The organism is Acinetobacter sp. SFA, from assembly GCF_001647535.1.
Taxonomy (GTDB): Bacteria; Pseudomonadota; Gammaproteobacteria; order Pseudomonadales; family Moraxellaceae; genus Acinetobacter; species Acinetobacter pecorum.
This window is the reverse complement of record NZ_LSZI01000020.1, coordinates 115,184-172,854: the sequence shown is the minus strand read 5'-3', so window position 1 is coordinate 172,854 and position 57,671 is coordinate 115,184. Positions and strand designations below refer to the sequence as shown.

Genomic DNA, 57,671 nt, shown 5'->3' with positions numbered 1-57,671 from the left:
AGGAAGTAAAGCATGACCGTCAAGAAACGTGGACTCGCCAAAGGTCGTGGCTTGGATGCCTTGCTGGGATCAATTCAAAAAGAAAAATTACAGATGGAAGCCCAAGGCATTGATCATGGTCAGCTGAAACAGATCGATGTAAACTTGCTCAAGCGCGGTGAATACCAGCCACGCCGTTATATTAACGAGCAGGATTTGCAGGAACTGGCGGCATCGATTGAGAAGCATGGAATCATGCAGCCAATTGTGATCCGACCGGTTGATGATGAGCGCTATCCGTATGAAATTATTGCAGGTGAGCGTCGCTGGCGTGCAGCACAGTTAGCGGGTTTAACCGAAATCCCTGCGATTGTACGGGATCTGAATGATCAGGTTGCCATTGCACTGGCGCTGATTGAAAACATCCAGCGTCAAGATCTGAATCCGATTGATCAGGCGCTGGCCTTACAGCGTTTCCATGAAGAATTTGGCCTAAGCCATCAGGAAATTGCCGATACAGTGGGTAAAGCCCGCACAACAGTAAGTAACCTGCTTCGTTTGCTCAGCCTGGCTGAAGAAGTAAAAGACTTTATGCAGCAGGGTTTGCTGGATATGGGACATGCACGTGCGATCTTAACCTTAAAAGCTAAAGATCAGCTTAAAGTAGCGGATATTGTGATTGAAAAAAGTCTGTCTGTGCGCCAAACCGAGCAGTTAGTCCGCGATTTCAATACACCTAAACAAGAAAAAGTAAAAGAAGCAGTAGCACCAGATATTCAACAATTGACTCAGCGCCTTTCGGAGCGTTTCAGTGCAGATGTTAAAATTGACTATAACAAGCAAGGCAAAGGAAAACTGGTTATTAGCTATCACTCTTTAGAAGAACTTGATGGCATTCTGTCTATTTTAGAAGATGAATAATTTATCTATTTTTTATTGGGGAATAAATTAGATGTGGGAATTGGTTAAAGCAGGTGGCTGGCTTATGCTGCCCCTGGTCTTGTGTTCTATCTTTATGCTGGCGATTTCGATCGAGCGTCTGATTCGCCTGAAAAAGAATGCAGTACTTCCGTTGACTCTGTTAATGGGTTCGTCGCAAAATGCTGCACAAGTCATGCAAAAAATGAATCAAAGTGCGGCCTTAAAGCGTAGTACTTTGGGTCGGGTATTTACCGCAGGTTATGCGACTAAACAGCAGGGTGAGCAGTATGCTCGCGCGCAGATGGAAGTAGCGGCTTCACAGGAAATCGGGTATCTGGAAAAAAACATTAATTTTCTGGGAACTTTGAGTGCAGTTGCACCTTTACTCGGTTTATTGGGGACTGTGCTTGGGATTATTGAATCTTTCCTGATGATCGATGTAGGTACCGGGAGTGATCCGGTCTTGATGATGCCCGGTATTTCCAAGGCTTTAATTACCACAGCAGCCGGTATGCTGATTGCAATTCCTGCACTGTTTGCGCACCGTTATTTTCAGCGTCTTGTTCAGGAATATGTGGCTGAACTTGAGCAGCAAGCGACTTTGTTTCATGCGGATCTTTTTTATCGCAATCATGCAGATATAGACCAAGACATGCAAAAAGCCAGCTAGGAGGCGGATGATGAAATTCAAACGCAACCAGGTGGAAGATGTGCATATTAATCTGACACCAATGATTGATTGTCTGCTGTTTATTCTGGTCTTTTTGCTTTTGTCGACGACATTTAGCCAAATGAGCCGAATGAACCTGACCTTGCCTGATGCGCAAGGAGTACCGCCTAAAAGCTATGATCAGAAAGTTGAAGTGATTGTGGATGCCAATGGTCATTATGCAGTTAATGGTCAATCCTTGGCCAGCAAGGAAGTTGCAGATTTAAATACTGCAATTAAACAGATTTCAAATGAACGCCGTGATTTAATGTTTATCATCGCAGCTGACGCAAAAGCCAGTCATCAGGACGTGATTCGTGTCATGGATGTGGCCGGGCAGCTCGGCTTTGTGAATATCAATATCAGTACCAAAGTACCTACCCGAGGTTATTAGTGAAGCACGATTTTAAGGTCTATCTTCGCCTTTTAAGTTATTTAAAACCATTTTGGGGCATCGCATTACTTGTCCTGGTAGGTTTTTCTATTAATGCGGCCACAGAAGTTTCTGTCGCCAAATTGCTGGAATATATTATTGAGGCGATTCAAAATAAAGACCAGAGTTTCACTTCACTTTTCCCATTTTTGGTGGTCATACTCATGTTCTTCCGGGGCTTGGGTTTGTTCATGGGGGGGTATTTTACTGCGGTGATTTCCCGGAATCTGGTGTTCAATATCCGTCAGGAAGTTTTTGCAAAATTGCTGCGTTTACCGTCCCAGTATTATCTGGACAATACCAGCGGGCATATTACTGCCAAAATCATGTATAACGTGGAGCAGTTAACCGCCGCTTCAACTGAAGCCCTAAGAACCTTGTTGCAACAAGGTTTGATCACTCTGGCATTATTAGGCTACCTGTTGTATACCAACTGGCGTCTGACCATGTGTATCCTGATTTTTGCACCCGTCATCGGTTTTATTATCAGTAAAGCTGCAAGACGGATGCGTAAATTATCGCAGCAAGTACAAGACACCATGGGTGATGTGAACCATGTGGTGCAGGAAACGGTGAATGCCAACCTGATCGTCAAGGGTTTTGGTGGACAAAACTACGAGCAGGAACGCTTTAAACAGAACTCGCTGGAAAACTTGCGTCGTGGCTTGAAAATGGTCGCTGTACAACAGTTGAATAGTCCTGTGGTTCAGCTGATTATGTCGATTTCACTGAGTATCGTGATGTTTATTGCCTTGCGTCCGCAAATTCTGGGTGATACCTCTGCGGGTGAGTTTGTCGCTTATATTACTGCAGCGGGTATGCTGGCAAGACCAATCAAAGCCTTGACGGATATCAATGAAAAAATTCAACGTGGTATGGCCGCAGCACATTCAGTATTTGAATTGCTGGATATGCCTGAGGAAAAAAATACCGGGACGTTGACTGATAGCTTAAAAGGCGACATTGAATTTAAAGATGTCAACCTGATTTATGATGATGGTCATCATGCCATTCATGATTTTAATTTAAAGGTGAAGGCCGGTGAAACAGTGGCGCTGGTTGGTCGTTCTGGGGCTGGTAAAAGCTCGCTGGTGAATCTGCTAGTGCGTTATCAGGATGCGACTTCGGGGCAGATCCTGCTGGATCAGAAACCGATTGAAGATTTTGAACTTACCGCGTTGCGAACCCAGATTGCCATGGTGAACCAGCAAGTCGTACTGTTTAACCGAACCGTGCGGGAAAATATTGCTTATGGTCAGCTCGAAGGTGCTTCCGATGAAGATATTATCGCGGCAGCAAAGGCAGCCTATGCGCATGATTTTATTATGGCATTGCCGCAAGGTTATGATACTCAGCTAGGTGCCCAGGGTTTAAACCTGTCTGGTGGCCAGCGTCAGCGCATCGCCATCGCACGAGCAATTTTGAAAAATGCCTCTATCCTGATTCTGGATGAAGCGACCAGTGCGCTGGATAACGAGTCTGAATACTTTATTCAGCGTGCCTTTGATAAAGCCATGCAGGACCGTACTACGATTGTGATTGCACACCGTTTATCGACGATTGAAAACGCGGACCGTATTGTAGTCATGGATCAGGGCCGTATTGTTGAGCAGGGCAGTCATGCCGAACTGATTGCGCTACATGGTGCTTATTATCAGTTGCATCAGCGTAACTTTGAGGAACAGTAACTTATGGCACTGGCACAAATCATTCAGGATGCTTGGAATGCACAGGCAAAGTGGCTGGTGGTGCTGCGTCCTTTGTCATGGTTGTATCGCCTGGGTTTTGTCAGCAATCACTGGCTTTATCAAAAAGGCATTAAAAAAAGTTATAGCGCGCCGATTCCCGTTATGGTGATTGGCAATATCACAGTCGGTGGTAGCGGTAAAACACCTTTGCTGATTCATCTGGTGGATTATTTAACCGAGAAAAATGTTCGGGTAGGCGTGATCAGTCGAGGCTATGGCGGCCAAGGTCCATTTCCTGCCTATGTCGACTTTAATACCTTGCCGGAAGTTGTCGGAGATGAGCCCGCCTTGATTGTGCAGGCAACAGGCGTGCCGATGGCAGTTGGTCCCAACCGGCAGAAAAGTATCGAGTTATTGTTGCACAAACATGAACTGGATCTGATTATCTGTGATGATGGCCTGCAGCATTGGGCCTTGAACCGCCAGATTGAGTGGATTGTGCTGGATAATAATCGCGGTCTAGGTAATCAGAAACTGCTTCCAGAAGGTTATCTACGTGAACCAGTGACCCGTTTGAAAACGGGAACCGTAATTGAGCATGCAGCCCATCCAAGTTCTGAACTGAATATGCATTTGGCTGCCTCACAGCCTTATTTGCTCAGTCAGGACAGCACTAAAATCTTTAACCCTCAAACGGCTTTTTATGCGGTAGTCGGCATTGGCTTTCCACAGCGGTTTTATCAGACCTTGCAAAATTTAGGCATAGAACAATTTCAGTGTCATGAGTTTCCAGACCATCATGACTATGATATTGAGGATTTACAGTTCGATGATAATAATCCGATCATTACGACTGAAAAAGACGCAGTAAAAATTATGGCGCTACTTAAACAATATCCAGATTTTAAACAGGATATCTGGGTAGTGCCAGTCGATGCAGTCCTATCGCCAGCCTGCTATACAGTCTTGCAGCAACAGTTACAACAATACGGTATTCAATTTTCTTAAGGCTCATTCATTATGAAACACATTGTTATTCCTGCACGTTTCGCCAGTTCACGTCTGCCGGGTAAACCGTTGCTGGAAATTCATGGTCGTCCCATGATTCTGCGAGTAGTGGATCAAGCCAAAAAAGTGCAAGGTTTTGACGATCTGTGTGTGGCAACTGATGATGAGCGTATTGCTGTCGTTTGCCGTGCTGAAGGCATTGATGTGGTGATTACCTCGGCAGATCATCCTTCCGGCACAGACCGCTTGAGTGAAGTGGCTCGAATCAAAGGTTGGGCCAGTGATGACATCATTGTTAATGTACAGGGGGATGAACCTTTACTGCCGGCGCAACTGGTAAAACAGGTGGCTCAACTTCTAGAAGATCAGCCTGAATCTTCCATGTCGACGCTATGTGAGCCGATCCATCAATTGGATGAATTCAAGCGTGACAGCATTGTGAAAGTCGTCATGTCAAAACACCAGCAGGCACTGTATTTTAGCCGTGCCACCATTCCTTATGACCGTGATGGCGCGAAACTGGCTGAACCAAAACTGCATGATCAAGCCTATCGTCATTTAGGCCTGTATGCCTATCGGGTCAAACTGTTGCAAGAATATGTGACCTGGGAAATGGGTGTGCTGGAGAAACTGGAATCTCTAGAACAGTTACGGGTTCTGGAAAATGGACACCGTATTGCTATTGCGGTGGCTGAAGCCAATTTGCCGCCAGGGGTGGATACCCAGGAAGATCTGGATCGCCTGAATCAGATGGATCTTTCCCATTTTGCCTAAGAAGAGTCAAATACATGCCTTTTGATGTCAATGCACATATCTATCCATGGCAGCAACAGGTTTGGGAAACCCTGACCGGGCGCTTTCCCAAGCTTGGGCATGGTTTATTGTTTTATGGAAAAAAAGGCTGTGGCAAAGAAGCGTTTACCCAACAGTTTCTGGCTTGGGTGTTATGCCTGAATCGTCAGCCTGTGGGGTCATGTGGTGAATGCAGTAGCTGTCAATGGTTAAAGGCAGACACCCATCCCAACTATGTGCATATCAGTACCGATGACGACAATAAAAAACAGAATGCCAAAATCAAGATTGAGAAGATTCGTGATTTATTGCCTTTTGTGCAACAGACTGTAGATGGCTGGCGGGTCATTGTGATTGAACCGGCAGAAGCCTTGAATATTGCCTCTGCCAATGCCTTGCTCAAAACACTGGAAGAACCCGGTGATAATACAGTTATTATTTTACTGGCGAATCATTATTTAAAATTGCCTGCGACCATCCGCAGTCGTTTGCAGCATTTTGCTTTGGACCGGATTTCCGCAGAACAATTTAGCGATTATGTCCAGAATCAGCTCCCGGATGCAGGTGCTAGCCAACAACAGTTATTGATGAACCTGTCTAATCAGATGCCATTACAGGCATTAGAGGTTGCACAAAGTGCTTGGCTGCCACTGCGTCAGGACTTTCTGCAAGACTGGCAAAAACTGGTCATGCAAAAAAATATGCCACTGGCAATTGCGACCAAATGGAATAAAAACCTGAATTTTAGTGACTTTGCTCAAATGTTTGAATACTTGTTGTCCGATTTAATTTGTGTCAAGCTAAATCAGACGGTGAAAAACATTGACCTTGAATTCAATGTACTTGCCGAACAATATTCATTAGAAGCACTTTTTAAAATTTATGAGGATTTTCAGCAAGCCAAGCAATACCTTGAACAGAATGTCCAGAGCAATCTGGTCATTGATGAATTGTTTATCAAGCTGATGAATCTTTAATTAAGGGGAAATCACATGCAACCACGTATGGGCGGTATTATTCAGGCTACTATTCCTGACATCGAAACATTGTTTGCCAGCTATATGCCTTATGTTGTGGGTGGTGGGCTTTTTATTCCTTCCAAGCAGCCGGTCAAACTGGGCGAAGAAGTTTTTGTATTGACAACTTTGCCTGACCAGACCCAGAAAATTCCTTTAACTGGTAAAGTCATCTGGGTCTCGCAAAAGCAGAATGGCATCAAGCCCCAAGGCTTTGGCATCCAGTTAAGCGGTGAAAAAGGCGTTTATTTCAAAAATGAAGCAGATCGTCTGGTTGCAGGTCTTAAATCTGAAGGACGTAAAAGTTACACTATGTAGTTAATTTACCCTTGGTAGGAACGCATTGTGTTTGTAGATACTCATTGTCATTTAACCCTGCTTGATTTGACACCATATCATGGTGATCTGGATCAGGCATTGGCTCAGGCTCGTGAAGCCGGTGTTTCCAAATTCATGAGTATCTCGGTCGATCTGGATGATCATATCGAGCTGGCCAAAATTGCCGCGCGTCATGCAGATGTCGGTTATACCGTTGGCGTACATCCTTGCGAAGATGCTGCCACCATGGCGCGTGCCACAACTGAATATCTGGTCGAGCTGGCGCAACCGGAAAAAGTCTGGGCGCTCGGTGAAACCGGTCTGGACTATTATCACAGTACCGATTTTATTGCAGAACAGAAAGCCTGCTTTGCCCGGCATATCCATGCATCACAAATCGTGAAAAAACCTGTAGTCGTTCATACTCGTTCCGCTAAGCATGATACTGTCGATATTATCCGGGCGGAAAAATCGACTCACGGGATTTTGCACTGTTTTACCGAAGACTGGGAAACTGCAAAAGCAGTACTGGACTGCGGTTATTATGTGTCATTTTCCGGAATTGTTTCCTTTAAGAATGCGCAAGATTTGCGTGATGTCGCCAAGCAGGTTCCGCTGGATCGTGTGCTGATTGAAACCGATAGTCCTTATCTTGCGCCAATGCCGTATCGTGGTAAATCTAATGAGCCTAAATACGTTCCTTATGTAGCCAAAGCGCTTTGCGATGTATATGATAAGTCAATAGAAGAAATGGCTTATATCACAAAGCAGAACTTTGAAAATCTTCTGAATTTAAAGTAAATAAAGTTATATAAAGTACAAGAGAGTTTATAGGGTGAAGATGGATCGTCAGGCTCAGTTTCGAGCAAGAGAAACCTTGATTTTTCAAGTTGCAGAACAGCTCCTGCTGGAAAATGGTGAAGCGGGAATGACGCTAGATGCGCTTGCTGCCGAGCTTGATCTGGCCAAAGGGACACTTTATAAACATTTCCAGAGTAAAGATGAGCTGTACATGCTGCTGATTATCCGTAATGAGCGCATGTTGCTGGAAATGATTCAGGATAGCGAGAAAGCTTTTCCTGAACATCTGGCCTTCTTTATGCTGCATCATTTGCATCATCCTGAGCGTACCGTGCTGTTTCACCAGATTGAAGAACGCCTCTCAACAACTGGCGTTGGAATTCAGCACCTGTTTAGCGAACTTTATCAGGTGCGCAAACAGCGCTTACGTCTGATTATCCGTATGACAGAAACTTATCTGGCATCCATCAACAGCCATATGTCAGTACGCGATTATCTGGCTTCGATCTGGTCGCTGACCCATGGTGCTGCAGCAATTCTCAATTCCAGTTTCTATCAGCGTTATCTGGGTTCACGGGATACCTTGCGTGTGGCCTATATTGATCAGGCACTGGCTTTGCCCAAGCAGGTACATCCTGCCGAGCAGTTTGCCTAGGGTTGTTTTATGATCAGATCACCTCACAGCGCAGTTCGTGGCTTTACCTTAATCGAATTGATGGTGGTGATTGTGATCATGGGTATCATGGCGTCCCTGGTACTGTTGAATACCAGTGGTGTCGATCAGCGTAAGGCCATGCAGGCGCGTGAAATTTTATTAATGGACTTGCAGCGGGTATTACGAGAGGCCAATGACCAGTCCAGGATACTCGCGCTTGATGTTCAGACTGCGACAGATGTCACGCCATTTCGTTATGCAATTATAGAGTATCGCTCAACAGTGCAGAGTGGTCAGAACCTGCAAAATGAGAAATGGCAAAGTTATGCAGATTTTAAATTGCGCAGTTTGCCTGATCATGTTTCCTTCCAGATTCAGAGCTTGGAGCAGCAGCGTTTTGCCAATGCAAAAAACCGTGATCTGACTCAGGCAAATTCTCCTCAGTTAATCTGGCTTGGCAATGGTGAGGTTAAACCGGTACGGATTCAGTTCTTTTTCGAAGAGCGTGAAATAGGAGCTGCCATTGAAGTTGACCATCTGGGTAAAATCAATGAAATCTAGATATTTCAAGCAGAATGCTGGCTCGGATGTTATCAAGTCGTTTAAGCCCAGTGTTTATGGATTTGATCATGTGTACTGCGAGCATAGGACTTCGTCTTGCGTTCGGACAAAACGTTGTTTCGTTTATCCTCGCTCAGGTTTTACCTTGCTGGAAGTCATGGTGGCCCTGGCAATTTTTGCGACAGCAGCCATGACCTTGACCAAAGTCGCAATGCAATATACCCAGTCGACCTCAAATGCTATTTTGCGGACTAAGGCGCAGTTTATTGCTTTAAATGAAGTGGCAAAAATGGAAATTAATCAGGAATGGATGGAAGGGACGGCTTCTAAACAGCTGACCCAGCAAGGTGAAACCTGGAAAATCGATAAACGCAGTGAACCGACAGTAAGTCCCAACGTACAACGAATTGAGTTGCAGGTCAGTCTGATCAACCCGGACAATGGTCAGGTAGAATCTGGTATCAGCAGCCTGACGTTCTTTAATCATCGCATGAACAATACTCCATGAAACCTAAAGGATTTACCCTGGTTGAATTATTGGTCGCAATTGCGATCTTTGCAGTATTGTCTGCTTTAGGTTGGAAAGTTTTTGATTATATTGTCAAAACCAAAGATCAGAATGTGATTCATGAACAGCGTTTAGGGCAGTTACAGGAAACATATCAGCAAATTCTGCGAGATACCGTACAGGCAGTACCCTTAACGGCCAACATCAATGGAGATATACAGCCTGCTCTGGTGTTGCAGAACGGACGCTTTAATTTCAGTAAAACCGGGGTAACTGATCCTTTGCAAGAAGGAATTTCCCCCGATGAGCGCATTGAATATCAGTACCGGCCCGATGAGCAGAAACTTTATCGCCTGAAATACCGGAACCTGAATCAAACCGGCCAAGACCAGCCGGAATCCAGTGTTTTACTATCGGAAGTGGAACAATTTCAGATTGTGGTGCTTAATCCGAATGAACTCACGCAATGGCCGGATGCCTCTGTGGATCTGAACCAGTTAGAGCAGAAGCAACGTTTGCCCAAAGGGATTAAAATCAATTTAACCGTAAATGGTATTAGCTATGAATGGATATTTAGTTTGTTAAACACAGATTTTTTGCTTGATGCTCAAAATACAGGCCAACCAGGCTAAGAATAATAAGAAATGAAAATGAAAAAAGCGATCATGATCAAACAGCAGCAGGGCATTGCACTGATTACCATTTTAGTGATGGTGGCATTGGCGACTATTCTCGCTGCCACAATTGCAAAGCGTCAGGCTGCCACAGCAGAAAGTACTGCTTATCTGATGCGCCAAAATCAGTCTCTTATATATGCCAAAAGTGCTGAGGCCTTTTTTTCAGAACTCTTGGTCGATGATGCCGAAAATGCCGCTGAGGTTGATCATTTACAGGAAACCTGGGCGCAGCCCATGCCGGCTTTTCCGGTAGAAGACGGGTATGTCTCAGGAATAATACAGGATGAATCGGGCAAGTTTAATTTAAATAGCCTGGTCACTGCTGAAGGTACGGTGAATGAAAATGCCAAGGCATGGTTTGAGCTGATCTTAAAGCGCGCCGGTTTGCCTGCGCAGCTGAGTGAAGCTGTCATTGATTGGCAGGATGAAAATGAGATTCCCAGCGGTTCAATGGGTGCTGAATCTAACTATTATCAAGGCTTGCCCAATGCGGCTTTGCCCCCAAACGCAAAGTTTCATAGTGTGGAAGAATTAAAACTGATTCGCGGCTTTGAAGAAAATAAATATAAACTGATTGAGTCTTATCTCAGTGCCGCACCCATGCAGGACAGTACAGTCAATATCAATACAGCCTCGGCTTTTCTTCTGGCTAGTATGGATGAAAAGCTTGATGTGAGTGCAGTGCAGCAGTTACTGGATCAGCGTCAGGCCAATTTGGAGCATTTTTCCAATGTTTCTGAGTTATGGGCGCTTGAGCCTTTTGCTCAGGTCGAGGCGGCTAAGCGAAATGTGTTTAACAGCCTGCTTGGAGTGCAATCCAATTATTTTAAAGCCCAAATTGAAGTGGTTTTAAGTGAGCGCAAGCGTCAGTTTAGCAGTGAGCTGGTGCGTCGGGATAAACAGGTTTATGTCGCGTACCGCAGCATGGCACTCTTTTAAGTGTAGTTGATAAATTATACAAACCGAATGGATCTGAATATGGCTTGATGCCTTTTCCCTATCATGCTAAACAGCAAAATTAATCCTCAAAGCTCTACTTTTGCTTTATAATCATAATTAATTCACCTATTTTTTGACGACATTACGGCATATGTTAATTCGTAAGTTATTTAAGTTTGAGAATGCTCATATTGTGCGTAACTGCACGTCAGATCGCTGTAAGCGTTCGATCCATGGCCATAGCTATAAAGTCGAGTTATTGCTGAAAGCCTCAAAGCTGGATCATGGCCAGATGGTTTATGATTTTGGTCTGCTCAAAGGGGTGATTAAGGATTTCTTTGATTCATTTGACCATGCAATCTGCTTCTGGAAAAAAGATGATCCTGAATATATTCAGGCTTGCAAGAATTTTAGTGCGCGTTGGGTTTCTTTGCCGGTTTCGCCGTCTGCAGAACAGTTTTCTCGCATTTTCTTCTTTCTGGCACAGCAGGTGCTGGCATCGACGGTGACGCAAAATGGCGAAGGTGATGTTGAAGTCTATTCTGTGATTGTGCATGAAACCGACACAGGCTATGCACAGAGTTTTCTAGAAGATATTCAAAATGAACAGATGGGTGTTTTGAGTCTTGACCAGATCGAGTTCTCGGAGCAGGTGCAGGCTGAATGGGCAGATCCGGACATGTTTGCCAAGCTGAAACAGGGTGTGCCATTTCATAACCCTGCAGTAGATTTACAGGTACAGATCTAGAGTCTGCATGACTTTAAATCGATTGACATAGATTTAGGATTGAAGAATGTCTTTAAATGAACAGCAACTGGCCAAACTGAATAAAGTTCAGCTGGATGAAAGCTGGAAATACGGATTGAGTGATTTTTTACTCAGTCCGAAAATGGATGAATTAAAAGCATTTCTCCTTGAAGAAAAAAAAGCGGATAAAGTCATTTATCCACCGAATCACCTGATTTTTAATGCTTTGAATACTACGCCGCTAGATCGGGTCAAGGTCGTAATTATTGGTCAGGATCCCTATCATGGTCCAAATCAGGCACATGGCTTAAGCTTTTCAGTGCAAAAAGGGGTTGCATTGCCCCCATCTTTACGTAATATCTTTCACGAGTTGCACAATGATTTAGGCATAAAGATTCCTAAGCATGGTGACTTGACGCACTGGGCGGAACAGGGCGTACTTCTGCTGAATGCTGTACTGACAGTGGAAGCCGCTCAACCAACTTCACATCAGAAACGTGGCTGGGAAGATTTTACTGATCACGTCATTGATGTATTGAATGAACAGCGTGAACATATTGTATTTATTCTTTGGGGCGCATACGCACAGCGTAAAGGACAGCGCATTGACCAAAATAAACACCTGGTATTAAAAGCAGCGCATCCGTCGCCTTTGTCGGCTAACCGGGGTGGTTTTTTTGGTTGTAAAGTTTTTTCGAAAACAAATAATTATCTCAAACAACATGGCATTGAGCCTATAGATTGGCAGCTGGACGCATGACATATTCTCCTGTAACTAAACCTTACCATCCGGATCTGATTGTTGAAGAAGCGAACAATGGCTGGCGTATCGTTCGCTTGAATCGACCAAAATCTTTGCACGCGCTGGATGAATCGATTGCTTCCGCACTTCTGGAAGTATTTCAGGATTTTCATAATGATGACAGCGTCAAAGCCATCTGGCTGGACTCAACCACACCGAAAGCTTTCTGCGCAGGTGGGGATGTACGTAAGCTGCGTCAACTGGTCATTAATGATGAAGTGGCGGCTGCCAATAAGTTCTTTGAGCAGGAATACGCGCTCGATCTGTTATTGCATAATTATGCCAAACCCGTTTTAGTCTGGGGCGAGGGTTATGTGATGGGTGGTGGCTTGGGCCTGTTTATGGCTGCGCCTTTCCGTTTGGTGACGCCGTATTCACGTTTGGCGATGCCTGAAATTAATATCGGTTTATATCCAGATGTAGGTGCAACCCGTTTCTTGGCGGATCGTGGTGCACTAGGTCTATTCACAGGCTTGACCGGTTCTATTATGACTGCTGCCGGCGCTTACGGGATTGGCTGGGCCACCCATATTTGTGATGCACAGCGTGATTCAGTTTTGCATAAAGTCGTTAATATCGATTGGGGTCATTATCCTGCAGGTGACTTTCGTGCCATTGATGACACCCTGAACAGTATGCACCGTCCGGTAGGTCCAGGACCGCTGCAAAACTCCCTGGATGTCATTCATAGTGTTTGTCGTGGTATCAACTTTGAGCATGATTATGAGTCAATTATTGGCCTCAGTGACGCACGCAGTGACTGGTTACGTCAGGCCAGTGAAAACCTTAAAAAAGGTTCACCCACCACTGCAGCCTTGACCTGGCTATTATGGCAATGGGGTAAGCAGGTACATTCCTGGAAGGAAGTTTTTGAATTGGAAGTTCAGATATCAGACTGGAAAATTCGTCATCATGATTTTGTTGAGGGTGTACGAGCACGTCTGGTCGATAAAGATCTTTCTCCTGAATGGAAAAAGGGTACAGATATGAGCTTGAAAGGAATCTTATCTCAAAATCCTCCAGTTACGACTATTGAAAGCTGGAATGACATGCTCAAGCAGTATGGTGTGATTTAAGTCTCAATGTCCGAAACACAATTTACAGATGAATACTGGATGCAGCATGCTTACGAGCAGGCTGCACTTGCTGCTGCACAGGGTGAAATTCCCGTGGGTGCGATTATTGTCAGCCAGAATCAGATCATTGGCCAAGGGTTTAATGCGCCGATCACATTAAATGATCCGACTGCACATGCAGAAATTGTTGCACTGCGGGATGCTTGTCAAAACATTCAAAATTATCGGTTACCTGAAGATGCGGTACTGTATGTAACCCTCGAGCCATGCACCATGTGTGTCGGCGCACTGGTTCATTCACGGGTTTCACGGGTAGTATTTGGGGCATTTGAATCGAAAGCAGGCTCACTGGTGAGCGCACGCCAACTGTTTGAAACTGGCTATTATAATCATGTGTTTCCTTTCAAGGCGGGTTGTATGCAGCAGCAATGCTCGGAACAGTTAAGTGTATTTTTTAAAGTGCGTCGTGAACAGAAACGGCAACTCAAGTTACAAGAAAAGTCATTAAATACGCAGAAATAATTCTAGCTTATCCGCTAGAATTTGCTCACTTTCAAATATCTGTAATTTTCAGGAATAATAATGAACAGTATTCAAGTAAAAAAAGAATTTCCGGCAGCAATTGATGATGTCTTTAATTTGATGTCCAAGCATGCCACCTATAATGTGGCTTTTGCACCGATGCAGGTTGAGCGAATCAAGGATTCTGCAGATGTTGAATATCCAGATGGGCTGGGTTCAGTGCGTGCAATGGGGGTGGGGCCTGTAAAGCCGCTGAAAGAACAAATTACCCTGTTCGAGCCGAATAGCCGCATCGAATACCAGATTATTAAAAATCCGTTAATCAAGCATCATTTGGGTATTATTGAATTTGAAGCGCTGGCTGATGATAAAACACTAGTGACTTATACGATTGAATTGCAGGCACGTGCACCTTTTATGAGTAAATTAATCCTTGCACAGTTACGGGCAGCGATTAAACTAGGCCTGACAAAACTCGCAAAATCTGTTTAAACAACAACGGGAAAGCAATGACAGTTCAAATTATTACCATTGATGGTCCAAGTGGGTCGGGCAAAGGTACGTTGGCAGCGAAACTGGCTGCGCATTATCAGTTTCATTTATTAGACTCTGGTGCTTTATACCGTCTTTTGGGTTTGTCATTGCATCATCATGATTTGCTGGACTCATTGGATACCAAATTGCCAGAATGCGTACAAATCGCAACAAATCTAGATATCCAGTTTGTCAATACAGATACCGGGGTGCAGGTGTGGCTGGATGGCGAAGATGTGTCCCAAACCATTCGCACTGAGCGGGTGGGAGAATTTGCTTCAAAAGTTGCAGCAATTCCTGAGCTTAGAGCCGCCATGGTTTCACGTCAACATGCTTTTGCACAGGCGCCGGGCCTGGTGGCAGACGGGCGTGATATGGCAACCAGTATCTTTCCTAACGCCCAGGCAAAGATATATTTGACGGCCTCGGCTGAATCGCGCGCGCAAAGACGTGTAAAGCAGTTGCAGGGTATGGGGCTGGATGTTAAAATAAACGACATTTTAGCTAATATCATTGCACGCGATAAACGAGATATGGAACGCATTGTTGCTCCACTCAAGCCTGCCGATGATGCTTACATTATCGACAGTTCAGATTTGAACATCGATGAAGTATTCCAGCTGATGACTACTTATGTAGATCAGCAGTTAGCAAATTAACCCAATTTTATCAGCAAACGCATAGCTTGATCAGTTTTATATGGACTATGTAGATGCTTAATTAAACCGGCCTTGTCTGATCCAAGACCGCTGACTTTATCGGAAATATCATGACCGAATCTTTTGCAGCCCTCTTTGAAGCAAGCGAATTAAACCTCAACGTTGAAAAGGGTGCAGTAATCCAGGGCGTTGTAGTAAGCATTGACTCTGATTGGGTAACTGTTGACACTGGCCTTAAATCTGAAGGCGTTGTTGACCGTGCTGAGTTCTTAAATGAACAACGTGAACTTGAAGTTCAAGTTGGCGACACTGTAGACGTAGTTGTTGAAGCACTTGACAACGGTATGGGTCAAACAGTTCTTTCTCGCGAAAAAGCTAAACGCGCAGAAACTTGGACTAAACTTGAAAAAATCTTTGAAGACGGCGAAATCGTTACTGGTGTTATCTCTGGTAAAGTTAAAGGTGGTTTCACTGTTGACATCGGTCCAGTACGTGCGTTCCTTCCAGGTTCTTTAGTTGATACTCGTCCTATTCGTGATACTACTCACCTAGAAGGCAAAGAGTTAGAATTTAAAGTAATCAAACTTGACGCTAAACGTAACAACGTTGTTGTTTCACGTCGTGCTGTTATGGAAGCTGAATCTTCAGCTGACCGTGAAGCTCTTCTTGCTCAGCTTGAAGAAGGTCAAACTGTTACTGGTACTATTAAAAATCTTACTGACTACGGTGCATTCGTTGACCTTGGCGGTATTGATGGTCTTCTTCACATCACTGACATGGCTTGGAAACGTATCAAGCATCCTTCAGAAGTGGTTGAAGTGGGTCAAGAAGTTACTGTTAAAGTACTTAAATTCGACCGCGAACGTAACCGTGTTTCTCTAGGTCTTAAACAACTTGGCGAAGATCCATGGTTAGCGATCATGAACCGTTACCCTAAAGGTTCAATCGTTAAAGCGCGCGTAACTAACCTGACTGATTACGGTTGTTTCGCTGAAATCGCTGAAGGCGTTGAAGGTTTAGTACACGTTTCAGAAATGGACCACACAAACAAAAACATCCACCCATCTAAAGTAGTTCAGATTGGTGACGAAGTTGATGTTATGGTTCTTGAAGTTGATGAAGAGCGTCGTCGTATTTCTCTTGGTATCAAACAAACTCGTGCTAACCCATGGGAAGAGTTTGCTAAAGAGCACGATAAAGGCGAAAAAGTTTCTGGTACGATCAAATCTATCACTGACTTCGGTATCTTCATCGGTTTACCAGGTGGTATCGACGGTCTAGTTCACCTGTCTGATATTTCTTGGAACGAACAAGGCGAAGAAGCAATTCGTCGTTACAAGAAAGGTGACACTGTTGAAGCGGTTATCCTTTCTGTAGACGCTGAAGGCAACCGTATCAGCCTTGGCATCAAGCAAATGAACAACGACCCGTTCAATGATTTCCTTGCTGCTAACGAACGCGGTGCTTTGGTTAAAGGTACTGTAACTGCAGTTGATGCTAAAGGCGCAACTGTTAAGTTGGCTGACGAAGTTGAAGCGACTCTGAAAGCATCTGAAATCAATCGCGATCGCGTTGAAGATGCAACTAAGTTCCTTGAAGTTGGTCAAGAAGTTGAAGCGAAGATCATCAACGTTGATCGTAAATCTCGCGCAATCAACTTGTCTATCAAAGCGAAAGACGAAGCTGAAGAGAAAGAAGCAGTTGCTAACTTGAAAACAGCACCAGCTGGTCAAGACAATGGTCCTAAAACTATTGGTGACCTGATCAAGGCGCAAATGAGCAACTAAGTAAGCGTCTGAATTGTATTGTTAATGTAAATTAACTAATACTTTTTATACAAATACTGTAAACGGTAGCGTAGTATTTAATTATTGCGCTACCGTTTTGTATTTAAACAGGTTATTATCTGGAAATAGATCCCAAGTAGCTTGATAATTAAAGAGGTCGCAGATGACTACTGAAGCACTTAATAAGTCTGACTTAATAGAGCGTATTGCGTTAAAAAATCCGCATTTGGCTGAACCCTTAGTGGAAGAAGCAGTCAAAATCATGATCGATCAAATGATAGAGGCTTTATCATCTGATAATCGTATCGAGATTCGTGGATTTGGTAGTTTTGCATTGCATCACCGTGAACCGCGCGTAGGGCGTAACCCTAAAACTGGTAAATCAGTAGAAGTGGCTGCAAAAGCAGTTCCGCACTTCAAACCAGGTAAGGCACTTCGTGATGCGGTAAACGAGTCTGCACAAAAATAATTGTAAATATACGGGGTGCTCATGCGTTACGTTCTGGTCATTCTATTATTAGTACTGTTTGGTTATTCATTAGCTTTAGTTCTGCAAAATGGTACTGAATTGTCAGTGGACTTGTTATTTACTCAAGTTCCAGCAATGCGCCTGGGATTATTACTTCTCCTCACTTTATCTTTGGGTGTAGTTTTGGGCCTGTTATTAGGTGTTCAGATCTTCAGGGTTTTTCAGGCGAATTGGGAAATTAAAAGGCTTCGTAAAGACATTGAACACCTACGTAAAGAACAATTGAATTCAGCCAAGTTAATGGCTGCTGAAGCAGCCGTCCATACCCGGCATGAAAAAACTGTGTTAGATATTAATTCTAATGACCGACCATCGACACCACTTTAGGTGAAAGTGCCAGGCAAAAGTTGTTTTTAAACATTTTATATTGCCAATTTTAATTAAACGCCTTTTAACTTAGCTTTAAAGGCGTTTTTTATTATTTATCTATATATAATTATAGCTAAAATACTATTTAAAATTATATAAATAAATAACTTAGTTTGAATTACCAAGTATATTTTGTGAAAATATTCTTGGTCGGCATGAGCTTAGTCCGTATAATATCTTAATTTTGTCAATTTGAAGGGTCTACTCATGAGTATCATCGTTGCACTGGATGCTAAAAGCCAATTTGATGCCTTAACGATTGCGGAACAGCTAGATCCTGCTTTATGTCGAGTAAAGATTGGCAAAGAGTTATTTACCCATGAGGGGCCAATCATTGTCAAAGCACTTCAAGATAAAGGTTTTGATGTATTTCTGGATCTGAAATTTCATGACATTCCAAATACAACAGCACAGGCAGTATGCGCGGCAGCAGATCTGGGAGTGTGGATGGTCAATGTACATGCTTCAGGTGGCCGTAAAATGATGGAAACCTGTGTAGAGCGGTTAAAAGCAGGTAATTATAAGACTCAGTTGATTGCCGTCACAGTTCTTACCTCGATGGGCCGTGAAGACTTAAAGGATATTGGTCTGGATATTGAACCCAATGAGCATGTAAAACGTCTGGCTCAGCTGACCAAAGACAGTGGTCTAGATGGTGTGGTCTGCTCAGCTCAAGAAGCAAAAATGTTGCGTGAAACGATTGGAAAAGACTTTGCATTAGTGACACCCGGCATTCGTCCAGAAGGGTCAAATGCAGATGACCAGAAACGTATTGTGACACCAAAACAGGCGATGCTAGATGGTTCAACGCATCTGGTGATTGGTCGTCCGATTACCCAGTCTAAAAATATGCGCCAAACCTTAAAAGATATTCTAGATACCTTGTAATATGATTTGACCAACAAAAAGCCTTTCCAATGAAAGGCTTTTTTTATATATTCAGAAAATATCAATAATAATTAAAGGAAAACCTATGAATGCATCTGAATTACCTTCAGAAAAGGAACAGAATGATCTGATTCAAAGTGTTCAACAGGCGGAACAGCTTCAGCAACAAGAACAGCAGCAATAACAGGCAAGCTCAACAGATTGGACAGCGGGAATTGATGTGGTCAGTTTGGCATCTGATGCTATCAGTCTGGTTTCGGATGTTGTTGAAACAGTAGGCGATGCCTTAAGTGATATTGATTTAAGTTTTTAGTCAGCCCTCTCAGCCTCCTTGTTTGTGTTTCGTTTTAAAACCCTGCTTTAAAACTGACTCAGGGAAGAGAGTGAGAAAGCGATAAAGTAATTAAATCACTGCCAGTACACTTACCATGACTGGTGCTAACAGTGACAAAATGAAACCGCTGACCATAGCATGCGGAATAAAATCATGCCCGCACGCCTGTTTAACCATCGGTAAAGTCACATCCATTGCAGTTGCACCCGCTGCTGAAATCGCAGATCTTGGATATCTCCAGCCCATACAATACATCAGTAAAATGGCAAAAATTTCTCTAAACAGGTCATTCATCAGGGCGATACTGCCGAGTTCAGCGTTACGAAGTTCCGTGACAACGACGCCTGACATCGAATAAAAGCCATAGCCTTGTGACAGCATGATCAAATCTTTCAGATCCATCTGGGTATTCCAGAATGAATATGCGATGACTGCAAATAATGAACCAAAAATACAACCGATCGGGACCAGTAGAATTTTAAAATTTAACCAGGATCGATCTAAGGGTGAGTTGGCCAGATCTAGGCCAATCATGAACATAAATACCAGTAATAAATGCCAGGTGCTGATTTGCAGGGACAGATCAAATAGACTCAAGCCTGCATGTAAAAAGTATCCGCCGGCGAGAGCCAAAAAGGCATAGCTCATGTTCAGTAGGGATTTAAGCACCAGGTCGACGGATACCCGACCGGAACTAGGAAGATAACCTGCCCATTTAAATAGAAGATAACAAAATGCAAAAGCACCGAGTGAAGTCAGAAAGGCAATACTGATCGAGGTGCTCAGAATCTGGAGAGGATGCTGTGATTCATCGACAAGCTGTGAAAATTCAAAGGCAATTGCAATCAATAATACATAGCTAAAATAGGGCAATAGCTTGAAACAGATTTTAATAATAGGTTGCGGAATTCGTTTTGCGATAGCAAAACCGAGTGCTAGACAGAATAGAAGCTGAAAGATGAGCCAGAGCGATTGCATAAGTTTAATGGATTGAAAAATTTACCTTTAAATTATGCCATCGCTTGATATCGGATGCTAAAGTCTTTTAGGTAAGTTTATTGAATAATTGATAATCTGCAGCATTGATTTTTTTGGTTTTTAGCCAGTATTTCCAGGTATAAGTCGGCCACAAGGCGAAATTCTTACCACCTTTCTGCTGATACCAGCTTACACAGCCAGATTGCCAAACAGTCTTTTCAAACATATGTTGCACCTGCTGATTAAATGTATCTTGCGCCTGCTCTTTGACCATGATGGCATCACTATGAGATTGATCAACCAGTTGTATGAGCTGCAAGATATACTCAACTTGCGCCTCGATCATAAAAATCACAGAATTGTGCGCCAATAAAGTATTGGGTCCCAATAACTGAAACAGGTTTGGAAAATCTTTTACACAAATTCCATAATAGCTTTCAGCGCCTTGTTTCCAGACGTCATTCAGCTCTGCACCATGGAGTCCGGTGCATTGAAAATTCTTCATATAGATACGTGGATCTGTAATGAATCCGGTACCATAAATCAGACAGTCAATCGGCCGCTCTTTTCCATCTTGTGTAATGATACTGTGTTCAGTCAGTTCCTGAATCTTCTCGGTCACCAGTTCTACATTGTGGCGGTTAAAAGTCGGAAAGTAGCGGTTTGAAACCAGAATGCGTTTACAGCCCATGATGTAATCGGGAGTCAGTTGTTTGGCCAATTCAGGATTTTTAACCTCATATTTAATCAGCAGTTCTGCCAGTTTTTGGGTGAATTTCATAATGCCAGGTTTGACAATCGGTACGACACGCGATTCATTTGACCAATACAGGCGGGTGCGATGTAACTTTCGAAACCAGTCATATTTTTTAAATACTTTCTTTTCAAAGTCGGAGTAGATACGTTTATCACGAGGAATGACCCAGGCCGCTGTACGTTGCATGACGTAAAGTTGTTTGCATTGTGGAGCGATTTCCGGAATATATTGAATCGCGCTACCACCTGTCCCGATTGAAGCAACATTTTTGCCATCCAGGTCATATGTGTGATCCCATTGTGCGGAATGAAAGACTTTGCCCTGAAATTTCTCAATACCGGGTATATGTGGGATTTGGGGAATATGCAATGGCCCAGAAGCGAAGATAACGAACTGGGCTTCAAGGATACTTTGATCCTGAAGCTGTAATTGCCATAGACAGCGATCTGCCTGGTAATGTGCAGCCAGAACTTCAGTATTTAAACGGCAGAAAGCACGGAGATTATAGTCAGTTACCAGATCCTGAATATAAGAAAATATTTCTGGTGCTTCAGCATAACGCCTGGACCAATTGCTTTTTGGGGCAAATGACAGGGAATACAAATGTGATTGCACATCACAGGCTGCTCCCGGATATTGGTTATCTCGCCAAGTCCCACCAAAATCACTTCCTTTTTCCAGAATAACGAAGTCATAAATACCATGTTGCTGTAAACGTATTGCCATGGCAATACCGCCGAAACCGGCTCCAATAATGGCAACTTTGGTATGGGGATGGGAGCCTGTAGCAGTGGCGTGATCTAGCATTTGTACATTCCTTGCTTATTTTAATGTGGATATTTATCGTAATCTGCTCCTTGGTGATTAGACAGAAAATTGATCTAAACGGCAATAGCCGGCATATTATTTTTATAGTACAACTAGAGAAATCACATTGTACTTGTATGGTTATGAAACGTTCTGTTCTCAGTCTGATGTATTTGATTCAAGGGATGCGTAAGGCTGGCATGCAGGTCGATCAGAAACTGCAAAACATTGGGCTGCGTGTAGATGCCTTTGATCCAAGCTCGATTATCCATCCGAGTCTGGAAAATGATGTGCTCAAGGTAGTGGGGCAGGAAATTCAGCCTGAACAAGGATTGTTGATTGGCCAGCATTATGCCTTGGCAGGCTATGGTCCCTTACTCATGTTGCTGGTGACGAGCCCTACGGTACGTGATGCACTGAATCAGGTGATCCGTTTTCAGCAGTTGACGCATCTGACCGGTCAATTGGCTTTGGAGCACAGCGAACATTATAGTGCGCTATGTTATCGAGCCAAGCAGCTAGATGATCATTTGGGAATGTTGCTGGCACAGGCGGAGATTTCCGGAACTTTTAAGTTTATCCGGGAAATTTACAAAATGATGGGTTTATCCAAACCTGATTTGCGGATTGAGTTGCCATTTGCCTATCCGGCAAATCCGAATACCTTAAAGATCTATCATGATTATTATGGTAATCAGGTACAGTTTGATGCACCTCGGGCGGCATTCTGGTTTGATGAAGCGGTTCTGGATATTAAAATTCCCTCGAAGGATGAGGAAACTTTTGCAGTCTATGAAGCCAAATGTCTGGCTGAACTGGAACGGTTGCAGGAGGACGAAAAGACACCGACTGTGGTGCAGCGGGTGCAGGATTATCTGGAAATCCAAAGCGGTCTGATGCCAAGTATGGCTGAAACTGCGCAGGCACTGAATATTCCGGAACGGACCTTGCGGCATCAGTTACAGCAATGTGATACCAGTTATAAGCAGATTCGTGAAGAGATTATTAAAGATAAAGCTTTGCGATTAATTGAATATAAGCAGTATTCGATTGAAATGATTGCAGAATTATTGGGCTATTCCGAGCCTGCCGCTTTTAACCATGCCTTTAAACGCTGGTTTGGGCAAAGTCCTCGGCAATATATAAAATAGCCTAAGTTTGTTTATGCCAAAGTGTTATAGCGTGTTGATTAAACTCCGTTATAATTAAATTGATCCCAAATAGTACGAAATTCTATGTCCGATTTTAATTCACAGCACAGCACCGCCTTTAGTCCGATTTCTCCTGCAGAACGTTATGCACAAGCAATATCTTCTGGACAGTTTATGCCTGATGAAACACAAGCGATGGCAGTACATGAACTGAATCGTGTCTGGCTGGAATTGATTCAGCGCTTTAAGGCATCGAAAAAAGCATTCCGCCGTTTTCGCCGTCAGACATCTCCGAAAGGGGTATATATGTGGGGTGGGGTGGGGCGTGGCAAAACCTGGCTCATGGACCAGTTCTATGATTCCATTCCGTTTCGCCGTAAAACCCGGATGCATTTTCATCATTTTATGCAGCATGTGCATCGTGAATTAAATAAGTTATCCGGGCAGCGTAATCCGCTAGATATTGTGGCGGACCGGATTTATAAAGAAGCCGTGGTCATCTGTTTTGATGAGTTTTTTGTATCGAATGTGACAGATGCAATGATCTTGAGCGATTTATTCCAGAAGCTGTTTGAGCGCGGCATTACCTTGATCGCTACCTCTAATATTGCACCAGACGGGTTATATAAAAACGGCATTCACCGCGACCGTTTCTTGCCAACGATTGAACTGGTCAAGAAAAACTGTGTGGTATTGAATGTAGATGCCGGAGTCGATTACCGTTTACGGGTTTTAAAACAGGCACAACTGTTTAAATTTCCATTAACGCATGATCATAAAAACTGGATTGCGCAACGCTTTAATGCTTTAACCCAGACTCAAACACGCTCTGAAGAACCGATTATTATCAACAACCGTATTGTTGAAACCGTAGCACATACCGAAGATGTATTGTGGTGTGAATTCTCTGAGCTATGTTTAAAACCACGTAGCCCGGCTGATTTTATTGAAATCGCCAATATTTATAATACTGTTTTGGTCAGCAATGTTCCCCATCTAACCGATTTTCTGAGTGATGGCACGCGCCGTTTTATTTATCTGGTAGATGAATTTTATGACCGCGGCGTCAAGTTGCTCTTGACCTCGGAAGATAATATTGTGGATATTTATCAGGGAGAGAAGCTGGCTTTTGAAATTGAACGAACCCGTTCCCGTTTGCTGGAAATGCAGTCGGATGAATACCTGAATTCAGAACATCGTCAGATCGAGAAAATAGTCTCTTTAAACGAAGAATAACAATAAAAGCGCTGGTTATTTACTGGCGCTTTTTTTATAAAAATAGGTACTTAAATTATCGACAAGCCTGATCAAACATGGCTTAATCTTGATCTAAATATGATCGTGTATAACTAGAATGCATAATTTTTGCTCGAAAATCTGAACTTAAGTCTAATTTCTACATTTCGAAAACTTTATACACTGTCATTAGGGTATTTAGCATAATGATATCTAATTGTGGCTGAGCTGAATCAAATATGTTTATGAGGGTATTCATATTGGAAAAAATGCTCAGTATTTAGCAATGTGATAATACTATTCAGCTAGATTTTAATCGGTATACTAGAATCTCTTGTATAAAAAGTAGCAATATCAGGAAAGACAATGACTGCACGTATTCAAAAAGGCAAGTTAGCGATTGCTAAAGAACTTTACGATTTTATCGAAAATGAAGCACTACCAGGTTCTGGTTTGGACAGCGAAACATACTGGAAGAACTTTGAACAAGTCGTTGTTGATCTTAGCCCTAAAAATAAAGCACTTTTGGCTAAGCGTGATGACATTCAGGCAAAAATTGATGAATGGCACCGCAATAACACATTTGAATTACAAACTTACAAAGCTTTCTTGACTGAAATTGGCTACTTGTTACCAGAAGTAGAAGATTTTCAAATCAGCACTGAAAATGTAGACGAAGAAATTGCAGTATTGGCAGGTCCACAGTTGGTCGTACCAGTACGTAATGCACGTTACTGCCTGAATGCAGCGAATGCACGTTGGGGTTCATTGTACGATGCACTTTATGGCTTTGATGTGATCTCTGAAGAAGATGGCGCAGAAAAGGGCAAAGGCTATAACCCGAAACGTGGTGAGAAAGTTATCGCATTTGCGAAAAACTTCTTGGATGAAACTTTCCCGCTGGCGCAAGGCTCACATGCCGATGCGACTCAATACGCGGTTGAAGGCAGTAAACTGGTTGTAACCCTGAAAGATGGTTCAACCACAACGCTTGCAGATGCGTCTAAATTTGTAGGTTATAACGGTGAAGCCTCTGCACCAACAGAGGTTGTTTTAAAAAACAACGGCCTGCATGCCATCATTCAAATTGATGCCACTAGCCCGATTGGTCAAACTGACGCTGCTGGCGTAAAAGATGTGGTACTTGAGGCAGCTGTAACTACCATTCAAGATTTGGAAGACTCGGTTGCAGCAGTAGATGCTGAAGAGAAAGTTGAAGGTTACCGTAACTGGTTAGGCCTGATGCGCGGTACGCTGGAAGAATCCATCGAAAAAAATGGCAAAACTGTTACACGTAAACTAAATGAAGACCGTACTTTCAAAAATGTTGAAGGTGGTGAAACTAAGGTTCACGGTCGTTCGTTGATGTTACTTCGTAACGTGGGACACTTGATGACCAACCCAGCGATCCTGGTGGATGGTGAAGAAATTTATGAAGGCATCATGGATGCTTTGGTGACTCCGCTTCTTACTATTGCTGACATTCGCGGCGAAAACATGATCAAGAACTCACGTAAGGGTTCGATGTACATCGTGAAGCCAAAAATGCATGGTCCTGAAGAAGTTGCATTTGCGGTTGAACTGTTTGAGCGTGCTGAACAGGCACTTGGCTTACCTGCGAAGACATTAAAAATCGGGATTATGGATGAAGAACGTCGTACTTCTGTGAACTTAAAGAACTGTATCGCTCAAGCTAAAGACCGTACCATCTTCATTAACACAGGCTTCATGGACCGTACTGGTGACGAAATCCATACCTTCATGGAAGCAGGTCCCTTTGTACGTAAGGGCGAGATCAAAGGCCAGGTATGGTTCCCAGCATACGAAAACCGTAACGTGATGATTGGTTTGCAAGCAGGTCTACGTGGTAAAGCACAAATTGGTAAAGGCATGTGGCCAAAACCAGACATGCTGCTTGACATGTACAAGACCAAAACCGAGCATCCTGAAGCGGGCGCAAGCTGTGCATGGGTACCTTCTCCAACAGGTGCGGTGATTCATGCGATTCACTATCATCAAATTAATGTGGCAAACCGTCAGAAAGAGCTTCTTGCGACTGAAGCATTGCCACTTGATGACTTGTTAACGCCACCGCTTGCAAAAGATACCAACTGGACAGAAGAAGAGAAGCTCAAAGAGCTTGAAAACAACTGTCAAGGTATTCTAGGTTATGTCGTGCGTTGGGTAGACTTAGGCGTGGGTTGTTCTAAGGTGCCAGACATTAATGATGTCGGTTTAATGGAAGACCGTGCAACACTCCGTATTTCTTCGCAACATGTTGCTAACTGGTTACGTCACGGTATCGTAAGTCGTGAGCAGGTAGAAGAAGTTATGCAACGTATGGCAAAAATTGTGGATGAGCAAAATGCCAATGATCCACTTTACACGCCAATGTCTGATGACTTTGCCAATAATATTGCATTCCAGGCAGCATCTGACTTGATCTTTAAAGGTGGTGAGCAGCCATCAGGCTATACCGAACCGCTTTTACATGCAGCGCGTTTAAAACTGAAAGGTTATACAGGTGACTAATCCTGTCTAATTGAAAAAGCCTCTTCGGAGGCTTTTTTATTGTCTAATGGTAAGCCGTTGTCGTTCTGACTGGAAATTTTCTAGCCGAACTCTTAAAGTGAGGAAAAGTATTCCAGGAAACAATAAAATGATGACGGTATATCAAAATTTAGACCAGCAGTTTATTCATGGCCAGTGGCAAGCCGGTACTTCAACCAGAACTATAAAAAATATTAATCCTTACACCCAGAGTGAAATTTTTAGTATGCCAGCGGCCAGTTCTGTTGATGTCGACAGTGCTTATACCGCAGCAGCGCAGGCTTTCCAGCAAGGTGCCTTGAAATCCATTGAAGTACGTAAAACAGTGCTGCAAAATGTGATCTCAATTATTCAGCAGCGTCGTGATGAAATAATTGACTGGCTGATCATTGAATCTGGTAGTACACGTATTAAGGCAGGTCTTGAGATAAATGCTGCTTTAGGCATTATTCAGGAAAGTCTGGCTTTTCCAGACCGGATCCAAACAGAACAGCTGGAAAGCAAGGATCCGGCACGTAAAAGTTTAGTTTTGCGTAAGCCTTTAGGTGTGATTGCTGTCATTAGCCCATGGAACTTTCCATTTCATTTGTCTTTACGCTCAGTGGCAACAGCAATTGCCTGTGGCAATACAGTGGTACTGAAGCCAGCCAGTGATACTCCGGTGACTGGCGGTACATTAATCGGCAAACTCTTTGAAGAAGCAGGATTGGCTGCAGGTGCGCTGAACATTGTTGCGGGTGCTGGCAGTGAAATCGGGGATTATTTTGTTGAGCATCCGGTACCTAAAATGATTTCATTTACCGGTTCGACTGAAGTGGGAAAAAGTGTCGGTAGCAAAGCTTTAGCCAGTTCCCGAATCAAGCGTCTGGCGCTGGAGCTGGGTGGCAATGCACCTTTGGTCATTCTGGATGATGCTGATCTTGATTTGGCTGTTGAATTGACCTTGATGGGGCGTTTTTTGCATCAGGGGCAAATTTGTATGAGTACCAACCGGGTTATTGTCGATGCCTCTATCCATGATGCATATGTAGATAAGCTTCTGGATCGGGTTAAAATGATTCCGGTGGGCGATCCAAATCTGGAAGATACCGTGATCGGACCAATCATTAATCAGAGTCAGGTCAAGAAACATCAGCAGATCATTCAAACGGGCAGCGAGCAGGGCGCGCAACTGGTCTATGAAGGAGGCATTGAAGGAAATCTGGTTTCTCCGCATATTTTTATTGATGTCGCTGAAAATTCCGATCTGGCACAACAAGAAAGCTTTGGACCGATTTTACCTATCCTAAAAGCCCGTGATGAAGCACATGCTTTAGAGCTGGCCAATGCAACCGATTTTGGTTTGTCCAGTGCCGTATGTACTTCAAACATCGAGCGAGGCACTGCTTTTGCGGCACAACTGGATATTGGTATGACGCATATTAATGGGATTAGTGTTGCAGACCAGCCGAACGCACCTTTTGGGGGGGAGAAAAATTCAGGACTGGGACGTTTTAATGGACGCTGGATTTTTGAAGAATTTACCCGCACGCACTGGCTGACGGTTCCAAGTGAATAATAGTAAATAATATAAACTTACCTATAATCCATACAGGTTCACTGCAGGCGCCAAGTTATAATCTGTAAATCAAATGATTTATCTGATGAAGCATGTGCGCCAATTTTAAACCTTTAACCCTAGAGCAGTTGCATAATCTGGAGTTGCCAGAAATTTCTTTTGAATATCCAGAAGAGGTCTATCCCAATTATGCCACACCACTTTTATTTCATTCAGCTCAAGGACCAGAGTGGCGGTTGGTGAACTTTGGTCTTATTCCGAAATGGGCAGAAGATAAAAAAATAGGAACCAAAACCTATAATGCCAGAAATGAAACTTTACTTGAAAAGCCTACCTTTGCTGAAGCTACTGCCAAGTGTCATTTTGGTGTCATCCCGGTATCAGAATTTTATGAGTCGAAATATTTCGACAATAAGCCGCAACGTTGGGGAATAAGACGTAAAGATGGTCACGCAACTTTTATCGCGGCCATCTATGAGATTGCTCGGATACAAGGAGAAATTATACGCTCGGCCAGCATGATAACCATGGATGCAATTAATCATCCAATGATGAAAGAATTTCATGAGCCGGGTAATGTCAAACGATCGGTGATTGTAATTCCTCAAGAGCGCCTAAAAGAATGGTTAACACTAGGTCATCCAGCTATTCACAGCTTTGTAGAGGGTTTTCCGGTAGAAGAGTTTGAATGTTCACATGTACCTAAAGAAAAAATCAAAAAAGTCAGTGCGCAACTAAACTTTTTTGATTCTTAGAAAGCTCTGGCGAATTATTTATTATTAAAAGTATGTAAGAAATTCGCCAGCGTCTATTTAAAATAAAAAATGAGACTCTTAACGAGCTAAATTTTTAAAAATATGACGTAAACTTTCCATGGTTTTTTCAATTTGCAAAGGTGTCAGGCCTTCAAAGGACTGTTCCAGGACAACATTGGTCAGGTCATTGATCTTATGGGTCATTTGCGTGCCTTTTTCGGTCAAAATCACCCGGGTAATCCGTGCATCATCCTCACATGAATAGGTTTCAACCAGACCTTCATCTTTTAAGCGGTAAACAATTTTCGTCGTGGTCGACATTTTAGAGACAACCATCTCTGATAAGTCAGAAACACTGGCATGCGGTTTGGATTTTAAGGCAAGAAGAATGCGGCGACGTGAATTGTCAACACCATACTTTTTAAGTGCATGGTCGACATTAAGGACGTATTGAGCATGAACCTGAGTTACCCAATAATATGGAAAGTTTTCTAAATTAAATTCTTCCGTACACGGCAAAAATTTTGCATATTTTTTAGTCATGAAATGTTCCTTGTATTTATTTTTCTAGGGCCCGTTCATTTTATGAAAAAGTTTATGCATGTTTCAACCTTTATTTTAAAAATGTTAAGGTCCTGACACTTTTTAGTTTTGCTTAACAGCCCAAGATATTGACGAGTTCTGCACGTCAGCCCTTTCAGGAGTAGGGATTGCTCATTAAAATCAGATAAAAGGCGATAACATTTTGTTAAAATTTAATTCTTCATTGGATATTTGGCTTGTAGAAAAGTGTTGTAGGACACTTGATGATTACTCATCAGGCGCTCCAAATAAGTTTTCGTATAATATATTGTATTTTAATAAATTAACTGATTAGGAGGAGAGGACGGTAAAGTAGTTTAGAGAACTTCCTAGACTGCTCATTCGAAGCTAAACTTTTAAGTGATTGTTCCTTCAATGAAAAAATATTTTATAGTTCACTTCTCAAATCACATTAAAAATAAGAGGGATAATCTATCTATAGTTAACTTATGATGATTTTTCATTAAATTATAATAAGTTATGTAGAAAAACTTGAAATTAATCAATTTCAGCATCTGCTAGGTAGTTAAAAAGCCGCTATAACCCTATGACCATGTAATTTTTTTGTAAATTAATACATTACAAAATATTCAGTTTATGCATAATGGAATGGTCTTAAGTTGCATAGGTTTTATTTTAATGGATCCCTCGCCGTGCGTTGATCTTCCATCTCTATTTCTAGCTTACTCGAACGGGGTAATTCTCTAATGGAATTTTTATTAGATCCCGGAATCTGGGTAGGTTTAATTACTCTTATTATTCTCGAAATTGTTTTAGGTATTGATAACCTAGTCTTCATTGCCATTCTGGCTGAAAAACTTCCTCCTGAACAACGCGATAAAGCGCGTGTTGTCGGTTTGTCACTCGCATTATTCATGCGTCTAGGTCTGTTATTTGCCATTGCCTGGTTGGTCACTTTGACACAACCATTGATTACTGTGTTTGACTGGACCTTCTCCGGTCGGGACCTGATCTTGTTATTTGGTGGCTTGTTCCTGGTGTATAAGGCCGTTACTGAGCTGCATGAAAAAATTGAAGGCAAACCTGAAATCACAGTATCTACCAACGTGGTATATGCAAGTTTCACTGCCGTTGTTGCACAGATTGTTGTTTTAGATGCTGTTTTCTCTTTAGATTCAGTGATTACCGCAATTGGTATGGTCGACAATATTTATGTCATGATGGCTGCTATGATTGTCGCAATGGGAGTGATGCTACTGGCATCGAAACCATTGACCAACTTTGTGAACCGTCATCCAACCGTGGTGATTCTGTGTTTAAGTTTCCTGCTTTTGATTGGTATCAGTCTGATTGCAGAAGGTTTTGGCTTCCATATTCCAAAAGGCTATATCTATTCAGGTATTGGTGTCGCGATCATAATCGAAGCATTTAACCAGTTCGGTCAGCGTAATGCTGCTAAACATGAATCGAAGATCCCTTTGCGTCATCGTACGGCTGACTCGATTCTGAAATTGATGGGCGGTAAGCTGGAGACGACTGATACTCAAAATAATGAGGCACAAGAAACCTTTGCAGATGAAGAGCGTTATATGATTGGTGGGGTGCTTACCCTTGCAGAGCGTTCAGTCGCTTCGATCATGACGCCCCGAAGCCAGATTTCATGGGTCGATCTGGAAGATAGTCCAGAAGAGATCCGTGAAAAAATTCTTTCCGTTCCACACAGCCTGTTCCCGGTATGTCGCGGTAGCCTGGATAAGGTCATTAGCGTAGTACGTGCAAAAGAATTACTGGATGTACTGGAAGAGCCAGAAGAATTAAAAGCACTGATCAAACGTCATCGTCCAATTTATATCTTTGAAAGAATGAAAGTTATTGATGCGATCAATACCTTGCGTACTTCTAAGGGTTCTTTGGTTCTGGTCAGCGATGAATTTGGTAATGTACAGGGTCTGATTTCACCGCTGGATGTGTTTGAAGCAATTGCCGGTGAATTCCCGGATGCTGATGAACAGCTAGATCTAGTTAAAATCGATGATACGCACTGGATCGCATCGGGCATGTTAGACCTGTATCAGCTTGAGCTAGAACTTGGCATGATTGATCTGATTGATGAAGATGCTGGTTATATTAGTGTGGCAGGTCTGATTCTAGATAAAACCAACAGTACGGTTGAAGTGGGCACCGAGTTAAATTATCAAGGTGTGCAGTTCAAAGTCACTGAAATTGAAAGCAATCGTATCAAGTCGGTCAGCATTCATTACGCAGGTTAAACAGGTGTTTTAAACACGTTATTTGTTCAAATTCTAAAAGTCAGTTGCTTGAGTGGCAGCTGGCTTTTTTTAATGTATGTCTGTTGAATCTGGTTTATTAAAATAATATGAGCCTTTGTTTAAACTGATTTTTATCAGTTTATTCATACTATATTTCAAGTTCCAAATTGAGCTAAATATGCTGGTATTAGACTAAAAAATTCAAGCCAAAAGAGGTCAAATCGATCGTTAAAAATAAGCATGATCAGGCATTGGGTGTGGATTCATACAGCCTGTTAATCAAAACTTAAAAGTCCTATTTAAATAGGAATAAGAAAATAAACTACAATTCACATGAACTAAATTAACCTTATGCAAAGATATCTTAATTAAAGAAGATATGCTTTTTAAGGAAATCGATATATAAATTTCATGAAGCTCTGCTCATCAAGCAAAGCATTTATCAAAATGCTTGGCACATAAGACTCAAATAGAAGATTTCTATCGATATGGATATAAAAGAAGTAGGTAAACTAGATAGGGGCGTGTTCACCTATTTAAACCTACACACCCCGTAAAGTAGCCAATAAACTAAATGGATTCCGGCAGAATTTTGAAGCTTGCGTATTGTCGGATTGTTTCAGTATTGAGTTGATGGATTTCATCCAGAAAGGCGACATTAAAATTGCCTAACTGTTGTGCGCGTTCAAATGCCAATTGACCGGCAATGGCAAAATGTACATGTGCCGTTAATGCAGCAACGGCGGGAGACGTTACTGCGCTATATGCAGCAATCAGTGCACCGAGCGCACATCCCATCGCCGTGATTCGGGGCTGTAAAGCAGAACCGCCTGACACCTGTATCACAGGATAGTCTCTAGAAATAATGTAATCGGATTCACCGGAGATCGCGATACATTCACAATAATCCAGCAAACTTTGCGCCTGTAAATAAACATCCGCACTGTCTACCGTACTGTCCACACCTTTGGACTCAATCTGCTTGCCGGCCAAAGCACCAATTTCAGAGGCATTACCACGCAAAATGGCAGGATGGAAATGCATCAACTGATCTGCGATGCCTGAACGCCAGTGCAGAACTGTTCCATAACCGACCGGATCAAGCACCCAAGGTTTTTGCAGCTGATGTGCAGTTTCCGCAGCAATCTGCATCGCATGAACCTGTTCTGTCGTCGGTGTGCCCAGATTCAGACTGATTGCTGCTGCAATCTTGGCAAAACTTTCAGCTTCAAACGGATTGTCGATCATGGCCGGAGACGCATGTGCAGCCAGTACAATATTGGCGACATAGTTGCTGGCCACCGTATTGGTCATGATATGCACCAAGGGCTGCTGTTGCTGAAGTTTCAACCAGGCTTCACAGATCTGGTCCAGAAGTGTTTGCTGTAATGCTTGCATCGAAGTCGTCATCATGGTCATTTATAAAAGTGGAAGATAAGTTGTCTATTCGGTCAGCGGGTAAAATAATGGTCTTGATGCTTGCAGCTACGACAGAACAGGCTGACATAGTCACTGGCATCATAATCCACCGACAGTTCCTGTGAGCCGCAGTGCATACAACGTTTCTGGGAATAAAATTTCAGGCGAGGTTCGATCTTGTGCCACGAACGCCACACTGGCTGAAAGAAGATATTTTCATCATAGCCCAGAAAACGATAAAACAGGATTTCGCTCATCTTGCTAAATGCCAGTTGAGGTGGGCGAGGCAAAGTAGAGGTTTCCCATTTTTCCGTGATGGAACGTTCCCGGTACTGCTGCAAGGTTTTTTTTAGCAGATTAGTATTAATAAAATTTTCATTGCGTGGCTTAAGAGCTTTTTGCTTGTACAGATATTCAAGTCCCGTTTGTACCAGATAATAAATCTGTCCCACAGCCAGTACATCCAAAAGACGATAGCAAAAAGTCTGAAAGCTCTGATTTCCGGCAATCTGCACATTCCAGCTACGGCAATAGAATTGGGCAAACTGAATGATTTCTTCATACAGCAGGCAATAGAGTGCATCTTTGACTTCATCTGCACTTTTAAAGGGCACACCTTGGCTCAGGTTTTGATAAAACCAATTGCGCAGCTGCTGGGTAATGCTGAATAGGGTGGGCTCAGAATAGCCATCCAGACGCACATTAATATAATAGTGCAGGTTTTCCTGCTGGACATCTTTGGGAATCAGCACCTGATCCCGGATCAGGCTTTTCACCAGACCATGTTGAAACAGATAATTTGGACTGATGGAATAATATCGAATTTGATGCCAGTCAATATATTCGCGGTGCTGGCTATATTCCTGCACCTGTTCATCCAGAATCGCGAGTAAAAACAGTTTATTGATAAAACTGAGCTGATTGAGCTCAAGAACCGGTCGATCCTGTTTTTTATGATATTGACGGTTTTCCTGTAAGCGGACTTCCTTGAGCATGCGTTTACGCTGTGCCAGACAGTGTTCACAATAACAATTGTGCTTTTGATCGGAATAAAGCTGATGCTGGCAATGGCTGCATTCATGATAGCTCAGCTCCTGATCATATTGTTCTGCCTCAATCCAATACATCGATGCCTTACACAATGGGCAGTGAGTACTTTCATCAAGCTGTTTTTGCAGAACACTGAATACCATGGTTGCGGGCAACTCTAGAATGGTCGGGCATTTGATTATACACGGCTGATGAGATGCAAACGTAGTGGACTGGCGCAATTTTTTAAAATCAAAAACAGCCACACAAACAGAAGAAGAGCTACCGAAGTAGCTCTGATTTTAAAACATGAAATGACACTTTTTAAACCGGGCAGGGTAAAGTATCGTCCTGCTCTCCAAGGTTTTTGGCATGAATTAAGGCTTGAACCTTTTTAGAGGGTACTTTTTTGGCACCGAGTGCATCGTAGGTGTTAAGAATGGCAGTCACTTCATGGGCCTGAAGCGGAATGCCTTCACAGCTCATCAGCAGTGCAATCACTTTATGGTCAATATTGGCCTGATCCAGAGTCTGCAAAGTTTTAATATTTTCGATCCGTATTACATGCTGTTTTAAATACATGACTCACCTCATCATCGTTATCATTATTCTTTCATTGGAAGTGTGGAAAAACACAGTTTAACTGTAGCAAGAAGTGTGCTCATTTTTTAATCTGGATTTATGCGGTACTCTGCAAATAAAATTATATATTTTTAAATCAGTTGTTTATGAAAATGTAAGAAATTATGATCCTGACTATTTTTATGGCACAGATATTTCTTATGTAGAGCGGAGTGCTGCCCATTTAGGCAGAATGCATTGAAAGTGGTGCATGAAATGCCCATATTAGATCTGACAATACAAATGCACAGACAGCGTTTCAAACTTGGCGTATGATTTTGACATGAACAATGTCGAACACGATAAAAGATTAGGACAGGACATGAATATTGCGGCAAACCCGGTGATCGAAGCGGATCAAACCATTTATTTAAAAGACTATCAAAAACCTTCCTTTGTCGTCGATTCTGTAGACCTGAATATTCAAGTCTACAGTGATCACAGTCTGGTCAGCAGCAAGCTCGAGATGCAGCGTCAGACTGCTGGTGATCTGGTTCTGCTTGGCCGCGATCTGGAACTGCAATCGATTCGGTTAAATGGTCAAACCCTGAATGCCAGTGACTACCACCTGGATGCTGAACAGCTGGTCATTGCCAATGCACCTGATCAGGTATCACTTGAAATTGTGGTTAAAATCCATCCTGAAAGTAATACGATGCTGGAAGGTTTATATCAGGCCAGTTCAGATCTGTTTGTGACCCAAAATGAACCAGAAGGGTTCCGTAAAATTACTTTCTATCCAGACCGTCCTGATGTGTTGTCGGTCTTTACGACGCGTGTAGAGGCAGACAAGAAATATCCGGTCTTGCTTGCGAATGGTAACCTGCTGGAAACCGGTGAAGTAGATGCCAATCGTCACTATGCCATCTGGCAGGATCCGACCAAAAAACCGAGCTATTTGTTCGCCTGTGTGATTGGTGATCTGGCCGTGATGAAAGATCATTATGTTACTGCGGAAGGCCGCAATGTGGCTCTGGAAATCTATGCAGAAGAAAAAGATATTCCAAAATGCAAGATTGCCATGGAAGCGCTCAAACATTCCATGCGCTGGGATGAGGAGCATTATGGTCTGCCTTATGATCTGGATAACTACATGATTGTGGCGACCAGTGCATTCAACATGGGTGCCATGGAAAATAAAGGTCTGAATATCTTCAATACTTCATGTGTGCTGGCCGATGAAGAGTACACTACTGATGCCGCCATCATGCGGGTGCGGTCAGTCATTGCCCATGAATACTTCCATAACTGGACCGGTAACCGGATTACCTGTCGTGACTGGTTCCAGTTATGTCTTAAGGAGGGCCTGACTGTATTCCGTGACCAGTCTTTCTCGGAAGATTTGCAGTCGGCTGCGGTACAGCGTATTGATGATGTGGCGGTTCTGAAAGCGCATCAGTTCCCGGAAGATTCAGGACCATTGTCACATCCACCGCGTCCGGATCATTTTGTAGAAATTAACAACTTCTATACTGCCACTGTTTATGAAAAAGGTGCGGAAATTAACCGCATGATGGCGACCTTGCTTGGCAAGGAAAAATTCCGCCAAGGTACAGATGAATATTTCCGCCGTCATGATGGTCAGGCGGTAACAGTTGAAGATTGGGTGGCCGCGCTTACAGCAGGTTCAGGTGTGGATCTTTCAAACTTCCTGACCTGGTACAACCAGCCAGGTACGCCTAAACTGCAAGTAAAAGCTGAGTACGATGTAGAGACCCAAATCTATCGTCTCAGCTTTAAGCAAAGCCTGAAACCGCATGCCAAATACCCGAATCTGAAAGCAGTTCCAATTCCAGTTGCTTTAGCACTGTTTGATGCTGAAAGCGGTGAACAGCTAACGCTAAATTCTAAGGCACTCTTTGAAAATGGCGTTAAGGATGGCATGTATCTGTTTGATCAGGATGAGGCAACGATCGAGTTTAGTGGTGTTGCAGCGAAACCGGTGGTGTCCTTGCTGCGCAATTTCTCTGCACCGGTAAATCTGGACTTTGACTATTCAGAAAAAGAACTGGCTTTCCTGTTGCAATATGAGACCAATGGTTTTAACCAGTGGCAGGCGACCCAAACCTTACTTGAACGTATCCTGCTGGATGATCAACCTGCCGAGATCTATATTCAGGCCATGCTTAATACCTTGCCGGATATGATTGAGAAAGATCCACTGCTGGCATCACGTCTATTTGATGTACCATCTGAAGGTTACTTGGGCAGCCGTATTGATCAGGATTATCAGCCAGCCATGATTCAGGAAAAGCGTGAGGCTTTGCTGCATACTCTGGCCCGTGCCTTTGGAGAAACAGCGAAAGAAACTTATCTGAGTCTGGATCCAGATCTGCAATCTGATTTCTCGCAAGCGATGGGGGTGCGTGCCCTGAGAAACATCATGCTGACGATGATGGCTCGTCAGGGAGATGCATCTGCCTTTGATTTGGCCTATGAGCGGTATCATACAGGCAATATGTCTGAACGTTTAGGGGCGCTGAAAGTCCTGGTCTGGAATGATGCGCCACAAGCACAAGAAGCTCTGGCCGATTTCTATAGCCGTTTTGAAGACGAAGCCTTGTCTTTGGATCAATGGTTTATGGTTCAGGCAGCACATCCAAAAGCCACGGATGCAACGATTGCGTATTTGACCCAACATCCGGATTATGATCTGGCGGTGCCTAACCGTATTCGTGCAGTCAGTGGTGGTTTGAATGCCAACCCAGTCAATACCTGGAGCTTTGGCGTACAGCATTTTATTGGTCTGGCAAAATATCTGGATGAGAAAAATCCGATCGTGGGCTCACGTTTGCTACAGGTATTGTCACGCTGGTATACCTTGGCAGAACCGCAACGCAGTGAAGTGAAAGCACAGCTTGAAACCTTAAAGCCACTGGTCAAATCTAAAAACGTGTCTGAGACACTCAATAGTATGCTCAGCGTATAACATTCATTGTTAAAAAACCGGATCGACATGATCCGGTTTTTTTTACTTTTTCAAATGCTGTCTTTAAATACAGTTGAATTTCCCTAAAGGCCGAGTCAAGTATCAAAGGGTGTTACAGTATGATTATACGGAAAAGAGTATTTGTTTATTAAGCTGTAAGCTAGGTAAAGGGATCTACAGATTCACTTACTAGAGGTTGTCCAAGATATGTTAGTGAAAATTGAAGATGGTTTTTATTTAAATAGCCAGCATATTATTGCCATACATGTCAGCAAGAATCCTGAAAATGGTTTATTTGAAATTTCTATTCAATATACGCCGCATTCTATTCAGCAGGTCGGAGAATACAAAAAAGTATTTCAAAGCCAACTTGATGCTGAAATTTTCTTAAGTGAACTCAATCAAAAGCTCCGTTAAAAGCCTGCATGACGCAGGCTCTGCTTTGATCAGGTACTATTATTTATTGTCTGACGATGAGTACAGGTATTGGAGAAATTGCCAGAACATTCTGCGCTACGCTGCCGAGCATCAGTTTTTGCAGGCCCTTACGGCCATGTGAGCCCATGATGATGAGATCAGCTGATGATTCATCTGCAGCCTGCATAATGCCTTCTGAGGGTGGCATACCATGCACGACTTTTGTTGTAACCTCTATGCCATCACGAACAAAGTTCAATTTTAGCTCGTTTAAACGATCAAGTGCATTTTGTTCTGCATGCATAAAGTAGTCTGTGACTGCCGGAGCAACTTTGTAGAAATCTACGCCCGTGAAGGGGTCCACTGCAATCACACTGAGCAAAGTAACATGGCTATGAAAAACTTTGGCCAGCTCGAGGGCATGTTCTGCGGCAGCATAGGAAATCGGGGATTCATCGACTGCTACGAGAATATGATCATAGTTATTCATGGTGCTTCCTCATATTTATTATGGTGCTAAGGGCGAATATGGCTTGAATGAATGAATCGCTACAGGATGTCTTGTTTGAACTGCAAAAATAACTGAAAAGATAAATGAATAAGTACTGCGCATCCTGAAGATGCGCAGTAACTGGATTATTTTTTCACGATCAATACCGGGATTTCACTTGCACCCAAAACATCCTGTGCAAAGCTGCCTAGAATCATTTTCTGGAAGCCTTTGCGACCATGAGAACCCATGACAATCAAGTCCGCGTTTACTTCATTGGCGGTTTGCGCAATATGCTCTGCATTGACTAAACCTGTGACTATGCGGGAGTCTGCTTCAATACCTTCAGCGGCTGCGATGGCAGTAGCTTCTTTCAATGCCTTTTTGGCATTAGCATGTGCCTCGACAAAATATTCTTTCATGATAGAAGAGCTGTAATAAAAATCAGCCTCGGTAAAAGGATCTTCTGCAATCAGGCTGATCAGAGAAAGCTGACTACCGAATGCCTTGGCAATTTTGGCAGCATGTCTTACTGCAGAAAAGGAAATTTCTGAACCGTCCACTGGGACTAAAATATGTTGATAGGTCATGGCTTTTCTCCGCAGGTTGTTTAATTTTTGCCTTGGTTTATTGATAGCATAGTGCTGTAACAGGTGCAATTGCAAAAAAGCGGTAAAATTGAAAAAACTCATTAAATTACAAATATTTTTAATGTAAAAGTAATGAAAAAAACAGAGTAAAAAACTCGGGATAGCAGTTTTAATGATTAAAAAAAAGTGGATGAATGGTCCTCGTTTACACAAGGATGGTTTAGACTGCTGTAGCCTGTTTTTAGATCATATATAGAGGAGAAAGTGTTGAGGTTTTTCGCTATTCATCTTTTGCTGATAAGTTCAGTCATCCTCTCCGGCTGCCAGACTGTACAGAACAGTAAAGTTATTGCCAGTGCTTTTAACCTGACCACGGGCTTGCAGCAAAAAGTGATGGATCGTTATGCGCCTGGTGCTGTCATCGTGCAGCAAAATATTGTCTATGCGCCGCAGCAAAACTTGTCTCTGGATTTGTATCAGCCACAGAATATTGCCAGTATTGGCCCACGCCCCACCATTGTCTGGATTCATGGGGGAGGCTGGATTTCAGGTTCTAAAGAGCATGCACGGGGATATTTCAAGCTTCTGGCCGCTCAAGGTTATAATGTAGTCTCCGTACAATATCAGTTTGCGCCTAAAGCTACCTATCCTAGCCAGCTACACCAGATCAATCAGGCACTCAAATTTCTAGATACTTATGCGGAAACCTACCATATTGATGCCCAGAACCTATATCTGGCCGGGGATTCTGCCGGAGCCAATCTCGCCAGTCATTATGCTGCACTTTTGACTAATCCCGCATTTGCCGAGCAATCCGGTATTCAGCCTTATCTGCAACCCGGGCAGCTTAAAGGGCTGGTTCTGCACTGCGGGATATATGATCTGGAAGCATTTGCCAGCACTGCACCTGAAGAAATGAAAATTGTGGAATGGGGGGTATATAACCTGATTCAGGCTTATACGGGTGAGCGCAAGAATGATGCGACATTTTTAAAGCATATTTCTCCGATTCAGTATATTACACCGTCTTATCCACCGGTGTTCATCAGTGGAGGCAATAAGGACTTTCTGACCGATACCCAGTCTTTGCCTTTTGTGAAAGCCTTAAAGGAGCAGCAGATTCCGGTGACTGCAGTGTTTTATCCGGAATCTAAAGCCTGGCTGATTCATGAATATCAGTTTTTTATGGGCAAGAAAGAAAGTCAGGAAACTTTTATCAAGACGCTGGATTTTTTACATCAGCTTTCCCCTTAAAGATGGGATTAAGCAGGATGAATTTCTTATGTCTAGTTTTAGTCAATAGCCCCGACAAATCATTAAAAAATATTCTGGAGTTTAAGAGATGAATCCTGTCTCATGGGCATATTTATTGTTGGCTTTGGCCATCATTGCAGAAGTAACTGGATCTACATTTCTGGTGAAGTCGGAAGGTTTTACCCGATTATGGCCTTCTCTAGCTGTGGTCATTTTATTCTGTATTGCGTTTTATTTACTCTCTCAGGTGATTAAAGTAATTCCTTTAGGCATTGCCTATGCGATTTGGGCGGGAGTAGGCATCGTTCTTACGGCAATTGTAGGCTATGTCATATTTAAACAGGCGCTGGATTTGCCAGCTTTTATCGGGATTGCACTGATCATTTCCGGTGTGGTGGTGATTAACCTGTTTTCCCAAACTGCAGGGCATTAAAAAGGCAGACAAAGTAGCTGCCTCATTTCTACAATAAGCTTATGCCATTTGCGGTTTAAGTTTAAATAGCAAATAAACCGTCAAACCAAGTAGCAGCCCCCAGAAAGCTGAACCGATTCCAAAAAACTGGATATTGGATGCACTAAACAGGAAGGTCATCAGTGCCGCTTCACGGTCGTGACTGTCCTGAAAAGCCAGCGCAATATTGTGGCCAATGGTGCCAAACAGGGCAATTCCTGCTAAGACGGTAATCAGAATCCCCGGAAAAGTCATCAGTACACTGGTCAAGGTCGCAGCAAAAAAACCCATCAAAATATAAAACAGGCCGCAGCTCATCCCTGCAATATAACGTTTGGCCGGATCAGGATGCGCTTGGGCATCCAGACTGACTGCCGCACTGATTGCGGCAAGGTTGACACTGAAACAGCCAAAGGGTGCCAACATTGCCTGGGTAATACCCGTCCAGCCTAAAATCGGATTGACCTTGGGTGGATAGCCATAACTTTTAATCACAGCCAAGCCGGGCAGGTATTGCGATGCCAGGTTAATCACCAATAAGGGCAAGGCTAAGCCTAAAAGGGCTTGTAGGCTAAATTCAGGCGTAGTCCAGACCGGCTGGGCAATACTCCAGTTCAGTGCAGGAATAGTGAAATCAATAAAGAAAGGGCATAGGAGGATAGCCATCAAGACAGTAATCACGATGCTATAACGCATACTCAGTTTTTTGGAAACCAGATAAACTGCCAGTACACAAAGTACAAATGGCCAGGACTGTTGCAGACTGCCAAAGACCGAGATGCCAAATTTTAATAGCACACCTGCCAGCATGGCACTGGTCAAACTTTGTGGAATAAACTGGAAAATTCGCTCGAAAATTCCAAAAAATCCCAGACAGGCAATCAGGATACCTGAAATCAGAAAAGCGCCAATTGCTTCACCCAGACTATAGTGACCGGCAGAAGCAATGACCAGCGCCAGACCGGCAGTCGACCAGGCGGTTGAAATCGGATAGCGATATTTCCAGGAAAGCAGAAACCCGGAAACTCCAATACCTATACCCAGTGCCCATAACCAGGAACTGATTTGTGCAGCATTGGCACCCAGACTTTGCGCAGCTTCAATGACCAGTACGGCAGAAACACTGATACCAATCATGCAGGTAATAAAACCGGCCATGATGGCAGGAAAGGAGAGATCTTGTAAAAGTTTAGGCATCATCCATGACACTATTTCTAAATGCGTTTAAATCATACGCTTTTCATGTATCAAAACAATGCTTTTAACAAATTTAAGAAAGGCGAAAGGGGTTGAAAAACCTGGATTCTAGAATGTTGAGGTCGCCAGTTTAAGACCAAAACCACAAAATAGAATCCCGACCGCCGCGACACAGCTGGCAGTTACTTTATAATTCTGGTTGAAATAGGACGCCAGTTTAACCCCAGAAACAATCAGGATTGAAAGATAGGTCATGCTGATCAATTGCAGGATCACAGCCAGTATCGTGAATGTCAGGGCAGGGTAAGGATAGGCAGGATCGACAAATTGCACAAAAAAAGACAGGTAAAACAGAATTGCTTTGGGATTTAAGATGCTAATGGTAAGTGCGGTACGAAAGGGCTGAATCGATTCTACCGTATCTGAGGTCGTCTTTTTAATCTGTACACGTTGCGATGCCTTTGCCGGAAAGAAAGTCTGATAGGCTGCAATGAGCAGCTTGATACCGAGGTAACTGAGATAGATCGCTCCGATAATTTTCAGGGCGATAAACAGTACCGGAAAGGCATGTAGAAGCGAGGCCGCACCCAGTGCTGTACATGTAATCAGGATCAGGTCGCCTGTATATACCCCCAATGCGCCCTTATAACCTGTTTTAATGCCAAAACGGGAGGCAATCGACATGACATACAGAGAGTTCGGTCCGGGTAGTAACACAATCAACGTAGTTCCAATGATAAAGGTCGTTAGATCTGTGATACCAAACACGAAAAGCTCGCAAGAACAAAAAAGCCGATGCGGCATTATAGCAACATCGGCTTGGAGAAACTGGCTAAATTTTCTTTAAATTTCAGTGGTACTCAGGAAAGTTTCACGTAATAAAGCAGCCAGTTGTTCCCGTGCTTTAATGAAACCATCAATGCCGCCTTGCAATAATTCACTGGCCATCGGATCCTGTTTCAATTGTGCATCAAAATCGGCATGGCTGATTGGACTGAGTTCACCTTGAACTTGAATATCTTTGGCTGAGAGTTGCGCTTGCACTTCACGCTGATCATTTTCCAGTTCGGCCAGCAGGTTTGGTGCTACCGTGAGCAGGTCGCAGCCGCTCAAGCCTAAAACCTGGTCAATACTACGGAAGCTGGCCCCCATGATTTCAGTCTGAATACCGTGTGCCTTGTAGAATTCATAAATACGCTTGACCGAAAGTACACCCGGATCTTTTTCAATCGGGTAAGCTTCAACACCTTCAGCTTTTTTGTACCAGTCCAGAATACGGCCGACAAAAGGCGAGATTAAGGTTACTTTTGCATCCGCACAGGCATGGGCCTGGTGCTGGCCAAATAATAAAGTCAGGTTGGTATGAATACCTTCTTCTTCCAGCGCTTTTGCTGCCTGGATACCTTGCCAGGTAGAGGCAATCTTGATCAGGATGCGGTCTGAATCAATTCCATATTGTGCATAAAGTGCCAGCAGTTCTTTGGCTTTGGCAATCGTAGCTTCGGTATCAAAGGAGAGCGAAGCATCGACTTCTGTCGAAACACGGCCTTCAACCAGTTTTAAGATTTCAACCCCGAATTTGACCGTCAAAATATCAATGGTACGTTCGATCAGGGCATTATCCACATAACCTTCTTGCTGGGCCTGCTCAAAAGCAGCTTCAATTAAAGCCTGATTTTCAGGTTGTTTCGCTGCTGCAGTAATCAGCGATGGATTGGTCGTCGCATCCAGAGGGCGAAATTTTTCAATTGCACTTAAATCACTGCTATCTGCCACAATGGTCGTCAAGTTTTTTAATTGGTTTAACGCAGTTAATGTCATTACGATCTAGTTCTATGGTTATTGCTTATGCATTCTTATATATCATAAATAGCCGGTTAACCAAGTAGACTGTCGTTGAATTTCTGTGATTAATGCCCGATTTGACGTTGTTTGCGCAAGTGATCAATCAAAAAATGAGCAGCTGTGCCTAGTCGGGTTTCCCGGCTCCAGACCAGATCAACAAAATATGCAAACTTTGGCGTGAAATCGAGCAGGTTTAAAACCTGTAACTGATCTTGCAAATGTGGCTGCTCATTCAGCATCTCGAGTGGCAGAACCCCCCAGCCCAGTCCTTGCTGAATCATGCTGCAAGCCGAGTGATGGTTGTCGGTGCGCCAGTAATTTCTTGAAAAGAGCAGTTCTGGCTTGATGGTGCGATCGCGACTGGCCACCACAATCTGCCTGTTTTGCAAAATCTGTTCATAGCTGACTTGAGCAAACTGACTTAAGGGGTGCTGTTTGGCGACTACAGCGACCAGCACCTCACGCTTTACTTCCACAAACTGTTCACGGGTTTCCAGTTGTTCGCGTTCAAACATCAGGGCCAGCTGTGCTGAACCTTCAAACAGCATACGATGTGCATCTTCCTGAGGTGCACTAAAGACATTGATTTGCAGTGAGGGAAATTCCTGTTCCAGCAACACGATATAATCGGTCCAGCGCGTATGCAGCAATTCTGATACCACGACGATATTCAGTTCAGATTCTTGGCCTGAACTTAAGGCTTGAGCGTGCTGTATCCACTGGTTCATTTCTACCAGTAATTGCTGGGTTTTCTCATACAGTACCTGTGCCTGCGGGGTCGGTTTAGGTTCACGGCCAGAGCGCTGGAACAGCTCCAGATTCAGGTCAATTTCCAGATTGGCAATCGCCATACTGACTGCTGAAGGTACTTTACCCAGTTGACGCGCAGCCGCAGAGAAAGAACCGGCTTCCATCACGGTTTTGAACATCAGCAGTTGTTCCTGATTAACATTCATAGTTCAATCTTTCATTTTTATTGATGGATTCTAACTCGAATAATCAGGTTTAAAGAAATATAATTTCTAAACTCTCTAATGAATTAAGCTGATTTGATATGTTAATTACCAAAAGAAGACTGATTCATGCCACCTTATATGAAGGTATTCTACTGGTCGTGATCGCTGTCCTGCTAAGTACATTGATGCATATGCCTCTTGAGGTAACAGGCGTTCTCGGGATTGCTATGGCTGTGACTTCAGTACTCTGGAATATGCTGTTTAATCATTATTTTGAAAAGTTTGAAGCGAAACATCGCCTGAAAAGGACTATTAAAGTGCGGATTGCCCATGCAATTGGCTTTGAAGGCGGTTTGATGCTAGCGACTATTCCAATGGTGGCTTATGCCTTACACATGAGTCTGGGTCAAGCATTTTTGCTGGACTTAGCTTTAACCCTTTGTATTCTTGTATATACCTTTATCTTCCAGTGGATTTATGATCATCTAGAAGCCAGGCTGGGGCTAGAGCCGGATTATCGGAAAATCTCATCATCAAATAAGCCATAAAAAATACCACACAGTTCAGACTCCTTTAGGGAGAATGCCAAAGGTGAAATATTCAGCGATGAGGACTTGATCAGGTCCTCATTTTTTATGCTCGAACCCTACTGAAGATTAAGCTATAAGACTCTGATTTTTTATTTTAATTTTAAAATTATTGGGGAATTTAATGTTGTTTAGGTACACGGTCTTGTCAGTATTCATTGGATTATTGGTCTCTGGATGTGGAGGCGGAGGAAGCGATAGCAGTACCTCACAGCCAACAGGGCCAGATTCAGTGATAACGCCAGGTACGGGAGAGCAGCTGAGCAAAATTGCAGAGTTTAAGGTTCTGGATATAGGTTCAGAATTAAGTGCAGGAAATTTTGGTCTGACCAGCTGGAATCCTACCGCCATGGTGGTAGAGGGTGATGTTCTTTATATTGCCAACAGCCAGGCAGAATCGAATATTTTACGTTATGACTTAAAACAAAAACGTGCACTGAGTTCCATAGATCCTATGAAAATTTCGGGTCTGGCCAAAAAATGGGACAGTCTGAATGATCTGGAAATTCATGCAGGGCGTTTATATGTGGCCAACTATGGCTCAAACCGAATTGATATTCTAGATATTAGTGGTGAACAGCCGAGCTTCATTATGGCACTCGGCACAGGTGTATGGTGGGGCGATGCGCTTAATTATGCGCTGGTACATAGCAATGCGGTGACTGCCGATGACCGTTACGTGTATGTGCCTGATATTGAAGGCCGCATTAATGTCTGGCGTCAAAGTGATGTGACGGCGCAAAACCATTTAAAAGCGGGGAAATTTGCACAGCTCAGCTTGCCGGGCTGTGCACGCAACTGTAATGCACGCATGGAAGTCATAGGTGATTATCTGTATACCAGCCTGCCGGATGGTATGACCTATGTCCACGATATCAATCAGATTCAGGAAAATGAAAATAATATTGCGCCCATTTTAACAGAAACCAATTTGTCGGCAGTCATGCATCGCCATAACGATGGCTTGGTCTATGTGTCACGGAATGATGGCACTGTAGAAAGTTACAAGGAAAAATCCTTTAATCTTGACTCTATCTTACCCAATAAAAGTATAGATACCTTCCGAGATTGTATTTTAAAAGGGCAAAATCAGAGCAGTCGACTGGCCAAGGCCAGCGATCTTTATATTTATGGTCAGAATCTATTACACATGGCCAATCAGAAAATTTATATTCTGCCAATGCTGACCCTGCAACAGAATAAATCGAATCAACTCAGTCCACCTGTGATCTTGACCGAATCTCAGGCACGCGAGAGAAGCCGTGTTTTACAGGATGGTGAATCATGGGAAACCTTGACCAATAGCAGCCAGCGTCATGTCTATATGGACCAGATTTTATCGGCAACACTGAATGGCAATCGCCTGCAATTGCAAAGCTACAGTGCTGTGCCTGTACGTGATTTGCAGATTCGTGCCAAAATTAAAAACTCAGAAGACTGGGTAATTCTGGCTAAGCTGGATCAGTTGACGCCATTTTCGAAGGCAAATTTTGATCTCAAGTTGACCGATCAATCCCGTTTCCCGTTGCTTGATGGCACAGGCTCGATCCAGCTGGCAGGTCTGAGTCAGACCACGCAAAACCCAAGTAATATTTTTGATCTGAAAATTAGCTCTGAAACCGATGAGCACGTCAAAAAGCTGAACCAGATTAAAGCCAAATGGAAAATTTATTTCGGCACCTATAATGAGCCAAATAAATGGTGCCGTATTACGCCGGTCTATGCCCGGGAATGGGTCATGATGATGACCAACCTGGCCTATATGCTCAGTACTCCAGAATTTGAAACCTTATGGTTTAATCATAAATCTGTCATGGGACACGACTTTTTTGGCAATGATGGTCAGGTAGAAGGACCGAACGGTTTCTTTCAGCCAGAAGATTATGTCCGGATCTATGGAGAAATTCTTAACCGCAATGAAATTAATCTTGGCGTGACGAATATGGGTGGTGGTCTGGGAGGTGGAGCAGTATTAGGAGTAGATACCTGGTTATTCTATGGCCACTACAGATTATCTGGCTATCGTATTATTGCACATGAATTCGGACATCATTGGGGCGGGCATAACAGTGCATGGGCAATGGCAGGACATGGTTTTGAAGCCATGGTGGACTGGCTGAATTTCTATTTCCAGCGCCGTCCTGGCTCAATTCCTTATATGGATCCAAATGTGAATGCTTTCCATTTAACGCCGGACAGTGCGCTTTGTCAGGGGCAGGAGATAAACCAGAATATGGTGAAAGATGTAGCATCGACTGCACCGTGGAACAAAGTGGATGAATATTTTAAAAATAATCCAATGCCAAATCGCTAAAACATAAAAAAAGCCCCTCATTTGAGGGGCTTTTTAATTGGATTGGTCAACGGATTATTTTTCAATAATTGCCGTTACACCTTGACCACCTGCGGCACAGATCGACACCAGTACGCGGCCTGAACCTTTCTGGTTAATCAGTTTTGCTGCTGTAGCAATGATACGACCGCCAGTTGCTGCAAACGGGTGACCAGCAGCAAGTGAAGAGCCTTTTACGTTCAGTTTTGCACGGTCAATTGAACCCAGTGGAGCGTCTAAACCTAAACGCTCCTTACAGAATTTAGGATCTTCCCAAGCTTTTAAAGTACATAATACTTGAGATGCAAAAGCTTCATGAATTTCATAATAGTCGAAGTCTTGCAGTTTAAGACCTGCACGTTCCAGCATACGTGGTACAGCATAAGCTGGCGCCATCAACAAGCCTTCTTTCTTCTCGACAAAATCAACAGCAGCAGTTTCCTGGAAAGTCAGGTAAGCCAGCACTTCATGACCGTTTGCCTTCGCCCATTCTTCAGAAGCGAGCAGTATACAAGAAGCACCATCTGTTAGCGGCGTCGAGTTACCCGCCGTCATGGTACGTGCATCACCTTTACCAAAAGCAGGTTTAAGTTTTGCCAGCTTCTCAACTGAAGAGTCTGGGCGCAGGTTGTTATCACGCTCAAGGCCTAAGAATGGCGTGATCAGGTCATCAAAGAAACCTTCTTCATACGCTGCAGCCATTTTCTGGTGTGAAGATGCAGCAAGTTCATCCTGTGCTTCACGGGAAATTCCCCATTCCAGTGTGGTAATCGCCTGATGATCACCCATAGACAGACCTGTACGCGGCTCACCATTTTTTGGTGCATCCATCAGGTCTTTCACATTGATCTTGGTCAGTGCTTTCAGACGGTCTTTTGCAGTTTTCGCGATATTCAGCTCAAGCAGTGCCTTGCGTAGGCCATCACCAAAAGCAATTGGCGCATCGGAAGTTGTATCCACACCACCTGCGATACCCACTTCGATTTGACCTAAAGCAATCTTGTTGGCAACCAGAAATGCCGCCTGCAAACCAGTACCACAGGCCTGCTGAATGTCATAAGCAGGTGTTTCAGCTGCAAGAGCAGTATTTAGGACACATTCACGGGTCATATTGAAATCACGGCTGTGTTTCAGAACTGCACCGGCAACAACTTCCCCTAAGCGTTGACCTTGCAGATTAAAACGCTCAACCAGACCGTTCAGGGCTGCTGTGAACATATCAGTATTGGATGCCGTAAAGTAAGCACCATTTGAACGTGCAAATGGAATGCGGTTACCACCGATGATCGCAACGCGGCGAACTGTATTTTGGCTCATGTTTGGTACCTGTTGAACAGAAGTTTGTGTTATAGATTTTGAATCTTGTTGGCTTGAAGTCGCTTTTTTGGCACGTGTAGCCGTATTGCGTGTACGCGTGGTTTTAGCCGGACTTTTTTCTGCTGTATTAACTGTATCAGTATTTTTAGTGCTACGCTTAGCACGCGTTGATGGTTTTGACACAGTTTCTGTCGCAGGGTTCTCGACTGCTGGATTTTGTTGAGTTGTTTTGCTCATAAGGCTTGACCAGGCAAATAGATCATCTTCTTGGCGCTTACATTAGCACAGAAGAAGATAGGCTGTATTGACTACAATGACATTACAGACTGCGCTCAGGTCAAGTCATCTGCCTATTATCTCAAGTATGATTGGGCAGAATCTGGTGGATCTGTTGAAATATAAGTGTCTGGCATCATATTGAAGTTTAAGGATAACTTTAGATCAACCAAAAATTAATTTGTATGAGAGATAATAAACATGACTGATCAGTACCAAACTTTTGCAAAATCTCCTATTGGTAAATTTGTCATTAAAAATTTGGGTCTACCATCCCCAACTTCTTTAGACCGTTTTGAGTCTGCTACGCCAGTGGTAAAAGGTGCAGTATTATTGGGCGCAGCACCAGCAAGTCAATTAACGGGTGCTATTGCTCAGGTTCTGGCAAATATTCATGCAAATAGCTATGCAGGCAATAATACTGAGTTGCAACAGGCAGCTGCAGCATCTGGACTGAATCTAGGTGCATTTAACCCGGGCGATAAAGAATCAAAATTCAAGGTCGTTATTTTTGATGCTTCAGGGATCGAAAATTCAGAACAGTTAAAATCACTTTATGATTTCTTTAACCCGATTGCACGTCAGATCCAGAGTTCGGGCCGTGTGGTGATTGTGGGGACTACACCTGAAACAGCTAAATCGGTGAGCCAGGCGATTGCTCAACGTGCACTGGAAGGTTTCGTGAAATCAGTGGCTAAAGAATTCAAGAAAGGTATCGCAGCAAACCTGATCTATGTCGATGCAGGTGCTGAAGCAAATCTTGAATCTGTATTACGTTTTACGGTTTCGCCGCATTCTGCCTATGTGTCTGGTCAGGTGATCCGTGTTTCACCAGCTGAAAAAGTAGATGTAGACTGGACCAAGCCATTAGCGGGTAAAACTGCGGTTGTGACAGGCGCAAGCCGTGGTATTGGCGAAGCGATTGCCCATGTACTGGCACGTGATGGCGCACATGTCATCTGTCTGGACGTTCCACAACAGCAGGCAGACCTTGACCGCGTAGCCGGTGAGATCGGTGGTTCTACCTTGGCTATTGATATTACAGCTGCAGATGCAGGTGAAAAGATCAAGGCATCGGCAGCTGAGCATGGCGGCTTAGATATCATTGTGCACAATGCCGGAATTACCCGTGACAAGACCTTGGCCAATATGAAGCCTGAGCTGTGGGATCTGGTGATTAACATCAACCTGTCTGCAATAGAACGCGTGAATGATTATTTAATCTCCCACGATGGTCTAAATGCCAATGGCCGTATTATCTGTGTATCCTCAATTTCCGGGATTGCAGGTAACCTGGGTCAAACCAACTATGCAGCCTCTAAAGCCGGTGTGATTGGTGTAGTAAAATTCACAGCACCGACATTAAAAAATGGTATAACCATTAATGCCGTTGCACCAGGCTTTATCGAAACTCAGATGACGGCTGCGATTCCATTTGCGATTCGTGAAGCGGGCCGTCGTATGAATTCGATGAGTCAGGGCGGTCTACCTGTCGATGTTGCAGAAACGATTGCAATGTTTGCTTCTACTGCATCAACAGGTTTAAATGGCAACGTGGTACGTGTATGTGGTCAAAGTCTGTTAGGGGCTTAAAGCACTCAAGTCCTTTCTTGCAGTTTAATTAAAGCTCAGGGAGAGGATTTAGGAGAGGGAGATTAGGGGGATTTTTTAACCCTCTCTCTAACTCTCTCCCAAAGGGAGAGAGACTACACTCATATATAAATGAAAAGAATATTTTAAAGGTTCAGTATGAATACGCGCCATTTTAGTCAACTTCCAAAACCTTATTTAGCCTATCCAAAAGTGATTCAAGGCTTGATTTTTAAAAAGCCGAAAGCTGAAAAAGTTCTACCGCAAGTTGAATATGTGGTGGATTCATTCAAGGTCGATCAGAAACATCTGAAAGCCTATAACGAAGTTTGTGGTTTTAAAAATAATGGGTATATTCCAGCAATCTATCTGACGGTGCTTTCACAAAGTCTGCAAATGCACATGATGACTTCAGAAGCATTTCCGTTTCCGATTTTGGGTCTGGTACATATCCGTAATCAGGTCAAGCAATACCGTAAAATCGGTGTGAATGAGACTTTGACGCTGTCATGTAAGTTTGGCGAATTGCAGCCGCACGATAAAGGCGTTCAGTTTGATTTCATTACTACAGTGAAAGTGGGAGGCGAGGTCGTAGTTGAAGCATTGACGACTTATCTGTCACGTCAAAAGACCAGTGCTAAAGCTGCTGCTAAACCTGTAGAAAGTAGGGCATCAGAATTTAAGCTGAACAATGAATGGAACATCTCTGAAAATACTGGTCGTCGTTATGCTATGACTTCAGGTGATTTTAACCTGATCCATATTCATGCAGTCACAGCGAAAGCCTTTGGCTTTAAACAGGCAATTGCACATGGCATGTGGAGCAAGGCCAAAGCACTGGCGAATCTGTCATTGCCAGATGCCTATGAAGCTGATGTCTGGTTCAAGTTACCGATGTACTTGCCATCTAAAGTTGAGTTCCTGACGGCACAGGCAGCGAATGATACAGACTTCCTGATTCGAAGCAGTAAAAATCAAAAACCGCATGTCACCGGTCATATTAAAGCAATTTAAATCTGAATCAAAAGCCTAAACCCGATTTAGGCTTTTTCATTTTAAGGGATCAATATTCTATGGATAGAATGATGCAGCCAATTAAAGATTATCTGTTTGCTGATCAGCATAATTATCAGGGCAATGTCGATGAGCGTTTCAGTGACCTTGCCCGTCAGTTTAGCCGTTTGCAGGATGCACGTACCGGACAGGGTGGTGCCGCACTGGTGGTATATTTTGAGGGACAAAAGGTCGTCGATATTTATACCGGTAAAAAATCTTTAACTGAAAACTGGCAACCCGATACCATGTCGCTATGTTATTCCACCGGCAAAGGCGTGCTGGCGACTTTGGCGCATATTCTGGTCAGTCAAGGTTATCTGGATTATGATAGACCGGTTGCAGAATACTGGCCTGAATTTGCACAAAAGGGTAAAGAAAATATTACTCTGGCGCATATGCTCAGTCATCAAAGTGGCCTGTTTGATATCCGTAATATGATTGATGATGCCACTGAAATGGCCGACTGGTCGCATATGCTGGACCGGATTGCGGCAGCGGAACCACGTTTTCGAGTTGCAACAGATGCAGCCTATCAACCGCTGACTTTTGGCTGGCAAGTAGGTGGTGTACTGGAAAAAGCGACGGGTAAAAAACTGGGTGAACTGATGCAGGAATATCTGGTACAGCCACTACAGTTAAATGGCGCTTATTTTAGCGTACCGACGCATGAGTTAGCTCGGGTGGCCTTACCTATTTTAAAGCCTAAAATAACCAAGTCTCAAACACAGACTGCGAAAAAAACTGTGTCAAGGCAACCAAGCCTGATGGAACGAGCCTTGGTATGGAGTGGTCAGAGTCCACAGGATTTTCAGGATGGCATGATTCCAAAGGGCATGAAGAACTTTAGTTTCTTTAGTCATGAGGGTCTACAGGCCATTATTCCGTCTGCTAATGGAGTATTTACCGCAGAGAGTCTGGCAAAAATCTATGCCATGCTGGCCAGTCGTGGTGAATGGCAAGGACAGCAACTGATTTCGCAGGAGGTATTCCAGCAACTTAGTCAGGTGCAATATAAAACAAGAGATCGGGTTATGCCTTTACCGATGCACTGGCGCTTGGGTTATCACCGTGTTCTCACTTTAGGAAAAGCCTCTAAAGGTTTTGGTCATATGGGTTTTAATGGCTCTGGTGCCTGGTGCGATCCTGAGCGCGGTTTAAGTTTTGCCTATACACATAACTTTCCTACAGGTTCATTGACCGGAGATTACCGTCTTTGGGGCCTGACGCAGGAAACCTTGCGCTGTGCGGATGCGGTACTGACCGGGCGCAAAGGCTGGCGTTAGATCACCCTGATCCAGGATTTAATCTATCCTTTAAAATGTGCTATTTTGTGGCGAATTCCAGTTCTGTGAAATGAAAGCATGAAGAAAGTGATATTGATTCCTTTGGTGGTAACCGGTGCTTTATTTGGTTGTCAGGATCAAAATCAATCAGTTACAAATACTGTCGCTGAAGCCAAGGTGCAGCTACCCACATGGGTGGGAAATTATCAGGGCACAACGCCATGTATGGGATGCTTTTCAAGTTGTGAAGACTGTCCCGGCATGGCAGTGGCCTTAACTTTAAATGAAGATCAGACCTTTACTTTACAGCGTGAAAGTTTAAGTGGTCATAATGAAATTGAAACGATGAGCGGGCAGATTCGGTTTCAGGATGAATCACAACAAAAGATTGAACTGCTGAATGTCGCTACCCGAAATCTGCTCTATGTCGATCTGAAAAAGCATGTTCTGGAAATTCGTGAAGATCAAACAGGCAAACGCTACCAGATGCAAAGTGACTTTATCCTGTTTGAATCCGTCTGATTTTAAAAAATCTTTGTTTTATATCCCTTTTTCAATGATTTTGATCAAGGGATTTTTATTCTTTATAAACCGGCATTCATTTCACTATTTCATAAAAAAACAGTATGCTTACACCTGTAAAAAGGAGCATACATGTATCAAGTACTTGCGCGAAAATACCGTCCTCGTAATTTCAATGAATTGGTGGGTCAAAACCACGTTTCTCGTGCTTTAACCAGCGCGCTCGAACGTGGCCGTTTGCATCATGCCTATTTGTTTACGGGAACGCGTGGTGTCGGAAAAACCACGATTGCACGTATTTTGGCGAAGTGCTTGAACTGTGAGACCGGTATTACCTCAACGCCTTGTGAAGTCTGTGCGACCTGTACCGCAGTCAATGAAGGTCGGTTTATTGATTTAATCGAAATCGATGCAGCATCACGCACCAAGGTAGAAGATACCCGCGAGCTGCTCGACAATGTTCCTTATGCACCGACTCAAGGCCGCTTCAAGGTCTACCTGATCGATGAAGTGCACATGCTGTCCACGCATTCTTTCAATGCGCTGTTAAAGACGCTGGAAGAACCGCCAGAACATGTCAAATTCTTGTTTGCAACCACCGATCCACAAAAACTACCGATTACCGTAATTTCTCGCTGTCTGCAATTTACCTTGCGCCCATTAGCAGTTGATGAAATTACCGAACATCTGGGCCATATTCTTAGCAAAGAAAGCATTCAGTCTGATCAGGATGCCATCTGGCAGATTGCTGAATCTGCGCAAGGTTCATTACGTGATGCCTTGTCGTTGACCGATCAGGCGATTGCCTATGGTCAGGGAGCGATTCAGCATCAGGATGTTAAAGACATGCTAGGGCTGATTGACCGTACCATTATTTATGATCTGATTCTGGCGATTCACCAGAATCAGAAAGCGCAAGTCAGTCAGTTATTGCTACAGTTCCGTCAGCAAGCTTTGGATGTGTCACTGGTGCTCGACCAGCTGATTTCAACCCTACATGAACTGGCTTTATTGCAGTATCTGCCAGATCTGAGCCTGAAATACAGTGCTGAGATCAATCGAAAGATCATGCAATTATCCGGTCTGATTTCTGCTCAGGACCTGCAACTGTATTATCAGATTGCCTGTAAGGGTCGTGCCGATTTACAGCTTGCAGTTACGCAGGAACAAGGCTTTGAAATGACGGTGCTACGCTTACTGGCTTTCCGTCCATTACAACCAAGTGAAATTCCGGTGATGCAGGATACTGCACCGCAACAGGCAACAACCCATACAACACGCCTACAGCAACCTGTTCAGACACAACTTCAATCTGAATCAGTAGAAACACAATCATTGGAGGCAGAACCGGTATTTGATGATTTCTCTCTAGACGATGATACGGATGAGGAGATTGATGCCGCATCAGCGTCTGAACCTTCTTCGGATGATTTTTTGGATGAAGACGAGCCCACCAGCATCAATGCACCTGAACCTGTCCAGCCTGTAGTAACTCAAAAAGTTATTGAAGAGATTCAGTCTGCGGATCAGATTGTTTTTGATCCAAATGACGACAAAGGCTTATTTGGTTTTGATGAAATCGAGAGTACGCCAGAAGCACCGGCTACTAGCAACAGTTCGGATGATTTCCTGCTTGAAGATTTTATTCCTGCAGATGCCGTCATTCCTAGTGAGCCAGTACAAGACATCATGTCTGCTGATGAGGAATTTAGTCTTGCTGCACCGGAAATAGAGCTTTCACAGGAAACAACCGATCAGCCTGCTCTTGAAAATACAGCTCCGGTTCAGCCAGTTGCACAGACAGTTTTGCCGGAAGACATTTCCCAAGACGTAAATACGCAGAATTTGATGCCACAGGATATTTTAAAAATACCTGAGCAAACCTTAGAAGGCGAGTGGAGCGTAGAAAAATGGGAATACTGGTTTCGTAACAGCCAGCTTTCTCCGGCCGTACAGGAACTGGCACAGTATGGCATCATGACTGGTCAGATTAATGGCGAATCCGTTTTCCATATTCCTGAACAGTACCAGCAGTTGTTAACCCAGTTGCAACATCATCTGGAAGCAGCTTTGCAACAGCAATGGCCGCAAACTAACTTCCAGGTGAAATTTGAGAATGTGGAACAGTTAACGCCGTATACCATGCAGCATCAGCGTAAGGCACGTGCCTTTAAACGTGCCGAAGAGTTGCTGCATGTGGAACCGACCGTACGTGATCTGCTACAGCAGTTTGACGGTGAACTGCAAAATATTCAGCTGAAATAGGCTGGATTTTAAGTCACAACAAATCGAGATAAAGCATCTCGCATTTCAACTGGAATCGGGGTGCTTTTTCGTGTTTCACGATCAACAAATACATGGACAAAATTGCCTTGTGCAGCAGCTGTATCTGAGTTGCGTTTAAAAATAGCCAGATCATAGCTGAGCGATGAATTTCCCATACTTTCAATGGCCACGCCCACTTCAATAATTTCCGGATAAGACAGTTCCTGATTAAACTGACAGTTGGAGCTGACGACCAGTCCAATCATGGGTGAATATTTTGGGTCAAAAGCAGCTTCCTGAATCAGCAGAGCATTGGCGGCGGTATCAAAATAACTGTAATAAGTGACATTGTTGACATGGCCATACAGATCATTGTCTGCCCACCGGGTTTGAATGGGCAGGAAAAAAGTATAGTGTTCACGCTGTTTGATCGTAGCTTGCATTATTATTAAATCCTCAGCTATTCAGGCAGGTAGAAATTGGTCTAGGCATAGATCGCCTGATAGATCTGATAAGCATCCTCCAGCTTGAGTTCACGTGGATTATTCTGCAACAGCCGGCTTTGTTGCATCGCATCTTCTGCCATGACCTGCAGCATATGTTCTGGAACATTCAACTGATTTAGTTTTAGAGTCAAACTGCTTTGCATCAGATGATTATTAAAATGATCAATAAACAGATCGGTCAGGCCATCATGACAACCTTTACTGCGGGGATCCAGCCAGGTCATTAATTCCGCATAGAGCTGTTTAGCCGCTGGCGCATTAAACTTTAATACTTCAGTTAGTACCAGCGCATTGCTATGCCCGTGTGACAAGTGAAAATGTCCACCAAGCGGATAAGCCAGCGCATGTACGGCAGCGACCGGTGCATTGGCAAAGGCTTGTCCAGCCAGCATGGAACCGACCAGCATATTTTGACGCGCCTCTAAATCATATCCGTCTTGCAGCACACGCGGCAGATTGGCATTCAGTAATCTTAAAGCCTGTTTGGCCAGCATATCCGAATAAGGGTTTTTCTTGTGTTTTGAGGTATAGGCTTCAATGGCATGCACCATGGCATCAATGCCGGTAGCGGCAGTGATCTGTGCCGGAAGATTTTGGGTAAAGGTTGCATCCAGAATGGCAACATCTGCATAGAGAATGGGCGCGACAATGCCAGTTTTGGTCGTTTCACCTGTGGTGACAATCGAAATCGGCGTCACTTCTGAACCTGTTCCTGCAGTGGTCGGTACCAGAATTAAAGCTAAACGCGGTCCGGTAGCATTATCAACGCCATACAGATCTGCCAGCGTCTGATGCTGCTCAGGATGTGCCAGAATCGCGATGAGTTTGGCCACATCCATTGAGCTGCCACCACCAAAGCCCAGCACCACATCAATATTTTC

The 57,671-nt window shown here is 43.5% G+C and carries 57 protein-coding genes (2 of these 57 running past the window's edge); 42 read left to right on the top strand and 15 right to left on the bottom strand.

The genetic code is table 11. The annotated features are described in order from the left end of the window. The 25 genes from AY607_RS12955 to pyrF form a co-directional block, all read left to right on the top strand. On the top strand, positions 1–16 hold the 3' end of the coding sequence (locus tag AY607_RS12955) for a ParA family protein (RefSeq protein WP_064096579.1). 767 nt of this gene lie to the left of the window's left edge; only the last 16 of its 783 coding nucleotides appear in the window; the start codon falls outside the window, past its left edge; the stop codon is at positions 14–16. Further along, a complete protein-coding gene (locus tag AY607_RS12950; protein ID WP_004645475.1) occupies positions 13–900 on the top strand; it encodes a ParB/RepB/Spo0J family partition protein in 888 nt (295 codons plus the stop codon). Before AY607_RS12955 ends, AY607_RS12950 begins: the two co-directional genes overlap by 4 nt. A gap of 31 nt (positions 901–931) precedes the next feature. After that, on the top strand, positions 932–1,570 hold the full coding sequence (locus tag AY607_RS12945; RefSeq protein WP_064102730.1) for a MotA/TolQ/ExbB proton channel family protein: 639 nt from the start codon (positions 932–934) through the stop codon (positions 1,568–1,570). 10 nt (positions 1,571–1,580) lie between these two features. Then, a complete protein-coding gene (locus AY607_RS12940; protein WP_064102729.1) occupies positions 1,581–2,003 on the top strand; it encodes an ExbD/TolR family protein in 423 nt (140 codons plus the stop codon). Then, a complete protein-coding gene (gene msbA, locus AY607_RS12935; RefSeq protein WP_064102728.1) occupies positions 2,003–3,730 on the top strand; it encodes a lipid A export permease/ATP-binding protein MsbA in 1,728 nt (575 codons plus the stop codon). Before AY607_RS12940 ends, msbA begins: the two co-directional genes overlap by 1 nt. Before the next feature lie 3 nt (positions 3,731–3,733). Further along, entirely contained in the window at positions 3,734–4,738 is a 1,005-nt protein-coding gene (lpxK, locus tag AY607_RS12930; protein WP_064102727.1) for a tetraacyldisaccharide 4'-kinase, read from the top strand. 12 nt (positions 4,739–4,750) lie between these two features. Next, on the top strand, positions 4,751–5,512 hold the full coding sequence (gene kdsB, locus AY607_RS12925) for a 3-deoxy-manno-octulosonate cytidylyltransferase (RefSeq protein WP_064102726.1): 762 nt from the start codon (positions 4,751–4,753) through the stop codon (positions 5,510–5,512). Between the two features lie 14 nt (positions 5,513–5,526). After that, entirely contained in the window at positions 5,527–6,507 is a 981-nt protein-coding gene (locus AY607_RS12920) for a DNA polymerase III subunit delta' C-terminal domain-containing protein (protein ID WP_064102725.1), read from the top strand. 15 nt (positions 6,508–6,522) lie between these two features. Next, positions 6,523–6,864 carry a PilZ domain-containing protein gene (locus tag AY607_RS12915; RefSeq protein ID WP_004645468.1) on the top strand — a complete coding sequence of 114 codons (342 nt, stop codon included), beginning with the start codon at positions 6,523–6,525 and terminating at the stop codon, positions 6,862–6,864. Positions 6,865–6,891: 27 nt separating this feature from the next. Then, positions 6,892–7,665, top strand: coding sequence for a TatD family hydrolase (locus AY607_RS12910; protein WP_064102724.1), 774 nt, complete (start codon positions 6,892–6,894; stop codon positions 7,663–7,665). 40 nt (positions 7,666–7,705) lie between these two features. Then, a complete protein-coding gene (locus AY607_RS12905) occupies positions 7,706–8,320 on the top strand; it encodes a TetR/AcrR family transcriptional regulator (RefSeq protein ID WP_064102723.1) in 615 nt (204 codons plus the stop codon). Positions 8,321–8,329: 9 nt separating this feature from the next. Further along, the gene (locus AY607_RS12900; RefSeq protein WP_064102722.1) at positions 8,330–8,881 is read left to right on the top strand and encodes a type II secretion system protein; all 552 of its coding nucleotides are present in this window, start codon (positions 8,330–8,332) and stop codon (positions 8,879–8,881) included. Positions 8,882–8,951: 70 nt separating this feature from the next. After that, positions 8,952–9,389, top strand: a complete 438-nt coding sequence (gene gspI, locus AY607_RS12895; protein WP_171255312.1) for a type II secretion system minor pseudopilin GspI — start codon at positions 8,952–8,954, stop codon at positions 9,387–9,389. Beyond that, the gene (gene gspJ / locus AY607_RS12890) at positions 9,386–10,021 is read left to right on the top strand and encodes a type II secretion system minor pseudopilin GspJ (RefSeq protein ID WP_064096568.1); all 636 of its coding nucleotides are present in this window, start codon (positions 9,386–9,388) and stop codon (positions 10,019–10,021) included. Before gspI ends, gspJ begins: the two co-directional genes overlap by 4 nt. Before the next feature lie 12 nt (positions 10,022–10,033). Next, complete coding sequence (gene gspK / locus AY607_RS12885; RefSeq protein ID WP_064102721.1) at positions 10,034–11,005, top strand: type II secretion system minor pseudopilin GspK; 972 nt, start codon at positions 10,034–10,036, stop codon at positions 11,003–11,005. Between the two features lie 151 nt (positions 11,006–11,156). Continuing rightward, positions 11,157–11,753, top strand: a complete 597-nt coding sequence (locus tag AY607_RS12880) for a 6-pyruvoyl trahydropterin synthase family protein (RefSeq protein WP_064102720.1) — start codon at positions 11,157–11,159, stop codon at positions 11,751–11,753. A gap of 46 nt (positions 11,754–11,799) precedes the next feature. After that, positions 11,800–12,513, top strand: a complete 714-nt coding sequence (gene ung / locus AY607_RS12875; protein WP_064102719.1) for a uracil-DNA glycosylase — start codon at positions 11,800–11,802, stop codon at positions 12,511–12,513. Then, complete coding sequence (locus AY607_RS12870) at positions 12,510–13,631, top strand: enoyl-CoA hydratase/isomerase family protein (RefSeq protein WP_064102718.1); 1,122 nt, start codon at positions 12,510–12,512, stop codon at positions 13,629–13,631. Before ung ends, AY607_RS12870 begins: the two co-directional genes overlap by 4 nt. A gap of 6 nt (positions 13,632–13,637) precedes the next feature. Then, entirely contained in the window at positions 13,638–14,153 is a 516-nt protein-coding gene (tadA, locus tag AY607_RS12865; RefSeq protein WP_064102717.1) for a tRNA adenosine(34) deaminase TadA, read from the top strand. 60 nt (positions 14,154–14,213) lie between these two features. After that, complete coding sequence (locus AY607_RS12860; RefSeq protein WP_064102716.1) at positions 14,214–14,645, top strand: SRPBCC family protein; 432 nt, start codon at positions 14,214–14,216, stop codon at positions 14,643–14,645. Between the two features lie 17 nt (positions 14,646–14,662). After that, a complete protein-coding gene (gene cmk / locus AY607_RS12855) occupies positions 14,663–15,346 on the top strand; it encodes a (d)CMP kinase (protein ID WP_064096562.1) in 684 nt (227 codons plus the stop codon). 110 nt (positions 15,347–15,456) lie between these two features. After that, a complete protein-coding gene (gene rpsA, locus AY607_RS12850; protein ID WP_064096561.1) occupies positions 15,457–17,133 on the top strand; it encodes a 30S ribosomal protein S1 in 1,677 nt (558 codons plus the stop codon). 163 nt (positions 17,134–17,296) lie between these two features. Then, entirely contained in the window at positions 17,297–17,602 is a 306-nt protein-coding gene (locus tag AY607_RS12845; RefSeq protein WP_064096560.1) for an integration host factor subunit beta, read from the top strand. A 21-nt stretch (positions 17,603–17,623) separates the two neighbouring features. After that, a complete protein-coding gene (locus tag AY607_RS12840; RefSeq protein WP_064096559.1) occupies positions 17,624–17,989 on the top strand; it encodes a lipopolysaccharide assembly protein LapA domain-containing protein in 366 nt (121 codons plus the stop codon). Between the two features lie 249 nt (positions 17,990–18,238). Beyond that, positions 18,239–18,919 (top strand): orotidine-5'-phosphate decarboxylase, encoded by a 681-nt coding sequence (pyrF, locus tag AY607_RS12835; RefSeq protein WP_064096558.1) that lies wholly within the window; start codon positions 18,239–18,241, stop codon positions 18,917–18,919. A gap of 403 nt (positions 18,920–19,322) precedes the next feature. Here pyrF and AY607_RS12830 read toward each other — a convergent pair whose 3' ends face one another. Further along, positions 19,323–20,231, bottom strand: coding sequence for a lysine exporter LysO family protein (locus tag AY607_RS12830; protein ID WP_064102715.1), 909 nt, complete (start codon positions 20,229–20,231; stop codon positions 19,323–19,325). A gap of 67 nt (positions 20,232–20,298) precedes the next feature. Further along, positions 20,299–21,795 (bottom strand): flavin-containing monooxygenase, encoded by a 1,497-nt coding sequence (locus AY607_RS12825; RefSeq protein WP_064102714.1) that lies wholly within the window; start codon positions 21,793–21,795, stop codon positions 20,299–20,301. Between the two features lie 143 nt (positions 21,796–21,938). Between AY607_RS12825 and AY607_RS12820 the strand changes: the two genes are divergently transcribed. The 5 genes from AY607_RS12820 to AY607_RS12800 all read left to right on the top strand — a co-directional run bounded on the left by AY607_RS12820 (position 21,939) and on the right by AY607_RS12800 (position 29,045). Beyond that, complete coding sequence (locus AY607_RS12820; RefSeq protein ID WP_064096672.1) at positions 21,939–22,946, top strand: helix-turn-helix domain-containing protein; 1,008 nt, start codon at positions 21,939–21,941, stop codon at positions 22,944–22,946. Positions 22,947–23,030: 84 nt separating this feature from the next. Then, positions 23,031–24,182 (top strand): cell division protein ZapE, encoded by a 1,152-nt coding sequence (gene zapE / locus AY607_RS12815; protein WP_064102713.1) that lies wholly within the window; start codon positions 23,031–23,033, stop codon positions 24,180–24,182. Positions 24,183–24,548: 366 nt separating this feature from the next. Beyond that, entirely contained in the window at positions 24,549–26,714 is a 2,166-nt protein-coding gene (locus AY607_RS12810) for a malate synthase G (protein ID WP_064102712.1), read from the top strand. A 127-nt stretch (positions 26,715–26,841) separates the two neighbouring features. After that, complete coding sequence (locus tag AY607_RS12805; RefSeq protein WP_081408821.1) at positions 26,842–28,290, top strand: aldehyde dehydrogenase family protein; 1,449 nt, start codon at positions 26,842–26,844, stop codon at positions 28,288–28,290. A 92-nt stretch (positions 28,291–28,382) separates the two neighbouring features. Continuing rightward, positions 28,383–29,045: an SOS response-associated peptidase gene (locus AY607_RS12800; protein ID WP_064096553.1), complete on the top strand. Its 663-nt coding sequence runs from the start codon at positions 28,383–28,385 to the stop codon at positions 29,043–29,045. Between the two features lie 78 nt (positions 29,046–29,123). On the opposite strand, the gene AY607_RS12795 is transcribed toward AY607_RS12800, so the two are convergent. Then, on the bottom strand, positions 29,124–29,588 hold the full coding sequence (locus tag AY607_RS12795) for a MarR family winged helix-turn-helix transcriptional regulator (protein WP_064096552.1): 465 nt from the start codon (positions 29,586–29,588) through the stop codon (positions 29,124–29,126). Positions 29,589–30,334: 746 nt separating this feature from the next. On the opposite strand from AY607_RS12795, the gene AY607_RS12790 reads away from it, so the two are divergent. Beyond that, positions 30,335–31,858, top strand: coding sequence for a TerC family protein (locus AY607_RS12790; RefSeq protein ID WP_064096551.1), 1,524 nt, complete (start codon positions 30,335–30,337; stop codon positions 31,856–31,858). 570 nt (positions 31,859–32,428) lie between these two features. Here the strand turns inward: AY607_RS12790 and thiM are convergent. From thiM to AY607_RS12775, 3 genes are all read right to left on the bottom strand, one after another. Beyond that, the gene (gene thiM / locus AY607_RS12785; protein ID WP_081408820.1) at positions 32,429–33,277 is read right to left on the bottom strand and encodes a hydroxyethylthiazole kinase; all 849 of its coding nucleotides are present in this window, start codon (positions 33,275–33,277) and stop codon (positions 32,429–32,431) included. Between the two features lie 32 nt (positions 33,278–33,309). Continuing rightward, a complete protein-coding gene (locus AY607_RS12780) occupies positions 33,310–34,470 on the bottom strand; it encodes a hypothetical protein (protein ID WP_064102711.1) in 1,161 nt (386 codons plus the stop codon). 160 nt (positions 34,471–34,630) lie between these two features. After that, positions 34,631–34,888, bottom strand: a complete 258-nt coding sequence (locus tag AY607_RS12775; protein WP_064102710.1) for a hypothetical protein — start codon at positions 34,886–34,888, stop codon at positions 34,631–34,633. Between the two features lie 361 nt (positions 34,889–35,249). Between AY607_RS12775 and pepN the strand changes: the two genes are divergently transcribed. Further along, positions 35,250–37,856, top strand: a complete 2,607-nt coding sequence (gene pepN / locus AY607_RS12770) for an aminopeptidase N (RefSeq protein WP_064102709.1) — start codon at positions 35,250–35,252, stop codon at positions 37,854–37,856. Between the two features lie 207 nt (positions 37,857–38,063). Then, complete coding sequence (locus AY607_RS12765) at positions 38,064–38,273, top strand: hypothetical protein (RefSeq protein ID WP_064096547.1); 210 nt, start codon at positions 38,064–38,066, stop codon at positions 38,271–38,273. 43 nt (positions 38,274–38,316) lie between these two features. On the opposite strand, the gene AY607_RS12760 is transcribed toward AY607_RS12765, so the two are convergent. Continuing rightward, on the bottom strand, positions 38,317–38,763 hold the full coding sequence (locus AY607_RS12760; RefSeq protein ID WP_064096546.1) for a universal stress protein: 447 nt from the start codon (positions 38,761–38,763) through the stop codon (positions 38,317–38,319). Between the two features lie 146 nt (positions 38,764–38,909). Beyond that, a complete protein-coding gene (locus AY607_RS12755) occupies positions 38,910–39,353 on the bottom strand; it encodes a universal stress protein (RefSeq protein ID WP_064096545.1) in 444 nt (147 codons plus the stop codon). A gap of 267 nt (positions 39,354–39,620) precedes the next feature. Here AY607_RS12755 and AY607_RS12750 point away from each other — a divergent pair, with 267 nt between their 5' ends. Then, a complete protein-coding gene (locus tag AY607_RS12750) occupies positions 39,621–40,607 on the top strand; it encodes an alpha/beta hydrolase (RefSeq protein ID WP_064102708.1) in 987 nt (328 codons plus the stop codon). Between the two features lie 88 nt (positions 40,608–40,695). Further along, positions 40,696–41,040 carry an SMR family transporter gene (locus AY607_RS12745; protein WP_004645439.1) on the top strand — a complete coding sequence of 115 codons (345 nt, stop codon included), beginning with the start codon at positions 40,696–40,698 and terminating at the stop codon, positions 41,038–41,040. Positions 41,041–41,079: 39 nt separating this feature from the next. Here AY607_RS12745 and AY607_RS12740 read toward each other — a convergent pair whose 3' ends face one another. The 4 genes from AY607_RS12740 to AY607_RS12725 all read right to left on the bottom strand — a co-directional run bounded on the left by AY607_RS12740 (position 41,080) and on the right by AY607_RS12725 (position 45,056). Then, complete coding sequence (locus AY607_RS12740) at positions 41,080–42,255, bottom strand: benzoate/H(+) symporter BenE family transporter (protein ID WP_064096669.1); 1,176 nt, start codon at positions 42,253–42,255, stop codon at positions 41,080–41,082. Between the two features lie 108 nt (positions 42,256–42,363). Continuing rightward, positions 42,364–43,023 (bottom strand): leucine efflux protein LeuE, encoded by a 660-nt coding sequence (leuE, locus tag AY607_RS12735; RefSeq protein ID WP_064102707.1) that lies wholly within the window; start codon positions 43,021–43,023, stop codon positions 42,364–42,366. Positions 43,024–43,098: 75 nt separating this feature from the next. Continuing rightward, on the bottom strand, positions 43,099–44,076 hold the full coding sequence (gene tal / locus AY607_RS12730) for a transaldolase (protein ID WP_064102706.1): 978 nt from the start codon (positions 44,074–44,076) through the stop codon (positions 43,099–43,101). Positions 44,077–44,165: 89 nt separating this feature from the next. Beyond that, positions 44,166–45,056 carry a LysR family transcriptional regulator gene (locus tag AY607_RS12725; RefSeq protein WP_064102705.1) on the bottom strand — a complete coding sequence of 297 codons (891 nt, stop codon included), beginning with the start codon at positions 45,054–45,056 and terminating at the stop codon, positions 44,166–44,168. Positions 45,057–45,154: 98 nt separating this feature from the next. Here AY607_RS12725 and AY607_RS12720 point away from each other — a divergent pair, with 98 nt between their 5' ends. Together AY607_RS12720 and AY607_RS12715 are read left to right on the top strand one after the other, a co-directional pair. Next, positions 45,155–45,604 carry an AceI family chlorhexidine efflux PACE transporter gene (locus AY607_RS12720; RefSeq protein WP_064102704.1) on the top strand — a complete coding sequence of 150 codons (450 nt, stop codon included), beginning with the start codon at positions 45,155–45,157 and terminating at the stop codon, positions 45,602–45,604. A gap of 163 nt (positions 45,605–45,767) precedes the next feature. After that, on the top strand, positions 45,768–47,957 hold the full coding sequence (locus tag AY607_RS12715) for a hypothetical protein (protein ID WP_064102703.1): 2,190 nt from the start codon (positions 45,768–45,770) through the stop codon (positions 47,955–47,957). 54 nt (positions 47,958–48,011) lie between these two features. On the opposite strand, the gene AY607_RS12710 is transcribed toward AY607_RS12715, so the two are convergent. Continuing rightward, complete coding sequence (locus tag AY607_RS12710; protein WP_064102702.1) at positions 48,012–49,529, bottom strand: acetyl-CoA C-acetyltransferase; 1,518 nt, start codon at positions 49,527–49,529, stop codon at positions 48,012–48,014. Positions 49,530–49,769: 240 nt separating this feature from the next. Between AY607_RS12710 and AY607_RS12705 the strand changes: the two genes are divergently transcribed. The 5 genes from AY607_RS12705 to dnaX all read left to right on the top strand — a co-directional run bounded on the left by AY607_RS12705 (position 49,770) and on the right by dnaX (position 56,284). Further along, on the top strand, positions 49,770–51,161 hold the full coding sequence (locus AY607_RS12705; protein WP_064102701.1) for a 3-oxoacyl-ACP reductase: 1,392 nt from the start codon (positions 49,770–49,772) through the stop codon (positions 51,159–51,161). A 156-nt stretch (positions 51,162–51,317) separates the two neighbouring features. After that, positions 51,318–52,172 (top strand): MaoC family dehydratase, encoded by an 855-nt coding sequence (locus tag AY607_RS12700; RefSeq protein WP_064102700.1) that lies wholly within the window; start codon positions 51,318–51,320, stop codon positions 52,170–52,172. 71 nt (positions 52,173–52,243) lie between these two features. Next, the gene (locus AY607_RS12695) at positions 52,244–53,497 is read left to right on the top strand and encodes a serine hydrolase domain-containing protein (protein ID WP_064102699.1); all 1,254 of its coding nucleotides are present in this window, start codon (positions 52,244–52,246) and stop codon (positions 53,495–53,497) included. Positions 53,498–53,575: 78 nt separating this feature from the next. Continuing rightward, complete coding sequence (locus AY607_RS12690; protein ID WP_064096534.1) at positions 53,576–54,019, top strand: copper resistance protein NlpE N-terminal domain-containing protein; 444 nt, start codon at positions 53,576–53,578, stop codon at positions 54,017–54,019. A 132-nt stretch (positions 54,020–54,151) separates the two neighbouring features. Beyond that, positions 54,152–56,284, top strand: coding sequence for a DNA polymerase III subunit gamma/tau (gene dnaX / locus AY607_RS12685; RefSeq protein WP_064102698.1), 2,133 nt, complete (start codon positions 54,152–54,154; stop codon positions 56,282–56,284). An 8-nt stretch (positions 56,285–56,292) separates the two neighbouring features. Here the strand turns inward: dnaX and AY607_RS12680 are convergent, their stop codons facing one another. Both AY607_RS12680 and AY607_RS12675 read right to left on the bottom strand, forming a co-directional pair. Then, entirely contained in the window at positions 56,293–56,727 is a 435-nt protein-coding gene (locus AY607_RS12680) for an acyl-CoA thioesterase (protein ID WP_064102697.1), read from the bottom strand. A gap of 41 nt (positions 56,728–56,768) precedes the next feature. Next, positions 56,769–57,671, bottom strand: partial view of an iron-containing alcohol dehydrogenase gene (locus AY607_RS12675; RefSeq protein WP_064096531.1) — the 3' portion only. 258 nt of this gene lie beyond the right edge of the window; only the last 903 of its 1,161 coding nucleotides appear in the window; the start codon falls outside the window, past its right edge; it ends in the stop codon at positions 56,769–56,771.

Bases quoted from the DNA above. Each gene is read 5' to 3' on its own strand.
- AY607_RS12720 (WP_064102704.1), top strand. From the start codon at position 45,155: ATGTTAATTACCAAAAGAAGACTGATTCATGCCACCTTATATGAAGGT.
- gspK (WP_064102721.1), top strand. From the start codon at position 10,034: ATGAAAATGAAAAAAGCGATCATGATCAAACAGCAGCAGGGCATTGCA.
- AY607_RS12810 (WP_064102712.1), top strand. From the start codon at position 24,549: ATGACTGCACGTATTCAAAAAGGCAAGTTAGCGATTGCTAAAGAACTT.
- AY607_RS12740 (WP_064096669.1), bottom strand. From the start codon at position 42,255: ATGCCTAAACTTTTACAAGATCTCTCCTTTCCTGCCATCATGGCCGGT.
- AY607_RS12905 (WP_064102723.1), top strand. From the start codon at position 7,706: ATGGATCGTCAGGCTCAGTTTCGAGCAAGAGAAACCTTGATTTTTCAA.
- kdsB (WP_064102726.1), top strand. From the start codon at position 4,751: ATGAAACACATTGTTATTCCTGCACGTTTCGCCAGTTCACGTCTGCCG.
- tal (WP_064102706.1), bottom strand. From the start codon at position 44,076: ATGACATTAACTGCGTTAAACCAATTAAAAAACTTGACGACCATTGTG.
- AY607_RS12765 (WP_064096547.1), top strand. From the start codon at position 38,064: ATGTTAGTGAAAATTGAAGATGGTTTTTATTTAAATAGCCAGCATATT.
- AY607_RS12690 (WP_064096534.1), top strand. From the start codon at position 53,576: ATGAAGAAAGTGATATTGATTCCTTTGGTGGTAACCGGTGCTTTATTT.
- AY607_RS12840 (WP_064096559.1), top strand. From the start codon at position 17,624: ATGCGTTACGTTCTGGTCATTCTATTATTAGTACTGTTTGGTTATTCA.
- thiM (WP_081408820.1), bottom strand. From the start codon at position 33,277: ATGACCATGATGACGACTTCGATGCAAGCATTACAGCAAACACTTCTG.
- AY607_RS12825 (WP_064102714.1), bottom strand. From the start codon at position 21,795: ATGCTAGATCACGCCACTGCTACAGGCTCCCATCCCCATACCAAAGTT.
- lpxK (WP_064102727.1), top strand. From the start codon at position 3,734: ATGGCACTGGCACAAATCATTCAGGATGCTTGGAATGCACAGGCAAAG.
- rpsA (WP_064096561.1), top strand. From the start codon at position 15,457: ATGACCGAATCTTTTGCAGCCCTCTTTGAAGCAAGCGAATTAAACCTC.
- AY607_RS12915 (WP_004645468.1), top strand. From the start codon at position 6,523: ATGCAACCACGTATGGGCGGTATTATTCAGGCTACTATTCCTGACATC.
- AY607_RS12920 (WP_064102725.1), top strand. From the start codon at position 5,527: ATGCCTTTTGATGTCAATGCACATATCTATCCATGGCAGCAACAGGTT.
- AY607_RS12775 (WP_064102710.1), bottom strand. From the start codon at position 34,888: ATGTATTTAAAACAGCATGTAATACGGATCGAAAATATTAAAACTTTG.
- AY607_RS12725 (WP_064102705.1), bottom strand. From the start codon at position 45,056: ATGAATGTTAATCAGGAACAACTGCTGATGTTCAAAACCGTGATGGAA.
- dnaX (WP_064102698.1), top strand. From the start codon at position 54,152: ATGTATCAAGTACTTGCGCGAAAATACCGTCCTCGTAATTTCAATGAA.
- AY607_RS12805 (WP_081408821.1), top strand. From the start codon at position 26,842: ATGATGACGGTATATCAAAATTTAGACCAGCAGTTTATTCATGGCCAG.
- AY607_RS12760 (WP_064096546.1), bottom strand. From the start codon at position 38,763: ATGAATAACTATGATCATATTCTCGTAGCAGTCGATGAATCCCCGATT.
- AY607_RS12705 (WP_064102701.1), top strand. From the start codon at position 49,770: ATGACTGATCAGTACCAAACTTTTGCAAAATCTCCTATTGGTAAATTT.
- gspJ (WP_064096568.1), top strand. From the start codon at position 9,386: ATGAAACCTAAAGGATTTACCCTGGTTGAATTATTGGTCGCAATTGCG.
- AY607_RS12680 (WP_064102697.1), bottom strand. From the start codon at position 56,727: ATGCAAGCTACGATCAAACAGCGTGAACACTATACTTTTTTCCTGCCC.
- ung (WP_064102719.1), top strand. From the start codon at position 11,800: ATGTCTTTAAATGAACAGCAACTGGCCAAACTGAATAAAGTTCAGCTG.
- tadA (WP_064102717.1), top strand. From the start codon at position 13,638: ATGTCCGAAACACAATTTACAGATGAATACTGGATGCAGCATGCTTAC.
- cmk (WP_064096562.1), top strand. From the start codon at position 14,663: ATGACAGTTCAAATTATTACCATTGATGGTCCAAGTGGGTCGGGCAAA.
- AY607_RS12860 (WP_064102716.1), top strand. From the start codon at position 14,214: ATGAACAGTATTCAAGTAAAAAAAGAATTTCCGGCAGCAATTGATGAT.
- AY607_RS12945 (WP_064102730.1), top strand. From the start codon at position 932: ATGTGGGAATTGGTTAAAGCAGGTGGCTGGCTTATGCTGCCCCTGGTC.
- AY607_RS12795 (WP_064096552.1), bottom strand. From the start codon at position 29,588: ATGACTAAAAAATATGCAAAATTTTTGCCGTGTACGGAAGAATTTAAT.
- AY607_RS12715 (WP_064102703.1), top strand. From the start codon at position 45,768: ATGTTGTTTAGGTACACGGTCTTGTCAGTATTCATTGGATTATTGGTC.
- AY607_RS12695 (WP_064102699.1), top strand. From the start codon at position 52,244: ATGCAGCCAATTAAAGATTATCTGTTTGCTGATCAGCATAATTATCAG.
- AY607_RS12790 (WP_064096551.1), top strand. From the start codon at position 30,335: ATGGAATTTTTATTAGATCCCGGAATCTGGGTAGGTTTAATTACTCTT.
- AY607_RS12700 (WP_064102700.1), top strand. From the start codon at position 51,318: ATGAATACGCGCCATTTTAGTCAACTTCCAAAACCTTATTTAGCCTAT.
- AY607_RS12755 (WP_064096545.1), bottom strand. From the start codon at position 39,353: ATGACCTATCAACATATTTTAGTCCCAGTGGACGGTTCAGAAATTTCC.
- AY607_RS12900 (WP_064102722.1), top strand. From the start codon at position 8,330: ATGATCAGATCACCTCACAGCGCAGTTCGTGGCTTTACCTTAATCGAA.
- AY607_RS12830 (WP_064102715.1), bottom strand. From the start codon at position 20,231: ATGCAATCGCTCTGGCTCATCTTTCAGCTTCTATTCTGTCTAGCACTC.
- AY607_RS12780 (WP_064102711.1), bottom strand. From the start codon at position 34,470: ATGGTATTCAGTGTTCTGCAAAAACAGCTTGATGAAAGTACTCACTGC.
- AY607_RS12710 (WP_064102702.1), bottom strand. From the start codon at position 49,529: ATGAGCAAAACAACTCAACAAAATCCAGCAGTCGAGAACCCTGCGACA.
- AY607_RS12800 (WP_064096553.1), top strand. From the start codon at position 28,383: ATGTGCGCCAATTTTAAACCTTTAACCCTAGAGCAGTTGCATAATCTG.
- AY607_RS12950 (WP_004645475.1), top strand. From the start codon at position 13: ATGACCGTCAAGAAACGTGGACTCGCCAAAGGTCGTGGCTTGGATGCC.
- AY607_RS12880 (WP_064102720.1), top strand. From the start codon at position 11,157: ATGTTAATTCGTAAGTTATTTAAGTTTGAGAATGCTCATATTGTGCGT.
- pepN (WP_064102709.1), top strand. From the start codon at position 35,250: ATGAATATTGCGGCAAACCCGGTGATCGAAGCGGATCAAACCATTTAT.
- AY607_RS12845 (WP_064096560.1), top strand. From the start codon at position 17,297: ATGACTACTGAAGCACTTAATAAGTCTGACTTAATAGAGCGTATTGCG.
- zapE (WP_064102713.1), top strand. From the start codon at position 23,031: ATGTCCGATTTTAATTCACAGCACAGCACCGCCTTTAGTCCGATTTCT.
- AY607_RS12745 (WP_004645439.1), top strand. From the start codon at position 40,696: ATGAATCCTGTCTCATGGGCATATTTATTGTTGGCTTTGGCCATCATT.
- AY607_RS12870 (WP_064102718.1), top strand. From the start codon at position 12,510: ATGACATATTCTCCTGTAACTAAACCTTACCATCCGGATCTGATTGTT.
- AY607_RS12940 (WP_064102729.1), top strand. From the start codon at position 1,581: ATGAAATTCAAACGCAACCAGGTGGAAGATGTGCATATTAATCTGACA.
- AY607_RS12820 (WP_064096672.1), top strand. From the start codon at position 21,939: ATGAAACGTTCTGTTCTCAGTCTGATGTATTTGATTCAAGGGATGCGT.
- pyrF (WP_064096558.1), top strand. From the start codon at position 18,239: ATGAGTATCATCGTTGCACTGGATGCTAAAAGCCAATTTGATGCCTTA.